General features: G+C 70.9%; 55 protein-coding genes, 2 pseudogenes and 1 riboswitch (2 of these 58 running past the window's edge). Of the genes and pseudogenes, 26 read left to right on the top strand and 31 right to left on the bottom strand.

Features of this window, described 5'->3' with window-relative positions:
* Nucleotides 1-611, bottom strand: the 5' portion of a protein-coding gene (locus ACFYP4_RS19605) for a zinc-binding dehydrogenase (protein ID WP_358852732.1). The gene continues 355 nt to the left of window position 1, outside the view; the window shows 611 of its 966 coding nt (coding positions 1-611); the start codon lies at nt 609-611; its stop codon lies off the left edge, out of view.
* 343 nt (nt 612-954) lie between these two features.
* Nucleotides 955-2,178: an NADP-dependent malic enzyme gene (locus ACFYP4_RS19600; RefSeq protein WP_358852731.1), complete on the bottom strand. Its 1,224-nt coding sequence runs from the start codon at nt 2,176-2,178 to the stop codon at nt 955-957.
* A gap of 538 nt (nt 2,179-2,716) precedes the next feature.
* Between ACFYP4_RS19600 and ACFYP4_RS19595 the strand changes: the two genes are divergently transcribed.
* Genes ACFYP4_RS19595 through ACFYP4_RS19585 form a run of 3 tightly spaced genes read left to right on the top strand, consistent with a single transcriptional unit; the run spans nt 2,717 to nt 5,430 of the window.
* Entirely contained in the window at nt 2,717-3,670 is a 954-nt protein-coding gene (locus ACFYP4_RS19595) for an ABC transporter substrate-binding protein (RefSeq protein WP_358852730.1), read from the top strand.
* Between the two features lie 33 nt (nt 3,671-3,703).
* Nucleotides 3,704-4,642: an amino acid ABC transporter permease gene (locus ACFYP4_RS19590; RefSeq protein WP_358852729.1), complete on the top strand. Its 939-nt coding sequence runs from the start codon at nt 3,704-3,706 to the stop codon at nt 4,640-4,642.
* The gene (locus tag ACFYP4_RS19585; protein WP_388786545.1) at nt 4,639-5,430 is read left to right on the top strand and encodes an amino acid ABC transporter ATP-binding protein; all 792 of its coding nucleotides are present in this window, start codon (nt 4,639-4,641) and stop codon (nt 5,428-5,430) included. The genes ACFYP4_RS19590 and ACFYP4_RS19585 overlap by 4 nt, the downstream gene beginning before the upstream one ends.
* A gap of 273 nt (nt 5,431-5,703) precedes the next feature.
* On the opposite strand, the gene ACFYP4_RS19580 is transcribed toward ACFYP4_RS19585, so the two are convergent.
* Nucleotides 5,704-6,483, bottom strand: coding sequence for a class I SAM-dependent methyltransferase (locus ACFYP4_RS19580; protein ID WP_388786542.1), 780 nt, complete (start codon nt 6,481-6,483; stop codon nt 5,704-5,706).
* 100 nt (nt 6,484-6,583) lie between these two features.
* Here ACFYP4_RS19580 and ACFYP4_RS19575 point away from each other — a divergent pair, with 100 nt between their 5' ends.
* Complete coding sequence (locus ACFYP4_RS19575) at nt 6,584-7,213, top strand: CGNR zinc finger domain-containing protein (protein ID WP_358852726.1); 630 nt, start codon at nt 6,584-6,586, stop codon at nt 7,211-7,213.
* Here ACFYP4_RS19575 and sodX read toward each other — a convergent pair.
* Nucleotides 7,117-7,551, bottom strand: coding sequence for a nickel-type superoxide dismutase maturation protease (gene sodX / locus ACFYP4_RS19570; RefSeq protein WP_358852765.1), 435 nt, complete (start codon nt 7,549-7,551; stop codon nt 7,117-7,119). The two genes, ACFYP4_RS19575 and sodX, sit on opposite strands and share 97 nt — an antisense overlap.
* Nucleotides 7,552-7,696: 145 nt before the next feature.
* On the opposite strand from sodX, the gene sodN reads away from it, so the two are divergent.
* The 5 genes from sodN (at nt 7,697) to ACFYP4_RS19545 (ending at nt 11,246) form a co-directional block, all read left to right on the top strand.
* On the top strand, nt 7,697-8,092 hold the full coding sequence (sodN, locus tag ACFYP4_RS19565) for a superoxide dismutase, Ni (RefSeq protein WP_358852725.1): 396 nt from the start codon (nt 7,697-7,699) through the stop codon (nt 8,090-8,092).
* A 548-nt stretch (nt 8,093-8,640) separates the two neighbouring features.
* On the top strand, nt 8,641-8,994 hold the full coding sequence (locus tag ACFYP4_RS19560; RefSeq protein WP_388786538.1) for a hypothetical protein: 354 nt from the start codon (nt 8,641-8,643) through the stop codon (nt 8,992-8,994).
* Between the two features lie 411 nt (nt 8,995-9,405).
* The gene (locus ACFYP4_RS19555) at nt 9,406-9,831 is read left to right on the top strand and encodes a helix-turn-helix transcriptional regulator (RefSeq protein ID WP_358852723.1); all 426 of its coding nucleotides are present in this window, start codon (nt 9,406-9,408) and stop codon (nt 9,829-9,831) included.
* A 58-nt stretch (nt 9,832-9,889) separates the two neighbouring features.
* Nucleotides 9,890-10,306 carry a VOC family protein gene (locus tag ACFYP4_RS19550; RefSeq protein ID WP_388786533.1) on the top strand — a complete coding sequence of 139 codons (417 nt, stop codon included), beginning with the start codon at nt 9,890-9,892 and terminating at the stop codon, nt 10,304-10,306.
* Nucleotides 10,307-10,484: 178 nt separating this feature from the next.
* The gene (locus ACFYP4_RS19545; protein WP_358852721.1) at nt 10,485-11,246 is read left to right on the top strand and encodes a VOC family protein; all 762 of its coding nucleotides are present in this window, start codon (nt 10,485-10,487) and stop codon (nt 11,244-11,246) included.
* Here the strand turns inward: ACFYP4_RS19545 and ACFYP4_RS19540 are convergent.
* The 8 genes and pseudogenes from ACFYP4_RS19540 to ACFYP4_RS19505 form a co-directional block, all read right to left on the bottom strand.
* On the bottom strand, nt 11,180-11,686 hold the full coding sequence (locus tag ACFYP4_RS19540) for a GNAT family N-acetyltransferase (RefSeq protein ID WP_388786530.1): 507 nt from the start codon (nt 11,684-11,686) through the stop codon (nt 11,180-11,182). The two genes, ACFYP4_RS19545 and ACFYP4_RS19540, sit on opposite strands and share 67 nt — an antisense overlap.
* Nucleotides 11,687-12,210: 524 nt before the next feature.
* Nucleotides 12,211-12,531 (bottom strand): annotated as a pseudogene (locus ACFYP4_RS19535) (DUF952 domain-containing protein); the annotation flags it as partial.
* 111 nt (nt 12,532-12,642) lie between these two features.
* A pseudogene (locus ACFYP4_RS19530) lies at nt 12,643-12,789 on the bottom strand (phosphotransferase); the annotation flags it as partial.
* Between the two features lie 250 nt (nt 12,790-13,039).
* Nucleotides 13,040-13,453, bottom strand: coding sequence for a YciI family protein (locus tag ACFYP4_RS19525; RefSeq protein ID WP_358852719.1), 414 nt, complete (start codon nt 13,451-13,453; stop codon nt 13,040-13,042).
* 346 nt (nt 13,454-13,799) lie between these two features.
* A complete protein-coding gene (locus ACFYP4_RS19520) occupies nt 13,800-13,979 on the bottom strand; it encodes a hypothetical protein (RefSeq protein WP_388786527.1) in 180 nt (59 codons plus the stop codon).
* Complete coding sequence (locus ACFYP4_RS19515; RefSeq protein WP_388786524.1) at nt 13,958-14,554, bottom strand: GNAT family N-acetyltransferase; 597 nt, start codon at nt 14,552-14,554, stop codon at nt 13,958-13,960. The genes ACFYP4_RS19520 and ACFYP4_RS19515 overlap by 22 nt, the downstream gene beginning before the upstream one ends.
* Before the next feature lie 476 nt (nt 14,555-15,030).
* Nucleotides 15,031-16,161, bottom strand: coding sequence for a family 2 encapsulin nanocompartment cargo protein polyprenyl transferase (locus ACFYP4_RS19510; protein ID WP_388786521.1), 1,131 nt, complete (start codon nt 16,159-16,161; stop codon nt 15,031-15,033).
* A gap of 127 nt (nt 16,162-16,288) precedes the next feature.
* The gene (locus ACFYP4_RS19505; RefSeq protein WP_388786518.1) at nt 16,289-17,695 is read right to left on the bottom strand and encodes a family 2B encapsulin nanocompartment shell protein; all 1,407 of its coding nucleotides are present in this window, start codon (nt 17,693-17,695) and stop codon (nt 16,289-16,291) included.
* A gap of 206 nt (nt 17,696-17,901) precedes the next feature.
* On the opposite strand from ACFYP4_RS19505, the gene ACFYP4_RS19500 reads away from it, so the two are divergent.
* From ACFYP4_RS19500 to ACFYP4_RS19490, 3 genes are all read left to right on the top strand, one after another.
* Complete coding sequence (locus tag ACFYP4_RS19500) at nt 17,902-18,135, top strand: hypothetical protein (protein ID WP_358852714.1); 234 nt, start codon at nt 17,902-17,904, stop codon at nt 18,133-18,135.
* 177 nt (nt 18,136-18,312) lie between these two features.
* Nucleotides 18,313-18,903: an N-acetylmuramoyl-L-alanine amidase gene (locus tag ACFYP4_RS19495; protein ID WP_358852713.1), complete on the top strand. Its 591-nt coding sequence runs from the start codon at nt 18,313-18,315 to the stop codon at nt 18,901-18,903.
* Nucleotides 18,904-19,198: 295 nt separating this feature from the next.
* A complete protein-coding gene (locus ACFYP4_RS19490) occupies nt 19,199-20,134 on the top strand; it encodes a 1-aminocyclopropane-1-carboxylate deaminase/D-cysteine desulfhydrase (RefSeq protein ID WP_388786514.1) in 936 nt (311 codons plus the stop codon).
* A gap of 15 nt (nt 20,135-20,149) precedes the next feature.
* Here the strand turns inward: ACFYP4_RS19490 and ACFYP4_RS19485 are convergent, their stop codons facing one another.
* Complete coding sequence (locus ACFYP4_RS19485; protein WP_358852711.1) at nt 20,150-21,745, bottom strand: Na+/H+ antiporter; 1,596 nt, start codon at nt 21,743-21,745, stop codon at nt 20,150-20,152.
* 62 nt (nt 21,746-21,807) lie between these two features.
* On the opposite strand from ACFYP4_RS19485, the gene ACFYP4_RS19480 reads away from it, so the two are divergent.
* From ACFYP4_RS19480 to ACFYP4_RS19470, 3 genes are all read left to right on the top strand, one after another.
* Nucleotides 21,808-22,068: a UBP-type zinc finger domain-containing protein gene (locus ACFYP4_RS19480; protein ID WP_358852710.1), complete on the top strand. Its 261-nt coding sequence runs from the start codon at nt 21,808-21,810 to the stop codon at nt 22,066-22,068.
* Between the two features lie 258 nt (nt 22,069-22,326).
* Entirely contained in the window at nt 22,327-22,740 is a 414-nt protein-coding gene (locus tag ACFYP4_RS19475) for an anti-sigma regulatory factor (protein WP_121405906.1), read from the top strand.
* Nucleotides 22,737-23,834, top strand: coding sequence for an RNA polymerase sigma factor SigF (locus ACFYP4_RS19470; RefSeq protein ID WP_358852709.1), 1,098 nt, complete (start codon nt 22,737-22,739; stop codon nt 23,832-23,834). The genes ACFYP4_RS19475 and ACFYP4_RS19470 overlap by 4 nt, the downstream gene beginning before the upstream one ends.
* An 81-nt stretch (nt 23,835-23,915) precedes the next feature.
* Here ACFYP4_RS19470 and ACFYP4_RS19465 read toward each other — a convergent pair whose 3' ends face one another.
* Nucleotides 23,916-24,389 carry a hypothetical protein gene (locus tag ACFYP4_RS19465; RefSeq protein WP_358852708.1) on the bottom strand — a complete coding sequence of 158 codons (474 nt, stop codon included), beginning with the start codon at nt 24,387-24,389 and terminating at the stop codon, nt 23,916-23,918.
* A gap of 146 nt (nt 24,390-24,535) precedes the next feature.
* On the opposite strand from ACFYP4_RS19465, the gene ACFYP4_RS19460 reads away from it, so the two are divergent.
* Complete coding sequence (locus ACFYP4_RS19460) at nt 24,536-25,504, top strand: diacylglycerol kinase family protein (RefSeq protein WP_358852707.1); 969 nt, start codon at nt 24,536-24,538, stop codon at nt 25,502-25,504.
* A 318-nt stretch (nt 25,505-25,822) separates the two neighbouring features.
* Entirely contained in the window at nt 25,823-26,080 is a 258-nt protein-coding gene (locus ACFYP4_RS19455; protein ID WP_016639615.1) for a WhiB family transcriptional regulator, read from the top strand.
* Between the two features lie 248 nt (nt 26,081-26,328).
* Here the strand turns inward: ACFYP4_RS19455 and ACFYP4_RS19450 are convergent, their stop codons facing one another.
* Nucleotides 26,329-27,795: a PAS domain-containing sensor histidine kinase gene (locus tag ACFYP4_RS19450; RefSeq protein WP_358852764.1), complete on the bottom strand. Its 1,467-nt coding sequence runs from the start codon at nt 27,793-27,795 to the stop codon at nt 26,329-26,331.
* Between the two features lie 546 nt (nt 27,796-28,341).
* Nucleotides 28,342-29,100 (bottom strand): TetR/AcrR family transcriptional regulator, encoded by a 759-nt coding sequence (locus ACFYP4_RS19445; protein ID WP_388786507.1) that lies wholly within the window; start codon nt 29,098-29,100, stop codon nt 28,342-28,344.
* A 97-nt stretch (nt 29,101-29,197) separates the two neighbouring features.
* Here ACFYP4_RS19445 and ACFYP4_RS19440 point away from each other — a divergent pair, with 97 nt between their 5' ends.
* Both ACFYP4_RS19440 and nagB read left to right on the top strand, forming a co-directional pair.
* Nucleotides 29,198-29,950, top strand: coding sequence for an SDR family oxidoreductase (locus ACFYP4_RS19440; RefSeq protein ID WP_358852705.1), 753 nt, complete (start codon nt 29,198-29,200; stop codon nt 29,948-29,950).
* A 488-nt stretch (nt 29,951-30,438) separates the two neighbouring features.
* Nucleotides 30,439-31,224: a glucosamine-6-phosphate deaminase gene (gene nagB / locus ACFYP4_RS19435; protein ID WP_388786504.1), complete on the top strand. Its 786-nt coding sequence runs from the start codon at nt 30,439-30,441 to the stop codon at nt 31,222-31,224.
* 837 nt (nt 31,225-32,061) lie between these two features.
* Here nagB and ACFYP4_RS19430 read toward each other — a convergent pair.
* The 4 genes from ACFYP4_RS19430 to ACFYP4_RS19415 form a co-directional block, all read right to left on the bottom strand.
* Nucleotides 32,062-33,675, bottom strand: a complete 1,614-nt coding sequence (locus ACFYP4_RS19430; RefSeq protein WP_388786501.1) for a glycoside hydrolase family 3 protein — start codon at nt 33,673-33,675, stop codon at nt 32,062-32,064.
* A 9-nt stretch (nt 33,676-33,684) separates the two neighbouring features.
* Nucleotides 33,685-34,572 (bottom strand): carbohydrate ABC transporter permease, encoded by an 888-nt coding sequence (locus tag ACFYP4_RS19425; RefSeq protein ID WP_388786498.1) that lies wholly within the window; start codon nt 34,570-34,572, stop codon nt 33,685-33,687.
* On the bottom strand, nt 34,569-35,558 hold the full coding sequence (locus ACFYP4_RS19420; RefSeq protein ID WP_358852702.1) for a sugar ABC transporter permease: 990 nt from the start codon (nt 35,556-35,558) through the stop codon (nt 34,569-34,571). Before ACFYP4_RS19420 ends, ACFYP4_RS19425 begins: the two co-directional genes overlap by 4 nt.
* Before the next feature lie 266 nt (nt 35,559-35,824).
* Entirely contained in the window at nt 35,825-37,111 is a 1,287-nt protein-coding gene (locus ACFYP4_RS19415) for an extracellular solute-binding protein (RefSeq protein ID WP_388786495.1), read from the bottom strand.
* A gap of 418 nt (nt 37,112-37,529) precedes the next feature.
* Here ACFYP4_RS19415 and ACFYP4_RS19410 point away from each other — a divergent pair, with 418 nt between their 5' ends.
* The 6 genes from ACFYP4_RS19410 (at nt 37,530) to ACFYP4_RS19385 (ending at nt 44,738) form a co-directional block, all read left to right on the top strand.
* Nucleotides 37,530-38,294: a GntR family transcriptional regulator gene (locus ACFYP4_RS19410; protein WP_388786492.1), complete on the top strand. Its 765-nt coding sequence runs from the start codon at nt 37,530-37,532 to the stop codon at nt 38,292-38,294.
* Nucleotides 38,295-38,550: 256 nt separating this feature from the next.
* On the top strand, nt 38,551-38,814 hold the full coding sequence (locus ACFYP4_RS19405) for a DUF3311 domain-containing protein (RefSeq protein WP_358852699.1): 264 nt from the start codon (nt 38,551-38,553) through the stop codon (nt 38,812-38,814).
* On the top strand, nt 38,811-40,421 hold the full coding sequence (mctP, locus tag ACFYP4_RS19400) for a monocarboxylate uptake permease MctP (protein ID WP_358852698.1): 1,611 nt from the start codon (nt 38,811-38,813) through the stop codon (nt 40,419-40,421). The genes ACFYP4_RS19405 and mctP overlap by 4 nt, the downstream gene beginning before the upstream one ends.
* A gap of 76 nt (nt 40,422-40,497) precedes the next feature.
* The gene (locus ACFYP4_RS19395) at nt 40,498-41,010 is read left to right on the top strand and encodes a GNAT family N-acetyltransferase (RefSeq protein WP_388786488.1); all 513 of its coding nucleotides are present in this window, start codon (nt 40,498-40,500) and stop codon (nt 41,008-41,010) included.
* Between the two features lie 61 nt (nt 41,011-41,071).
* Nucleotides 41,072-41,234: riboswitch (cobalamin riboswitch) on the top strand.
* Between the two features lie 127 nt (nt 41,235-41,361).
* Nucleotides 41,362-43,725 carry a ribonucleoside-diphosphate reductase subunit alpha gene (locus ACFYP4_RS19390; RefSeq protein ID WP_388786485.1) on the top strand — a complete coding sequence of 788 codons (2,364 nt, stop codon included), beginning with the start codon at nt 41,362-41,364 and terminating at the stop codon, nt 43,723-43,725.
* Nucleotides 43,725-44,738, top strand: coding sequence for a ribonucleotide-diphosphate reductase subunit beta (locus ACFYP4_RS19385; RefSeq protein ID WP_388786482.1), 1,014 nt, complete (start codon nt 43,725-43,727; stop codon nt 44,736-44,738). Before ACFYP4_RS19390 ends, ACFYP4_RS19385 begins: the two co-directional genes overlap by 1 nt.
* Here the strand turns inward: ACFYP4_RS19385 and ACFYP4_RS19380 are convergent.
* On the bottom strand, nt 44,651-44,884 hold the full coding sequence (locus ACFYP4_RS19380; protein WP_358850133.1) for a hypothetical protein: 234 nt from the start codon (nt 44,882-44,884) through the stop codon (nt 44,651-44,653). The genes ACFYP4_RS19385 and ACFYP4_RS19380 overlap by 88 nt on opposite strands.
* Nucleotides 44,885-44,978: 94 nt before the next feature.
* On the opposite strand from ACFYP4_RS19380, the gene ACFYP4_RS19375 reads away from it, so the two are divergent.
* On the top strand, nt 44,979-45,941 hold the full coding sequence (locus ACFYP4_RS19375; RefSeq protein ID WP_358850134.1) for a helix-turn-helix domain-containing protein: 963 nt from the start codon (nt 44,979-44,981) through the stop codon (nt 45,939-45,941).
* 46 nt (nt 45,942-45,987) lie between these two features.
* Here ACFYP4_RS19375 and ACFYP4_RS19370 read toward each other — a convergent pair whose 3' ends face one another.
* The 10 genes from ACFYP4_RS19370 to ACFYP4_RS19325 form a co-directional block, all read right to left on the bottom strand.
* Nucleotides 45,988-47,358, bottom strand: a complete 1,371-nt coding sequence (locus ACFYP4_RS19370) for a cytochrome P450 (RefSeq protein WP_388786477.1) — start codon at nt 47,356-47,358, stop codon at nt 45,988-45,990.
* Nucleotides 47,355-48,440, bottom strand: a complete 1,086-nt coding sequence (cyc1, locus tag ACFYP4_RS19365; RefSeq protein ID WP_388786889.1) for an epi-isozizaene synthase — start codon at nt 48,438-48,440, stop codon at nt 47,355-47,357. Before cyc1 ends, ACFYP4_RS19370 begins: the two co-directional genes overlap by 4 nt.
* Nucleotides 48,441-48,809: 369 nt before the next feature.
* Nucleotides 48,810-49,460, bottom strand: a complete 651-nt coding sequence (def, locus tag ACFYP4_RS19360; protein WP_388786474.1) for a peptide deformylase — start codon at nt 49,458-49,460, stop codon at nt 48,810-48,812.
* 79 nt (nt 49,461-49,539) lie between these two features.
* Entirely contained in the window at nt 49,540-50,520 is a 981-nt protein-coding gene (locus ACFYP4_RS19355; protein WP_358850137.1) for a hypothetical protein, read from the bottom strand.
* A 153-nt stretch (nt 50,521-50,673) separates the two neighbouring features.
* The gene (locus tag ACFYP4_RS19350) at nt 50,674-51,945 is read right to left on the bottom strand and encodes an HD-GYP domain-containing protein (protein WP_388786471.1); all 1,272 of its coding nucleotides are present in this window, start codon (nt 51,943-51,945) and stop codon (nt 50,674-50,676) included.
* A complete protein-coding gene (locus ACFYP4_RS19345; RefSeq protein WP_388786468.1) occupies nt 51,942-53,318 on the bottom strand; it encodes an HD-GYP domain-containing protein in 1,377 nt (458 codons plus the stop codon). The genes ACFYP4_RS19350 and ACFYP4_RS19345 overlap by 4 nt, the downstream gene beginning before the upstream one ends.
* A gap of 163 nt (nt 53,319-53,481) precedes the next feature.
* On the bottom strand, nt 53,482-53,784 hold the full coding sequence (gene rsrA / locus ACFYP4_RS19340; RefSeq protein WP_358850140.1) for a mycothiol system anti-sigma-R factor: 303 nt from the start codon (nt 53,782-53,784) through the stop codon (nt 53,482-53,484).
* Entirely contained in the window at nt 53,781-54,473 is a 693-nt protein-coding gene (sigR, locus tag ACFYP4_RS19335) for an RNA polymerase sigma factor SigR (RefSeq protein WP_358850141.1), read from the bottom strand. Before sigR ends, rsrA begins: the two co-directional genes overlap by 4 nt.
* A 275-nt stretch (nt 54,474-54,748) precedes the next feature.
* Nucleotides 54,749-55,393 carry an alpha/beta family hydrolase gene (locus ACFYP4_RS19330; protein ID WP_388786463.1) on the bottom strand — a complete coding sequence of 215 codons (645 nt, stop codon included), beginning with the start codon at nt 55,391-55,393 and terminating at the stop codon, nt 54,749-54,751.
* Nucleotide 55,394: 1 nt separating this feature from the next.
* Nucleotides 55,395-55,737, bottom strand: the final stretch of a protein-coding gene (locus ACFYP4_RS19325) for an SOS response-associated peptidase (RefSeq protein WP_358850143.1). Its footprint extends 533 nt past the window's final position; only the last 343 of its 876 coding nucleotides appear in the window; the start codon falls outside the window, past its right edge — the gene reads right to left on this strand; its stop codon occupies nt 55,395-55,397.

Genomic DNA, 55,737 nt, shown 5'->3' with positions numbered 1-55,737 from the left:
TCCAGGGCCTCCACGGCGCCCAGTTCGACGGCACGCTTGCGCTTGGCCTCGTCCCGGCTGGTGGCGAAGACCCGCAGACCGGCGGCCTTGCCCAGCACGATCGCGGCGGTGGCGACGCCGCCGCCCGCGCCCTGGACGAGGACCGAGTCGCCGGGCCGCACGCCCGCGTTGGTGAAGAGCATGCGGTACGCCGTCAGCCAAGCCGTCGGCAGGCAGGCGGCCTCCTCGAAGGAGAGCTCCTTGGGCTTCGGCAGCACGTTCCACGTCGGTACGGAGACCTGCTCGGCGAAGGTGCCCTGGTAGCGCTCGGTGAGGATGGAGCGGGGCTCGTCCGGTCCGACGCCGTGGCCGCTCTGGCCGATGACGGAGTGCAGGACGACCTCGTTGCCGTCCTCGTCGACGCCCGCGGCATCGCAGCCGAGGATCATCGGCAGCTTGTCCTCGGACAGGCCGACTCCGCGCAGGGACCACAGGTCGTGGTGGTTGAGGGAGGCGGCCCTGACGTTCACGGTCGTCCAGCCGGGCCTCTGCTCGGGGGCCGGGCGCTCCCCCAACTCCAGGCCGTTCAGCGGCTGGTCACGGTCGATTCGGGCGGCGTAGGCAGCGAACATGACCATGACGATAGGCTCCGCCCCTCCCCGAAGGAACAACGTCCTGCTGTGACACGCGTCCCGTCACAGCACCGGTGCGGCTCGCCCGGTGCCTGAGGACGAGCGCACCCCGCGACCCCGGGGACCGAGTCTCAGCCCGTCCGGCGTGTGAGGACGAGCGCGGCGCGCGAGGGGGTCCGGGGGCGCAGCCCCCGTGGGACGGGACGGGTAGGGGCGGAGGGGGCGAGAAACCACCCACCCGGACCACCCGGCAGGTAAAAATTCAGGCGCCGCCAGAATTCCGGCAGCAAAAGGAGACGGCCCCGCCGGGACGAATCCCGACGGGGCCACAGGCACCCGGCGCCTAGCGTCGGGCCACACCCTCCGCCCGAGCCGCAGCGGCAACCGCCGCGGTGACAGCCGGCGCCACCCGCTCGTCGAACGGTGAGGGAATCACGTAGTCCGCGGCGAGGTCGTCCCCGACGACCGCGGCCAGCGCCTCGGCCGCCGCGATCTTCATCGTCTCCGTGATCCGGGAGGCCCGGACCTGAAGCGCACCGGCGAAGATGCCGGGGAACGCCAGCACGTTGTTGATCTGGTTCGGGAAGTCGGACCGCCCGGTGGCCACCACGGCCGCGTACTTGTGCGCGATCTCCGGACGCACCTCGGGGTCCGGGTTGGCCATGGCGAACACGAACGCGCCCTCGGCCATCGACGCCACCGCCGCCTCCGGCACCGTACCGCCGGAGACGCCGATGAAGACGTCGGCGCCCGCGAGCGCCGACTCCAGCGAGCCGGAGATGCCCGCCTTGTTCGTGAGCTCGGCGAGTTCCCGCTTGACCGGGGTGAGGTCGTCCCGGTCACGGGACACGATGCCCTTGCGGTCCGCGACGGCGACGTCACCGAGCCCCGCCTCCAGCAGGAACTTGGCGATGGCGACCCCGGCCGCACCCGCGCCCGAGATCACCGCGCGCAGCTCGCCGAGCGAGCGCCCGGTCAGCCGGGCGGCGTTGCGCAGGGCGGCGAGCGTGACGACCGCCGTGCCGTGCTGGTCGTCGTGGAAGACCGGGATGTCCAGGCGTTCCTGGAGCTTCCGCTCGATCTCGAAGCACCGAGGCGCCGAGATGTCCTCCAGGTTCACACCGCCGAACGAGGGGGCGAGCCGGACCACGGTCTCGACGATCTCGTCGACGCCCGTGCAGGCGAGCGCGATCGGCACCGCGTCGACCCCGCCGAACTGCTTGAAGAGAATGGCCTTGCCCTCCATGACGGGGAGCGAGGCCTCCGGACCGATGTCACCGAGTCCGAGCACGGCCGTCCCGTCGGTCACGACGGCGACGACGGACGACTTCCATGTGTAGTCGTGGACCAGTTCCGGCTGCTCGGCGATGGCGCTGCACACTTTCGCCACGCCGGGCGTGTACGCCAGGGACAGGTCGTCCTTGTCACGGATGGGCACGGTGGCCTGCACGGCCATCTTGCCCCCACGGTGCAGCGCGAATGCCGGGTCGAAGGAATCGAGGGGCTCCGCCTCGCCTTCCTGATCCGTACTGCTGTCGCTGCGAGGATTGACGATCTCCGCTGCCACTTTGTTTTACCCCTTAAGTCTTCAAGGTTTGAGGGTGACCACTCCTGGTTGAGGCGTGGGCGGGCACCGCGTATGCCCTGCCGCCGTGGTTGCGTACGGGCGGATACGCGACGGGCGCGCCGCACACGCGCCCTGAGCCCCGGATGAGGGGTGTAAGGAACCTTCTTACCCGACGGACCAGGTCATCGACGAGTCCATAGTGCGAAGGTCACACGCGCGTGACACGACTCGTCACCGGATATCGGGACAAGTCCTCGATTGGTCCTCAAGCCGCACAAGTGCGAAGAAGCGGTCGTTCGCATCGGTGGAGGAGCCGAAGATCTTCCGGCCGGAAGGGGGGATTCCCGCACAACATCCGGCCCGGCGGGCCAGCCTCAAGTGGTTCGGCGACGACCCGTTATCCGATTTTGACATAGCGAGTCGCCTGAATGCGCGAATCCGAATGGCAAGATGCCGTCATCACACGAGGTCGCGACACTCGAAGGTGTGTGTTCTCGTCGACCCATCGGCAACTCCCTCATCCGCCGGAGGAACCACCATGACCGCAAGCTCCACCCGTCGTACCCCCGCCGCCCGGTCCCGGATAGCAGCGGTCGGTGCGATCGCGGTCGCCGGCGCCCTGCTGCTCACCGGCTGCGGTGACCAGACCAAGGACAAGGGGTCGGACAGCACGAAGACCAGCACCGCCCCGCTGGCCGACAAGCTCCCCAAGGCCATTCGGGACAAGGGCGAGATCAAGGTCGGCTCGGACATCGCGTACGCGCCGGTCGAGTTCAAGGACAGCTCGGGCAAGACCGTGGGCATCGACCCCGACCTCGCGGACGCCATGGGCAAGCAGCTCGGCGTGAAGTTCACGTTCGAGAACGGCACCTTCGACACCCTGCTGACCGGTCTGCGCTCCAAGCGCTACGACATGGCGATGTCGGCCATGACGGACACCAAGGACCGTCAGGAGGGCATCGACTCCGAGACCGGCAAGAAGGTCGGCGAGGGTGTCGACTTCATCGACTACTTCACCGCGGGCGTCTCGATCTACACGCCCAAGGGCAAGACCCAGGGCATCAAGACCTGGTCCGACCTGTGCGGCAAGAAGATCGCCCTGCAGCGCGGCACGGTGTCCGAGGACCTCGCCAAGGCCGAGTCCAAGAAGTGCACCGGCGGCAAGAAGATCGCCATCGAGGCCTACGACAACGACCAGCAGGCCCAGACCCGGCTGCGCGCCGGCGGTGCCGACGCCGGCTCCTCCGACTTCCCGGTCGCCGCGTACGCGGTGAAGACCTCGGGCGGCGGCAAGGACTTCCAGATCGTCGGCGACCAGGTCGAGGCCGCCCCGTACGGCATCGCCGTGGCCAAGTCCAGCACCCAGCTCCGTGACGCCCTTCAGGCCGCGCTCGACGCGATCATCAAGGACGGCACGTACGCCAAGGTCATCTCCAAGTGGGGTGTCGAGGCCGGAGCGGTTAAGTCGGCCGAGATCAACGGCGGCAAGTGACCGCGACTCCAGCGGCACTGAAAGGCAACATCCGTGACTGTTGACATCGACAAGACGACGGGCCCCGGGGACACTCCCCCGGCCGGGCCGGAAGCCATCAAGGCCATCCCGGTCCGGCACTACGGCCGCTATGTCTCCGCCGTCATCGCGATCGCGATCTTCGTCGCGATCATCTACGCGTTCGGCCAAGGCAAGATCAACTGGAACGCCGTACCGGACTACTTCTTCGATCACCGCATCCTCACGGGCGTCGGAAAGACGCTCCTGCTGACGGTGCTGTCGATGGTGATCGGCATCGTCGGCGGCATCATGCTGGCCGTGATGCGGCTGTCGAAGAACCCCGTGACGTCGTCCATCGCCTGGTTCTACATCTGGTTCTTCCGCGGCACCCCGGTCCTGGTCCAGCTGATCATCTGGTTCAACCTGGGCCTGGTCTTCGAGTACATCAACCTCGGTCCGATCTACAAGGACTACTGGTCGAGCTTCATGACGCCGCTGCTGACGGCGCTCCTGGGCTTGGGCCTGAACGAGGCCGCCTACATGGCGGAGATCTGCCGCGCCGGCCTGCTCTCGGTCGACGAGGGCCAGACCGAGGCCTCGCACGCGCTCGGCATGAGCCACAGCAAGACACTGCGCCGGATCGTGATCCCGCAGGCGATGCGCGTCATCGTGCCGCCCACGGGCAACGAGGTCATCAACATGCTGAAGACCACCTCGCTGGTGTCGGTGGTCCAGTATCCGGAGCTCTTCCGCTACGCCCAGGACATCGGGCAGACATCCGGCGCACCGGTGGAGATGCTCTTCCTCGCCGCCGCCTGGTACCTGATCATGACCTCGGTCCTCAGCGTCGGGCAGTACTACGTCGAGCGGTACTACGCGCGCGGTTCCAGCCGTAGCCTGCCGGACACTCCGTTCCAGAAAATCAAGGCCAACATGCTCTCGCTGGGCCGCCCGAGCGGAGGCACGACATGACCGCCGACGTGACCAAGTCGGACACCACCACGCCGATGGTGAAGTCCGAAGGTGTCCACAAGTCCTTCGGTCCCGTGGAAGTCCTCAAGGGCATCGACCTGGAGGTGAAGTCCGGCGAGGTCTTCTGCCTCATCGGCCCCTCCGGCTCCGGCAAGTCGACCTTCCTCCGGTGCATCAACCACCTGGAGAAGGTCAACGCCGGCCGGCTGTACGTCGACGGGGAGCTGGTCGGCTACCGCCAGAAGGGCGACAAGCTGTACGAGCTCAAGGACAGCGAGGTCGCCCTCAAGCGCCGGGACATCGGCATGGTCTTCCAGCGCTTCAACCTGTTCCCGCACATGACGGCGCTGGACAACGTCATGGAGGCGCCGGTCCAGGTCAAGGGCGTCAGCAGGGCGCAGGCCCGGGAGCGCGCCGGCCAGCTGCTGGAGCGCGTCGGCCTGGCCGACAAGGCGGGCAACTACCCCTCGCAGCTGTCCGGCGGCCAGCAGCAGCGCGTCGCGATCGCCCGCGCGCTGGCCATGGACCCCAAGCTGATGCTCTTCGACGAGCCGACCTCGGCGCTCGACCCGGAGCTGGTCGGTGACGTCCTCGACGTCATGCGCGACCTCGCCGAGTCCGGCATGACGATGGTCGTCGTCACGCACGAGATGGGCTTCGCCCGGGAGGTCGGCGACTCGCTGGTCTTCATGGACGGCGGTGTGGTGGTCGAGTCCGGCAACCCGCGCGACGTCCTGACGAACCCGCAGCACGAACGGACGCAGTCCTTCCTGTCGAAGGTGCTCTGACCGGCCCGCGCGGACGCGACGCCACGAAAAGGGGCGGTACGGAATCCCCGTACCGCCCGTTTCGCGCGTCCCGCGGCGACCGCGCCGCTGGGACCGTGCGCCGGGAGCCATCCCGAGGCGACCGCGCCGCAGGACGACCGTGGGCGACCGCGCGGCAAGGCGGCCGTGGGCGACCACAGCGCCAGGCGACGACCGTGGGCGACCACGCCGCAGCGTGACCGTCCCCGGGACCGTGCCGCAGGTCGCCCGTTCCGCGGGACCGTGCCGTGCGGGCTATTTGACCGCCAGCACCAGGGCGTCCGAGGGCGAGCGCCACACCGGCCGCGCCTCGGCGAAGCCCTGCTCGCGCAGCACGCGCGCGTGCCAGTCGGCGGAGGGCGTCTCGCCGTCGGCGTGCTCGCCGTAGATCTCGAACCGGCGGGCGGTCGGCCCGGCCAGGACCGGGTCGGCGGCTGCCAGCTCCCACCACTGGGCCCAGTCGAGGACGCCGTCCCGCCTGGCCCGGTCCATGCGGGCGTGCCGCTGGGCACGGTCCGCCGCGTTGATCCTGGGCGTCGTCTCGTCGATCATGTGGTCGGCGTTCATGAAGACACCGCCGTCGCGGACGAGGCCCGCGATCCGACCGTAGAGGACCGCGAGGGGTTCGCAGTGCAGCCAGTGCAGGGCGGTCGCGGTCAGCACGGCGTCGTACGACGCGTACGGCAGCCGCGCCGTCCAGTCGGGGTCCTTCAGGTCGGCCTCGACGAAGGAGACCCGCTCGTCCCCTTCGAAGGTGCCCCGGGCGATGGTGAGGAGGGCGGGGTCCAGGTCGACGCCGGTGCTGCGGGCGTCCGGGAACCGGCCGAGAAGCCGGGCCGTGATGGTTCCCGTGCCGCACGCGAGGTCGAGGACGCGGGGTGCGGTGCCGGCGAAGGCCTCCACCATGTCCAGCATCACCCGGAAGCGCTCCTCGCGGTCCGGCATGTACCACTCCTGCTGCCGGTCCCAGCTCTCCTGCCACGCCCCCCAGTCGGTTCCGGCCGCTGCCCCGTCCGTTCCGGTCGTGCTCGTCACGGCCGCTCCTTCTCCGCTCCACCGCGTAATACCCTGTAAGCACAGTCATCTGTTACTCGACCGCAGCCACGACGATAGAGCGCCCCAGTAAGGACTACAAGTGGAACTGGCCTATTACTCGGACTATGCGGTACGACTCGTCAACAGCGAGGAGCCCGTCCGGGGCAAGGACGCGCTCACCTCGGTCGAGGCCATCCGCGACCTCTTCGCGGGCAACGTGTCGGCGGCCCGCCGCGCCACGGACGCGGACGTGACCCGCTTCCGTTCGGTGCGCGGCCGGCTGCGCGCGGTCTTCGAGGCTGCGGACTCGGGCGACGAGACCCTGGCCGTGGACCTGCTGAACTCACTGCTCCTGGAGTTCCCGGTGAGCCCGCAGATCTCGGGCCACGACCACCGCGACGACAACGGCCGCCCGCTGTGGCACATGCACCTCGCGGACCACCCGTCGAACGTGACGGCGGGCTACGCGGCGATCGCCGCGATGGGGCTCGCGTTCCACCTCACCGAGTACGGCGTCGACCGTCTCGGCCTGTGCGAGGCCCCGCCCTGCCGCAACGCCTTCCTGGACACCTCAACCAACCGCTCCCGGCGCTACTGCTCGGACCGGTGCGCCACCCGTGCCAACGTCGCCGCCTACCGCGCCCGCAAGCGCCTGGAGGCGGACCGGCCGGAGAGCACCGGCCTGGCGGCGGACAGCGCCCAGCGGGCCAGCGCGAACGGCGACCGCTGACCGTCCCCGCGCGGCCGGTAGCGGAAGCGCACCCTGCCGAGCACGAGGTCCTCGGGGACGGTGCCGTAGTCGGTGCTGTCCCCGCCGGCGTAGGCGTTGTCGCCGAGCACCCACCAGCCGCCCTCGCGCCGCTCCGCCGCCCGCTTGACGACGAGCAGGTCCTGCTGGAACGGATGGCGCAGCACGACGACGTCGCCGGGCCGCACGCGGGCCCCGTACTGCACGACGAGGCGGTCGCCGTGGTGGAGCGTCGGCACCATCGACGGCCCCGTCACCTCGGCCACTCCGAAGGGCAGCACGGCCCTCCCGTGCTCGCCCTCCTGCGACAGTTCCGGCATCACCGGCACCTCCCCGGTCCGATCCTCCACCAGTCCCAGTCTCACCCCGGACTTTTGTCCTAAGCCCATGGGGGCACCCGCGAAATCGCTTCTCCCACGGAGTAATGTCCCACCTGAGAAGACGATCACGAGGAAGGACAGCTCAATGCTTTCCCGCCTGTTTGCCCCCAAGGTCAAGGTCAGCGCGCACTGCGACCTGCCCTGCGGCGTGTACGACCCGGCCCAGGCCCGCATCGAGGCGGAGTCGGTCAAGGCCGTCCAGGAAAAGATGGCCGGCAACGCCGACCCGCACTTCCAGGCTCGCGCCACGGTCATCAAGGAGCAGCGCGCCGAGCTCGCCAAGCACCACGTCTCGGTGCTCTGGAGCGACTACTTCAAGCCCCCGCACTTCGAGAAGTACCCGGAGCTGCACCAGCTGGTCAACGACGCCCTGAAGGCCCTCTCGGCCGCCAAGGCGTCCACCGACCCGGCCACCGGCCAGAAGGCGCTGGACTACATCGCCCAGATCGACAAGATCTTCTGGGAGACCAAGAAGGCCTGATCCACGGCCGCGCTTTTCGACCTGCGATCTCTTCGTCGCCCGGTCTTCGACCGCACCCGGCCCGCACGCCGCCCACCGGTGGCGCAGCGGACCGGGTGCGGTCTTTTTCGCCCGGCCGGAGGTGGGCAGGTCCACAGCGTGATGACTGCGGAGGCGTGGCTAAGGACGATTGGACCTGCTTGACGCTCGCTCCGTCGGCGACGAGAGCGGACTCGAACCGGCGTAGGTCGTGACCTCGTCGAGCCGACGCTGGGCGTCGAGTTTGCGGTCGAATCAGCGGGAGTGCTCCACAGTCGAGGTCGCGGTAGCGGGCCCGCATCGTAGAACGCCTCGACGGTTTCCTGCACGAGCCGCTGACCGGTGATGTCAGCCCCTCCAGAGGCGGGGACGTCAACTCTCCAAGGGGAAGCTCCAAGAGACGCGGGCGAACGCGAGGGCCTCGTTGAGGCTGATCCTGCGACGGGGGGTGCCCGAGGTCCCTCAACCGCATGCTGGACGGCGACGCCTTCTACGTGAAGATCACCAGCTAGCAGAAAGGGACCGGCGCCATGGCTCTCCTGGCTGAATACCGTTGCAAGGCCACACCGGCCCGCCGTGTTGTGGAGGTCTATGACTCCGACGCCTGTCTCAGCGATGACGACGCCATGGCCGCTGCCCGCAGGCTTGTGGTCGCTGGCAACGGTTACCACCTCTACCTCCGCAGCCTGCAACCCGACATCGAGGTCGAGGTCGCCCTTCGCGTCTGGGACAGCGCACCCGACCCGCCCGCCGAGGCCGAAGGCCATGTGCCTGTCAGCATCGAGTCGGAAACCGGCGTTCTCGTCGTCAACCAACTGGAATACGGCCCCGCGGGGGAGATGAACCTGCCCCGCCCCGGCGTCTACGAAGGCCACGCCTGGTGAGAAAACCGGCAGGCGACGGCCGACTACTACGCGACGACGCTCGACCACCCCACCGACGACACCTTCGAAGACCACCTCACCCAGGCGTGGAGCACCCCTCCGGTCACCGAACGCTACGTCCTGGACCTCGCGTACATCCGCGAACCCGAACCCGTCGACGACGAAGACCTGTAATGCCGTACCAGTCCGCACACAGTCCGCAGAACGCCCTGGCCCATTACCAAGAGACCAATAAGGCCTGACCCAAGGCCGCGCTTTTCGACCTGCGATCTCTTCGTCGCCCGGTCTTCGACCGCACCCGGCCCGCACGCCGCCCACCGGTGGCGCGGCGGACCGGGTGCGGTCGTATGTCCGCTGCGCCGGACCCGGACGAGCAGCACCGCCGTGAGCGGCCCGTGGCATCCTGGGGACGTGACGCTGGAGGATCTGGTGCGGCTGCGGCGGGCGCGGGACCGCATGGACCGTGAGTACACGCAGCCGCTGGACGTGGCCGAGCTCGCGCGCACCGCGCTGATGTCACCGGGGCACTTCCAGCGCAGCTTCCGGGCGGCCTTCGGCGAGACGCCGTACACGTATCTCATGACGCGTCGCATCGAGCGGGCCAAGGCGCTGCTGCGGCGCGGGGACCTGACGGTCACCGAGGTGTGCTTCGCGGTGGGGTGCGCCTCGCTCGGGTCCTTCAGCTCCCGCTTCACGGAACTGGTCGGCGAGACGCCGAGCGCGTACCGGTCCCGGCCGCACGACCACGGGGCGCCGATCCCCTCCTGTGTGGCCCAGCGGCTGACCCGCCCGGCCCGGCACCGCAGCACCGAGGGGGAACCGGACTCCCGGCTGTAGGGCCTGTCCGGCGTCGCGGGGCAGGCGGGAACGCGACGACAGGGCCTAGCGTGACGTCATGGATCTGAAACTGTCACAGTGCTTCATCGCCGTCGACGACCACGACAAGGCGCTCGCGTTCTACCGTGACGTCCTCGGGCTGGAGGTCCGCAACGACGTCGGGTTCGAGGGCATGCGCTGGGTCACCGTCGGCTCCCCGCTCCAGCCGGACGTGGAGATCGTCCTGGAGCCGCCGGCGGCGGACCCGAGCACCTCGCCCGCCGACAAGCTGGCGATGGCCGAGCTGCTGGCCAAGGGCGTGCTGCGCGGGGTCATCTTCCGCACCGGCGACTGCGACGCCCTCTTCGAACGTGTCCGCGCCTCGGGCGCCGACGTGATCCAGGAGCCGATGGACCAGCCCTACGGTGTGCGGGACTGCGCCTTCCGCGACCCGGCGGGCAATCTTCTGCGCTTCAACGAGCCCCGTAGAGGCTGACAGCGCCGGAAGAGCTGAGCAGGGCCGGAAGGGCTGAGGCGGGCCCCGCAGGAGCCGGGCGGGCACGGGGAGGAGTTGAGCCGGGTCCGCTTCACGAAACGCCGTTGCGCGGCCGGTTTTCCCCGGGAGACGGTACGCACCGTACGAGCGTACGAACCGTCCGATGAGGGAGCGCACCATGACCGAACCGATCCGGTGGACCCATGCCTTCGTCGACCGGCCCGCGGCACGGTCCGGGCAGGCCCGCGACTTCTGGTCCGCGGTCACCGGCACGCGCCCGTCCGAGCCGCGGGGCGAGTTCCTGACCCTGCTGCCGGACGGGGCCGACGCCTGCGTGAAGGTGCAGGGCGTGGACGCGGGCGACGGCGGCGCACATCTCGACCTCTCCGTGGAGGACGTGCCGGCACTGGTTGCTTCGGCGCGGGGCCTGGGCGCCGCGGTGGTCGCCGAGCACGGGGACTGGACCGTCCTGCGGTCCCCCGGCGGGCAGTTGTTCTGCGCGGTGCCGTGGTCCGGGGAGTCGGGACGGCCGCCCGTGGTCGAGGGGCCGCCCGGCGCGCGCAGCCGGCTCGACCAGGTGTGCCTGGACCTCGCGCCGTCCGTGTACGCCGCCGAAATCGCCTTCTGGAGCGCCCTCACCGGCTGGGAGTCCCGCCCGAGCACGCTCCCGGAGTTCCACATCGTGGAGCCGCCCGCGGCGCTGCCCGTCCGCATCCTCCTCCAACGCCTAGGCACCGAGCGCCCCACCTCCGCCCACCTCGACATCGCCTGCTCGGACGTCGAGGCGGTACGGGCCCGGCACGAGCGACTCGGTGCCACGACCGTCGGCCGCGGGGCGGGCTGGACGGTGATGCGGGACCCGGCGGGCGGCACCTACTGCCTCACGGGCCGCGACCCGGAGACGGGCGGGCGCCGGGGTCGGCCCACCGGCAGGGAGTAGCGCCGCTTTCCCTGGAAGCTGGCGCCGAGGCGGTCGTAGAAACGGATCGCTCCCTCGTTCCAGACGGGGGTCTGCCACTGGACCTCGCCGAGGCCGAGCGCCCGCGCCTCGGCGAGTACCGCCTCCATCAGCAATGGACCGAGGCCGAGGCCTCGTTGACCCTCGCGCAGGTACAGGCAGTCCATGTGCAGGTACTCCGCGCCGTCCCAGGTGGACAGCTCGGGCGCGCAGGTGGCGTAGCCGACGAGCTCGCCGTCGCCCGACTCGGCCACCAGGCAGCGCAGCCGCGCCCCTGGTCCGAAGATCAGTCCTTCGAGTCGTCCGGCCAGACCGGGGGCCGGCAGCGTGGCCTTCTCGTAGGCGGCGTGCTCGGCGGCCAGCCCGGCCACTGCCTCCAGATCCTCACGTGCGGCCGGCCGCACCCGGGGCCCGTCGGTCATCGCACCGCTCCCGCCAGCAGGTCGGCGCTCCACGCGGCGAGCCGTTCGCCGGCCGGCCTCGCGCCGTCCAGGACGTGCTCGCCGAACGCGCGTCGCTCGTGCGCCAGCACGGCCGCCTCCCACACGCACGGGGCGAGGCCCTGCCGGCCGGGCCGCAGGAGGTCCGGCTCGCCCGCCGGGCCGGTGAAGACGGCGAGGTCGGACATGTAGCCCTCGATCCAGGTGTGGACGAGGACGTAGTCGCCGTCTCCCCCGGCGTGCACCAGCAGGACGGCCAGGCCGAGCGAGCCGCGGGTCCCGCCGAGCGCCAGGTGGTCGGCCGCGATCCGCAGCGCGGCGGTCTCTGTGTCGTCGCCGACCACGCGCCCGGGCGCCTCGACGGCGTACGCCTTCACGAGGTGCCCGGCTGCCTCACGCACCCCCAACGGCCTTACGAGGCGCGCGTGATGGCCCTCGGCGAGGGCGCTCAGCGCGGCCACGTCCACCGCCGCCGGCGGCCCGGCGGGACGCGCCGCGTCCGGGTCCCAGACCTCGACGTCCACGACCGCGCCCACCGGGATCGGCCCGTAGACGTGCGGGAACTTCTCGCCGCCGGGTTCCGGAGCCTCGTGCCGCACCTCGGCACCGAGCCGGCCGGCGTCGATCACCAGGACCACCAGGTCCTCGGGCCCGGTGTACGAGCCGTACAGGAGGTCGGCCACCGCGGGGAGCTGGTGCCGCAGCGAGCAGTGGATGAAGCCCTCCTCCCGGAGGGTGCGGCCTCGGGTGGAGATCTCGTACGTGCCCGCGGCGCGGGCCGCGTCCCAGAGGGAACGCTCGGTGATGTGCAGCAGGGGTTCGGACATGCCGCAACGCTACGGCTTCGCTGAGCACGGCCCATGGTCCCGGCGAGAGGAGCGTGACGTGCACGCCCTGCGTGAGGCGGCGGCAAAGACGTGTGCCCGACTTGGAGGCCGGCTATGGCGGGGCGACCGGACGGACAGTTCCTCACCCAGCCGGTAGATCACATGGTCCGAAGCTGCCGGGACGAGCCGCTCGAGAGGCGGCCCGGACCACTGCGGGAACTGCGTATCGACCAGACGCCCGGCCAGAGCGGCATCGATCGCGGGGCGGGGGTCCGCGGTTCTCCCTGCTGCGAAGAACGGCTCCTGAGGCGGGCCTGCTCCGTGCGGCGGGCAGTCGGAGCCATCACAGTGCCTCGTGGGATCGCGTGTCGACCGGCTTTCTCGACCGGCGGTCCTGCGCCGCGTGAACTCCACGCACCCTGTCTTCTCGCGGACGGCGGGCCGAGGAACTCCGCGGCGGCGGTGGTCCCCGGACTCGCGACCTGCGACGTCCTGTACGGCCGTCGGTTCACGCGGCCGCGGGGCCGTCGTCGACCGGCCGGATGACGACCGGGTACTCCGTGAGCCCTTCCGGTCCGGGGCAGCGGGCCACGCGCGCGGCGATCTCGGTGACGCGGTCGAGGCTCTCGCACTCCACGAGCCAGTAGCCGGCCGGCACCGCCTCGGTCGCGCCGTACGGCCCGTCGGTGATCACCGGCTCGCCGTCCCGGCCGGCCGTGACCAGTCGGGTCCGGGCCGGCTCGACCAGCCCCTGGGCGTCGACGAGTTCGCCGGACTCGGAGAGGTCGTCGCCGATCGCGCCCATGTAGGCGTACATGGCCCGCAGTTCCCGCTCGCTCCAGGCCGGGGACCGGTCCGAGGCCCGGCCTCCCATCGCGTCGTAGTCCGCCTGCGTGCCCTGCACCATCACCAGGTACTTCACGGGTCTGCTCCCTCCGCTTCCCCGCTGCCGGCGGCCGGGCCGGGGGCTGCTCCCGCCGGGGACCCCGGGGCCGGACCCGGTCTTGCGGCCGTGCCGCGCGCGGTCCCTCCGGGTGTCCTCAGGCCGGGCGCGCCGGACGCTGCCCGTCCGGATTCGTCGGACTCGTCCGCGTACGTCCCGCACTCCGGATTCCGGCACGGCCCTGCCACCCAGGCGGGGACCCAGGCGCCCAGGGTCTTGTGGCGCCGCACGACCGTGGCGACCGGCTGCCCGCAGACGGAACAGACCTGCTCATCGGTGCCCATGACTTCAGCGTAGGACGAAAGGCGGGTCGGCGCTTCCCGCGCTACGTCGGCACCAGCGCCCCGGTCCCGGGCGTGCGCACCTCGTCGAGGGTGAATGCGGTGACGTCGTACCCGCGGCCGAACATCGGCATGCCCACGCCGAGCACCACCGGGGAGGTCTCGACGACGAGCTTGTCCGCGCACCGCGGGGCACGACCGGTCAGGTCTGCGGCTCGCGCCACATCGGCCACATCACGGGCCCGTCCGGCAGCTCGACCGCACGGCCGTTGAAGACGAAGCCCAGTCGCTCGTACAGGGTGCGGCTGCGGGCACTGCTCGCCTCCAGATAGGCGGGCAGGCCCTCCCGGTCGCAGCGGTCGAGCACCGGCTGCATGAGGGCGGAGCCGAGGCCCTCGCCCTGTCGGCCGGGTGCCACCGCGATCATCCACAGGTACGCGTGGGCGCGGTCGGCCGGATGCGCCTCGCTCGTCAGCCGGCCGACGAGTTCGACCCGTTCGTTGGCCGGGTCGACCGCCTCGCGCAGCTGAGCGGCGCCGTCGGCCTCGTCCGCGTGCTCCGCACCGGCGGGCACCGACAGCCACAGCGCGCACGCCGTCCCGTCCTCGGTGACGTCCACCCGGCCGTCGGCGAGCACGATGTCGAGGAAGGCCGCCATGAGTCCGGGGTGCGTACTGCGGCGGTACGCCTCGTCGGGGAAGATCCAGCCGCTCACCGGGTCGTCCCAAAACGCCTCGTCGAGCAGCCGCACGAGCAGGTCGCGGTCCCCCTCGTCCGCCGTCCTGATGGCCACGCCCATGTCCCGCCCCTTTGCCTCAACAGCCTTCGCTTGTGCGGCTGTTCAGACTAGGCCCCGCGGGTTCGCAGGCGGGCGCGGGCCCCGCACGTCACGTGACGCGCGGGGCCCATCCCGACCGGGCGCGGCCCCCGGCCCGTACGGAGGTCGGGTGCCGTACGGGCCCGGGGCCGCGGGACTTCACCCGGCTCACGGGTGTCCGGCTGCGCGCCGAGTCACGCGGATCTTCGGCCCGCACCGGACCATCGGCCTTCACCGCCGACGGACGACGGTCACCTGAGGGCGCCGCCCGAGCAGAGCACGGGGCCCTCAGGTGGTCCCCCGGATCACCGGCATCGGCCTGACCGCCGGTTGCCGACGGCCCCGAGCGCGCCCGGTCGGCGGGCGAGGGCCCTCAGGTGGTCCCCCGGATCACCGGCGTCGGCCTGACCGCCGGTTGCCGACGGCCCCGAGCGCGCCCGGTCGGCGGGCGAGGGCCCTCAGGTGGTCCGCCGGGTCACGAACTCGGCGAGCGCGAGCAGGCCTCCGGCCGCCTCCGGCTCCGGGACCGCCCGGGACAGCTCGTGCATCGCACGGGCCATCCGGTCGGCCGCCTGCGCCTGCGCCCAGTCACGGCCACCCGCCCGCTCGACGGCCAGGACCGTGCTCTCCAGATCCCCTTCCCGGTAGGAGGCCGCGTACAGCGCGGCCAGCTCGGCCGCGGCCGGGGTGCCGGACGTGAGCGCGGCGACCACCGGAAGCGACTTCTTGCGGGCGACGAGGTCCGCCCCGGCCGGCTTGCCGGTGCGGCTCGGGTCCCCCCAGATCCCGATCACGTCGTCGATCAGCTGGAACGCGAGCCCCGCCTGCCGGCCGAAGGCGTCCAGTGCCTCGACGTCCTCCTCGTCCGCACCCGCGTACAGCCCGCCGAGCGCACACGCGCAGCCGAGCAGCGCGCCCGTCTTGGCCTCGGCCATGGCGAGGCATTCGTCGAGGGTGACCTCGCCGGGACCGCGTGTCTCCATGGCCGTGTCGGTGTGCTGTCCCTCGCACAGTTCGATCACGCAGTCCGCGAGCCGGGCGGCGGCCGCCGAGGACGCAGGATGCGGATCCTCGGCGAGCAGCCGCAGGGCCAGCGCCTGGAGGGCGTCTCCCGCGAGGATCGCGTCGGCGTCACCGAACACCGTCCACGCGGTGGGCCGGTGCCTGCGCGTGGTGTCCCGGTCCATCACGTCGTCGTGCAGCAGCGAGAAGTTGTGGATCAGCTCCACGGCGGCGGCCGCCCGAACGGCCGCCGCGTCCTGGCCGCCGAGCGCCCGGGCCGCGGTCAGCACGAGTGCCGGCCGGATGGCCTTGCCCGCGTTGCCCGCCGCCGGGGTGCCGTCCGCGCGCTCCCAGCCGAAGTGGTAGAGCGCGGTCCTGCGCATCGCGCCGGGCAGCGACTCGATGGCATTGCGCAGCTCGGGGTCCACCAACGTCCGGGTGCGCTCCAGGATCCCGGCCGCCTCCTGCCCGTCGAGCGGGCCCGGCGGGTCCTGTCTCTCGACGGGCGGAACGGCGGACGGCCCTTGCCTGTCGATGGGGCCGCGCCTTTCGAGTGTCTCGGTGGGACTCCGCCGCGTCTCCGTCATGAACTCACCCGGGGGATCGCCTCGGAGAGCCGGCGGACGACGACCGCTCCGCACTGCCACCGGGCGCGTACCCCGTGGGCGCACCCGCCCCGCGGGGCGGGGACACGGCGTCCAGCGCGCACGGCGGTCACTGCCAGCGGCCGATCTCGACGTTCTCCAGGATGCCGAGGGCGTCGGGCACGAGGACGGCCGCCGAGTAGTAGGCGGTCACCAGGTAGGAGATGATCGCCTGTTCGCTGATGCCCATGAAGCGCACCGACAGGCTCGGTTCGATCTCGTCCGGGATGCCCGACTGCTGGAGTCCGATGACACCCTGCTCGGCCTCGCCGGTACGCATGGCGATGATCGAGGTCGTACGGGCGTCGGTGACCGGGATCTTGTTGCACGGGAAGATCGGGACTCCGCGCCAGGTCGGGATGCGGTTGCCCGCCATGTCGATGGTCTCCGGGACCAGTCCCCGCCTGTTGAGCTCGCGGCCGATCGCGGAGATCGCGCGCGGATGGGCGAGCAGCAGCTTGGTGCCGCGCCGACGGCTGAGCAGTTCGTCGAGGTCGTCGGGGCCGGGGACGCCGTCGTGCGGCTGGATCCGCTGGTCGTACTCGCAGTTGTTGAGGAGTCCGAACTCGCGGTTGTTGATCAGCTCGTACTCCTGACGCTCCTTCAGTGCCTCGACCGTCAGCCTCAGTTGCTGTTCCGTCTGGTTCATCGGCTGGTTGTAGAGGTCGGCGACGCGCGAGTGCAGGCGCAGCACGGTCTGGGCGATGCTCAGTTCGTACTCGCGGGGGGCGGCTTCGTAGTCCACGAAGGTGCCGGGGATCTCCGGCTCACCGGTGTGGCCGGATGCCAGCTCGATCTCCTTCTCGCCGTACTTGTTGGTCCGCTGCTCGGGGATGGAGCGCAGGTCCTCGAGGTGGCCGCCCAGCGACTCGGAGCGCTGCGCCACGTGGTCGAAGTCCTGGCGGGACAGGAAGAGCACGGTGCACGCGGTGACCGCGCGGGCCGTGTACTCCCAGATGGCCTCCTGGTCGATCAGCGCCTGCTCGCCGAAGTGGGCGCCGTCGGCGAGGGTCCCGAGGACGGTGTCGTCCCCGTAGGGCCCGGTGCCGACCTTCTCCACCCTGCCGTGCGCGAGGAGGAAAACCCCGTCGGCCGGGCTGCCGAACTCGGCGAGGACCGCCCCGGGCGCGAACTCCCGCTGCCGGCAACGTCCGGCGAGCTCGCCGAGTACCTCGAGGTCCCCGAACGTCCGCAGGATCGGCAGCTCGCCCAGCTCCGCGGGAATGACCCTCACCTGGTCACCGGTCTTCACGAAGGTCACGCGGCCGTCGCCCACCGAGTAGCTCAGCCGCCGGTTCACCCGGTACGTACCACCCTGCACGTTCACCCAGGGCAGCATGCGCAGCAGCCAACGCGAGCTGATCTCCTGCATCTGCGGCACGGACTTGGTCGTGGTGGCCAGGTTCCGCGCGGCCGTTGTGCCGAGGCTCTGCTGCGGCTTGTCCTGACCTGCCCGGACCTCTTCGCCTACCGACATGAAAATTGCCCTCCCGCTCGTGCACCGATCTACGAGGACAACCCTTCCATCACGGAACGTGTTCGTGCTATTACACGAATGAGCGGGAATGGACCTTGGTGCAAGTGGGCATGGAGCGCGGCACGCGTCGCGGGGAACTTCATGATCCGGCCAACCGTTTGACCTCTCGACCGGAACCTCGACGAACGGCAAGGACGGGAGAGGCAATGGCAGGCTTTCTGGACCGCGCGAAAGAGCAGGCACAGCGCGGCCTCACGCAGGGCAAGCAGAAGCTCGACGACGTGCAGACGCAGCGCGCCGGCGGCGATCTGCTCAAGAGGCTCGGCGCCGCGTACTACGCGGAGCGGCGCGGCAGCGGTTCCCCCGCGGCGACGCAGCAGGCGCTGCAGGCCCTGGAGAGCCACATCGCGACAAATGGGGACTCTTTCCTGCGTAGTTGATCGGTGAGCGATCGGCAGCGGACAGGGATGATCGCACCTGGTCATCACGTCCGTGCACCGCTGACCGGTTCGGCTCGCACGCTGTACGAACGACTGGTCCCGGCCACCTCAATATGGGTAAAAGCGCCCGTATGAGGCGGTCGCGACGGGCGGTCGTCGCGCAGTGAAGGGGGCACCGTGGCCCCACCCATGTCTGCCGGGAGATTCCTGACCCGACTCGAAGAAGAAGGCGCCACCGTCGTCGAGGTCGGCGACTGGAAGCATCACAACCGCAACCACAAGGGCCCGTGGGGGCCCGTCCACGGCGTGATGATCCATCACACCGTGACGTCGGGCAGCGCACGCACGGTCGAGATCTGCCGCGTCGGCCACCCGGATCTGCCGGGACCCCTGTGCCACGGAGTCATCACGAAGGACGGCGTCGTCCACCTCGTCGGATACGGGCGCGCCAATCACGCGGGCCTGGGCGACGACGACGTCCTGCGCGCCGTGATCGCGGAGAAGGCCCTCCCCCCGGACAACGAGGCGAACACCGACGGCAACCGCCACTTCTACGGCTTCGAGTGCGAGAACCGGGGAGACGGCGAGGACCCCTGGCCACCGGAGCAGCTGGACGCCGTCGAGCGGGTGTCGGCCGCCATCTGCCGTCATCACGGCTGGACGGAGCGTTCCGTCGTCGGCCACCTGGAGTGGCAGCCGGGCAAGGTGGATCCGCGCGGGTTCACGATGGCATCCCTGCGTGAACGCGTCCGCGACCGACTGAAGTGACACCCGGCGCCGGCCGCCGACAGCGGGACCGACCGGCAAGCCCGGCCTCCGGCAGAGGGACCGACCACCGGGCCCCGGGCGCCGGCAGTGAAGCCGGCTTCCCTTCGCCGCGACCCGGTACGGATGCCGGCCCGCGGGCACCGAGCACCGCCGCGGGTCCGGCGCGCAAACCCTGGGCACCCCGAAACGGATCGGCCCGCAGTCACCGCGCCCCGCTCGGGCAGGCCCGCCGGGCCTGCCGGGGCCTGCCGGGGCCTGCGTGAACCTGCTCGGACATATGTCCGACAATGGCGAGGTGACCAGCTCGAACCGCCCCGGCAGCCACGGCAGCCCCGAAGCGTCCGGCCCCGCCGGGCTGCGACCGCGGCTGCCGTCGCCGTTGCAGGAGGTCGCGGACGGGCGTTTCGCGCGGCACGGCGTGCGGCTGCTGCTCAAGCGGGACGATCTGATCCACCCGGAACTGGTCGGCAACAAGTGGCGCAAGCTCGCTCCCAACCTGACGGCGGCCGCGGGCCGCACCGTCCTGACCTTCGGCGGGGCGTACTCGAACCACCTGCGCGCGACGGCCGCGGCAGGCCGCCTCCTGGGCCTGCCCACCCTCGGCGTGGTCCGCGGCCAGGAGCTGGCGGACCGCCCCCTCAACCCGTCGCTCGCCCGGTGCGCCGCCGACGGCATGCGGCTGCACTTCGTCGACAGATCGACCTATCGCCGCAAGACCGAGCCCGGGACACTGGCCGGGATACTGCGCGCCACCGGTGCCGAGGACGCGTTCGTCGTGCCCGAGGGCGGCAGCAACTCCCTCGCGGTGCGCGGCTGCCGGGACCTCGGGCAGGAACTCGCGGGCCACGCGGACGTCGTCGCCGTCGCCTGCGGCACCGGCGGCACCCTGGCCGGCCTGGCCGCGGGGCTGCCGCCGGGCGGGCGTGCCCTGGGCATCCCGGTCCTCAGGGGCGGTTTCCTGGGCGAGGACGTACAGGCTCTCCAGCGGCGCGCGTTCGGCGGCCCCCGCGGCGACTGGTCCCTCGACGAGCGCTTCCACTGCGGGGGCTACGCCCGCACCACCCCCGGGCTCGACCGCTTCGCCGAGGACTTCGAGCAGCGCCACGCGGTCCCCGTGGAGCGCCTCTACGTCGCCAAGATGCTGTACGGCCTCGTCGCCCTGGCGGAGGAGGGCGCCTTCCCGCGCGGGTCGACGGTGGCCGCCGTGATCACGGGAGCCCCGCTCGGCTGAAGAACCGGGCACCCCTCACTCCGTCTCCCGGAAGGCCGCCGCCTCCTCCAGGTCCAGCCGCCGCAGCAGCGTCCGCAGCATCTCGTCGTCGATGTGGCGCAGGTCCCGCAGCTTGACGAAGACCTCGCGTTCGGCGCCGATCATCTCCCGCGACAGACGGCGGTAGGTGTCGTCGTGGGTCTCCCCGGTCACCGGATTGACCGCCCCCAGCCGCTCCCACACGGCGTTGCGGCGGCGCTCCAGGACGGTGCGCAGCCGGTCGGCGAGCGGCCCGGGAAGAGTGTTGCGCTCGTCGGTGAGGAGATCGTCGAGCCGCTTCTCGGCGGCCCGGGACGCCTGCGCCTGGGCATTGGCCTCCGCGAGCGTCTCGGCCTGCTGGTCGCGGCCCGGCAGCTTCAGCACCCGGATCAGCGGCGGCAGGGTGAGCCCCTGCACGACCAGCGTCCCGATCACCGTCGTGAAGGTGAGGAACAGGATGAGGTTCCGCTCCGGGAAGTCCTCGCCGCCGTGCATGGTGAGCGGGATCGAGAAGGCGATGGCGAGCGAGACCACACCCCGCATCCCGGCCCAGGCGATCACGAACGGCCCCTTCCAGGTGGGGTTCTCCTCGCGCCCCCGGACGCGCGCGGAGACCACCCGCGGCAGGAAGGTCGCGGGATACACCCAGACGAACCGGGTGGCGACGACCACCACGAAGAGGAGCACCGCGTACCAGGCGGCGCGGCCCCCCTCGTACGCCCCGAGGCCCTTCAGCACGACGGGCAGCTGAAGACCGATCAGGGCGAACACCGCCGACTCCAGGACGAAGGCGACCATCTTCCACACGGCCTCCTCCTGGAGCCGGGTGGCGAAGTCGACCTCCCAGGAGCGGTGGCCGAGGTAGAGCGCGACGACGACCACGGCGAGCACCCCGGAGGCGTGCACCTGCTCGGCGACGCCGTACGCGACGAAGGGGATGAGCAGGGAGAGCGTGTTCTGGAGCAGCGCCTCCCTCAGGTGCGTGCGCAGCCAGTGCAGCGGCACCATCAGGACGATCCCGACCACGACGCCGCCGACCGCGGCCACCAGGAACTCGCGCAAACCGCCCGCCCAGGTCGCGCCCTCGCCGACCGCAGCCGCGAGCGCCACCTTGTAGGCGGTGATCGCGGTGGCGTCGTTCACCAGGGACTCGCCCTGGAGGATGGTGGTGACCCGCGACGGCAGCCCCACCCGGCGGGCCACCGCCGTGGCGGCGACGGCGTCCGGCGGCGCCACCACCGCACCGAGGACCAGCGCCGCGGTCAGCGGCAGGCCGGGCACGATCAGATACGCGGCGTACCCGACGACGACGGTCGCGAAGAGGACGTAGCCGACCGACAGCAGCGCCACGGGCCGCAGCTGGGCCCGCAGGTCGAGGTAGGAACTGTCCGCGGCCGCCGTGTACAGCAGCGGGGGCAGCAGCAGCGGCAGCACGACATCGGGTTCCAGCGTGTAGTCGGGCACCCCGGGCACGTACGAGATCAACAGGCCGGCCGCGACCAGCAGCAGTGGTGCGGGGATCGGGGTGCGGCGGGCCGCCCCGGCCACCGCCGCACTGCACGCCACCAGCAACAGCAGTGGCAAAACGTCCATCGTCCTCAGCCCGCCCTCGGATTCCGCGCGGCTTCCCGCACACCCGTCGTAACCTGGCAATCATGAAACAGTGCACGCACGCCGACGCGCTGCCGCACCCCGAGCCCGCGGCCCTCAGCGAAACCTGTACCGAGTGCCTGGCCGCCGGTACCCACCCCGTGCAGCTGCGCCAGTGTCTGATCTGCGGCCACGTCGGCTGCTGCGACTCCTCACCGCTGCGGCACGCCACGGAGCACTTCAAGGAGAGCGGCCACCCGCTGATGCGTACGCTCGAGACCGGCGAGGACTGGCGTTGGTGCTTCGTCGATCACGTACTCGTGTGACCCTGGACCCGGACGGTTCGACGGTCTGACGCCTGGGTACGTCAACCCGGCGCGCGCTCTTCCTATTTGGGGCCGCAGACCTCTAGCCACTGTGCGTACTCATGTGCTTACTATGAGTGACAGCACGGGGGCGGGGCCCCCGGGACAGGGGACTTGGGAGCGCGATAGCGTCACCGCTGAACCACGTATCGGTCATCGCGTTACTCCGGGGGGTCACCCTCGGCCCCTGAAAGAGCTTGTACCACCTTGGAGGTGAGGGTGTCCCAGATCGCAGGCGAGCCCGCGACCCAGGACTTCGTAGAAGTCCGGCTGCCGGCTGCGGGTGCCTACCTGTCGGTGCTGCGTACGGCCACGGCCGGACTCGCGGCGCGTTTGGACTTCACCCTCGACGAGATCGAGGACCTCCGCATCGCGGTCGACGAGGCCTGCGCGATCCTGCTGCAGCAGGCCGTCCCCGGCTCGGTGCTGAGCTGTGTCTTCCGCCTCGTCGACGACTCGCTGGAGGTCACCGTCTCGGCTCCGACCACGGACGGTCACGCCCCCTCGCGGGACACGTTCGCCTGGACCGTCCTCTCGGCCCTCGCGGGCCAGGTGGACTCCTCCGTCGCCGAGGACAAGACCGTTTCGATCAGTCTCTACAAGAAGCGCGGCGCGGGACCCGGGCCGGCGTGAGGAACGGGGACGGGCCGGTGCGGGACGAGAAGCGCGGCACACGGGAACTTCCCCCCGAGGGCACCCGCGGCCCCGGCGGGCCGAGGCCCCTGGCGGACGGCGTCGACGGCATTCCCGAGCAGGCCCGGCCGCATCCGGAGGACGAGACCGCCCCGGCGGCGGTCCCGGCTTCCCGGCACGGGGGTCCGTCCGTCCCGGACGCGTCCGAAGCCGTGGGGGAAGAGCCGAGAGCTCGGGGAATGGTGACGGGCGGGACTATGAGCGAGCACGAGCGAAACGCGGAGCAGAGCGTGCAGGGCGCGCAGCACGGGCCGAGCGCCCAGCACACGCAGCACGACCCCCAGGACCGCAGCGGGGCCCGGCTGATGTTCATCGAACTGCGCAAGCTGAGCGACAGCAGTGCCGAGTACGCGGAGCTGCGCAACCAGCTGGTCCGCATGCACCTGCCGCTCGTCGAGCACCTCGCGCGCCGCTTCCGCAACCGCGGCGAGCCGTTGGACGACCTGACCCAGGTCGCCACCATCGGTCTCATCAAGTCGGTGGACCGCTTCGACCCGGAGCGCGGCGTCGAGTTCTCCACGTACGCGACGCCGACCGTCGTCGGGGAGATCAAGCGGCACTTCCGCGACAAGGGCTGGGCGGTGCGGGTGCCGCGGCGCCTGCAGGAGCTGCGCCTCGCGCTGACCACGGCGACCGCCGAGCTGTCGCAGCAGCACGGCCGCTCCCCCACGGTCCACGAGCTCGCCGAGAGGCTCGCCATCTCGGAGGAGGAGGTCCTGGAGGGCCTGGAGTCCGCCAACGCGTACTCCACGCTGTCCCTGGACGTCCCGGACACGGACGACGAGTCCCCGGCCGTGGCGGACACCCTCGGCGCCGAGGACGAGGCCCTCGAAGGGGTCGAGTACCGCGAGTCCCTGAAGCCGCTGCTCGAGGACCTCCCGCCCCGAGAAAAGCGGATTCTGCTCCTTCGCTTCTTTGGCAACATGACCCAGTCGCAGATCGCGCAGGAGGTGGGCATCTCCCAGATGCACGTCTCGCGCCTGCTGGCCCGCACCCTGGCCCAGCTCCGGGAGAAGCTCCTCGTCGAGGAGTAGCCCGCCGGGGAGCAGTCCGCCGGGGAGCAGTCCGAAAGAGGCGTCGCGAAGAGCGTCAGGTGTGGTGGGCGGCCGAGCCGCTCACTTCCCGTCCGGCCCGCGGCCCGGTCCGCGGATCCCGAGGGCTCGCGTGGTCGAGGAATTCACGAGCAGCACCAGCGCCGTGACCGCGACGACCGCAAGAGCGATCCCGGCCGGGATGGCGGCACTGTCGGCCTGGAGCAGGTTGTAGGCCACCGGCAGCGCCAGGACCTGCGTGATCACCGCCGGACCCCGGCTCCAGCTGCGGCGCAGCAGCAGCCCGCGCGCGGCCAGCAGCGGCAGCAGCGCGAGGACGATCAGCGTGACGCCTCCGGTGACGGCCTGCCGGCGGTCGTCCGCGTCACCGGTGAGACCGAGGACGAGGATGTAGACGCCCCCCGCCACCAGCGCGAGGCCTTCCAGCGCGGCCAGTGCCGCGGCGGCGGTCACCCGCCCGGGACGAGGTTCGGCGGTGGCGACGTCGGAGGCGGTCTTCTGCTCAGGAGTCACCTCTGCAGGGTAGCCCGGGGCCATCCACCGCCGAGGAGTCCGGGTCCGGGCTCCGACCCCCGGCGCACGCCGGCCCCGGCCCGCCCCATGTGCGCGCCGGCACCCCGAACCCTCACCGGATCCCCACCTCGGTCTGGGGTGAGTACCACCCAGTAGGTACGCTGCATCGCATGCGTGCACTTCTCGTGGTCAATCCGGCGGCAACCACCACCAGCGCGCGCACGCGTGACGTACTGATCCACGCGCTGGCCAGCGAGGTGAAGCTGGAGGCGGTCACCACCGAGTACCGCGGGCACGCCCGGGACCTCGGCCGGCAGGCCGCGGAGAGCAAGGACATCGACCTGGTCGTGGCCCTCGGTGGCGACGGCACGGTCAACGAGGTCGTGAACGGCCTGCTCCACCACGGCCCCGACCCGGACCGCCTCCCCCGTCTCGCGGTGGTGCCGGGCGGCTCCACCAATGTCTTCGCCCGCGCCCTCGGCCTGCCGAACCACGCGGTCGAGGCGACGGGCGCCCTGCTGGACGCCCTGCGCGAGCGCCGGGAGCGCACGGTCGGGCTGGGCCTGGCCGCCGGCACGCCGGGCACCGAGGACGAGGCGGCACCGTCCCGCTGGTTCACGTTCTGCGCGGGGCTCGGCTTCGACGCGGGCGTGGTCGGGCGGGTCGAACAACAGCGCGAGCGCGGTCGGCGCTCCACTCACGCGCTGTATCTGCGCCAGGTCGCACGGCAGTTTCTGGACGAACCGCACCGCCGACACGGGACCATCACACTGGAGCGCCCCGGGCAGGACCCGATCACCGATCTCGTCCTGTCCATCATCTGCAATACCGCGCCCTGGACGTTTCTCGGCAATCGTCCGGTGTACGCGTCACCTAAGGCCTCGTTCGATACCGGGCTCGACGTACTCGCTCTCAGCCGCATGTCCACGGCCTCGGTTGCCCGGTATGCCACGCAGTTGCTCCGTTCGTCCCCCGAGCGGGGACCCCAGGGCAAGCACGCCGTCTCCCTGCATGACCTGACGGACTTCACCTTGCATTCCAAGGTGCCGCTCCCCCTGCAGATGGACGGCGACCACCTAGGGCTGCGTACGAGCGTGACGTTCACAGGCGTACGCCGTGCACTGCGTGTGATTGTGTGAGTGGAAGGGCCCAAAGTCCTTTCACTCGAACGTTTAGGCCAGGGTCCACCCCATGGAAGTACGGCTGTGACCTAGTCGACACCGAGGAATCAAAAAAAACTTTCCGGAAGGGGTTGTATCCGCCGCTGAGGTTTGCGAGTCTCTACGTGGCGCTCGGGGCGGCCCGCAACACCGGCCCCCACAGAGAGTCCGAACCCCTCCTCAATCCACAGGACCACGTCAGTCCGTCTGACGCTCGGCCCTTCACTTGTTGAGGGATTCGTGAAAGCGTTCACATTCACAAGCACCTGCATGTAATACCAAGGAGAGGTAGCAGCCATGGACTGGCGTCACAACGCCGTTTGCCGCGAGGAAGACCCCGAGCTCTTCTTCCCCATCGGCAACACCGGTCCTGCGCTGCTGCAGATCGAGGAAGCCAAGGCCGTCTGCCGTCGCTGCCCGGTAATGGAGCAGTGTCTGCAGTGGGCGCTCGAGTCCGGCCAGGACTCCGGCGTCTGGGGTGGTCTCAGCGAGGACGAGCGTCGCGCAATGAAGCGCCGCGCCGCCCGCAACCGGGCTCGTCAGGCCTCCGCCTGATTCCCCACCCCGTAACAGCCTGAGCTTGGCGGCGCGTACAGCGAGTACGCATCTCCCGCCCCCGAGCCGCAGCGCGCAGTACCCCCGATGCGCATAGCAACGAGCTTTAGCCCCGGACCGGTTTTCCTGGTCCGGGGCTCACTGCTGTTGGGCCCCCGGCGGCTGGGCCGCTTCTCCCCCGGGCTCGCCGGATCGCCCCGTACGCGTGTGCTGTTCGCGTAAGCGACGAGTGAAGAGACTGTGCCGGGTTATTTGTTGGCCTGCACCGGCACGTCCAGGATCACCTGGGTCCCGCGCTCCGGGGCCGGGACCATGTCGAACGTGCCGCCCAACTCGCCCTCCACCAGCGTCCGTACGATCTGCAGTCCCAGGTTGCCCGAGCTGTGCGGGTCGAAGCCGTCCGGCAGGCCGACCCCGTCGTCCTGGACGGTGACCAGGAGGCGCGGCTCCTTGCTGGTGCCGCCACGGATCGCCGAGACCTCGACCGTGCCCCGGTCGCCCTCGCGGAAGCCGTGCTCCAGGGCGTTCTGGAGGATCTCGGTGAGCACCATGGACAGCGGCGTCGCGACCTCGGCGTCCAGGATCCCGAAGCGGCCCGTGCGCCGGCCGACGACCTTGCCGGGCGAGATCTCCGCGACCATCGCCAGCACCCGGTCGGCGATCTCGTCGAACTCCACCCGCTCGTCCAGGTTCTGCGAGAGCGTCTCGTGCACGATCGCAATGGAACCGACCCGGCGGACGGCTTCTTCGAGCGCCTCGCGGCCCTCCTCGGAACCGATGCGGCGGGCCTGGAGCCGCAGAAGCGCCGCCACCGTCTGGAGGTTGTTCTTCACCCGGTGGTGGATCTCCCGGATGGTGGCGTCCTTGGTGATCAACTCGCGCTCGCGGCGGCGCAGTTCGGTGACGTCACGCAACAGGACCAGTGAACCGACGCGGGTGCCCTTCGGTTTGAGCGGGATCGCGCGCAGCTGGATCACACCGTCGCTGCTCTCGATCTCGAACTCGCGCGGCGCCCAGCCGCTCGCGACCTTCGCCAGCGCCTCGTCCACCGGGCCGCGGGACGGGGCGAGTTCGGCGGTGGTCACCCCGAGGTTGTGACCCACCAAGTCGGAGGCCAGACCCAGCCGGTGGTAGGCGGACAGGGCGTTCGGGGACGCGTACTGGACGATGCCCTCCGCGTCCAGGCGGATCAGCCCGTCGCCCACCCGGGGCGAGGCGTCCATGTCGACCTGCTGGTTCGGGAACGGGAAGGAACCGGCGGCGATCATCTGGGCGAGGTCGGAGGCGCTCTGGAGATACGTGAGCTCGAGCCGGCTCGGCGTGCGCACCGTGAGGAGGTTGGTGTTGCGGGCGATCACTCCCAGTACCCGGCCCTCCCTGCGGACGGGGATGGACTCCACCCGCACCGGGACCTCCTCGCGCCACTCGGGGTCGCCCTCGCGCACAATCCGCCCCTCGTCGAGCGCGGCGTCCAGCATGGGGCGGCGGCCGCGCGGCACGAGATGGCCGACCATGTCGTCCTGGTACGACGTCGGGCCGGTGTTGGGCCGCATCTGGGCGACGGAGACGTACCGCGTGCCGTCCCGGGTGGGGACCCACAGGACGAGGTCGGCGAAGGAGAGGTCGGAGAGCAACTGCCACTCCGAGACCAGCAGATGCAGCCACTCGAGGTCGGAGTCGCCGAGGGCCGTGTGCTGGCGTACGAGGTCGTTCATGGAGGGCACGTGTGCGAGCGTACCCGGCGTATACGACAGGTCCCGAAAACGGATGTCCGTACGGGCCCGGTCAGGATGCCGGGCGGATGGATCACGCAGGCTTCACGCGGTCGGACACCCAGGTCTCCGGGGGACCGGTCGGGCCGGGCGGAAGTGCGGACCCCTGGGGCGTCCCCGCCCCGGAAACACCCGCGGGCCGCGGCGCCTGGGAGGGACCCTCAACCCTCCCGGCACCGCAGCCCGGAGCAACAACGGCCACGGGGTGTGCGGTCCCGATCGGCCGAAGGAGAGGAGCCGGAGCAGTCAGGGCAGAGAGCACCGGTTCCTCGGTCCGCCTTCCTGTGCGGGGAAGACGGAGGCTTGGCATTCACATGCTGTCACGTCGATGACGGAGGCTTTACCACGCATTGTGGACTAGACCATGCTCCTGCGTCCATGTGTCGCTGTCCATGCGTCGGCGGACGTTCGTCGCTGTCTCTTTTTCCGACATCTTCCGATGACCTACACGCAGAGTAGCCCGCCCGGGTTCAGTCGGGGGAGCGGATCTCACGAGCTCGGCCAGATTGCCATGGCGAGATCGGCGAGCGCTTCGAGTTCCTCCCGGCTCGCGCCGTCCCTGGCCTGCTGGGACATGCCCTGGATCATGGCTCCGGCGTACCGGGCCAGGGCGGCGGCGTCGGTGTCCGCGGGGAGTTCGCCGGCCGCCATCCCGGCCCTGATCCGGCTCTCGATGGCGGCGAGGTTGGCGTTGCGCCGGTCCCGCAGCGACCGCTCCACCTCGGGCGACGTGCAGTTGGTCGCCGCGTGGATCACGAGGCAACCGTGCGGGTGGTCCGGATCGGTGTACTCCACGGCGGCCTCGCGCAGCGTCCGCCCGACGGCACCGCGGGCGGTGGGCTCCTCGGCGAGGGCGCGCTCGGCGAACGATCCGTACCTGGTCCCGTACGCGCGCACGACCTCCTCGAACAGTGACCTCTTGTCGCCGAACGCCGCGTAGAGGCTCGGGGCTCCGATGCCCATCACGCGGGTGAGGTCCGAGACGGAGGTGCCCTCGTAGCCGTGCTCCCAGAAGGCGAGGATCGCCTTCTCCAGAGCGGTCTCACGGTCGAAGGAACGGGGACGGCCCCGCTGCTTGCCCGGGGGCGGGACGGGGGCCTTCCCCTCGACCGGGGTCACCCTTTCGGCCGGGGTGGATTTCCCGGCCGGGGTCGCCCCCTCGGCCGGGGTCCTGTCCTCGGCCTGGGCGTTGGCCACCGTCCCGCCCTCGGGCCCGACCAGCGGCCCGGTCTGCTGCCTGCTCACCATGGAGTGGATTTTATAGCGGGTGCTAGAGAAATGTCGGCGGGCTGGTGTACGGTTTTTTGTGTAGCGACCGATACACAAATGGGGAAGGGGTGCCGGCATGGGCGTGCTCACGGGCAGGACGGCTCTCGTCACGGGCGGCAGCAGGGGCATCGGGCGGGGCATCGCGGAACGGCTCGGCCGGGACGGCGCGCGGGTGGCCGTGCACTACGGGAGCAACGAGGCGGCGGCGAAGGAGACGGTGGCCGCGATTCAGGCGGCGGGCGGATCGGCGTTCTCCCTGAGGGCGGAGCTGGGCGTGCCGGGGGACGCGGAGGCGCTCTGGGCGGCCTTCGACCGGCAGGCGGAAGGACTGGACATCCTGGTGAACAACGCCGGGATCGGCACGTCGAGTCCGTTCGACCTGATCGAGGAGGCGGAGTTCGACCGGGTCTTCGCGGTCAACGTGAAGGCGCCCCATTTCGTCACCCGGCTGGGGGCGTCCCGGCTGCGGGACGGCGGGCGGGTCGTCAACATCTCCTCGGGCCTCGCACGCACCGCGGTGATGCCGGACAAGATGGCGTACGCCATGACGAAGGCCGCCCTGGACGTCTTCACGCGCGACCTGTCCAAGCTGCTCGGCCCCCGCGGCATCACGGTGAACACGGTCGCCCCCGGAATCGTCGACACCGACCACACCTCCGACTGGCTCCGCTCGAGCGACGAGGCGTGGGCGCAGGCCGCCTCGATATCGGCACTGGGCCGGGTGGGCTCGCCGGGGGACGTGGCCGACGTGGTGGCATTCCTCGCCTCGGACGAGGGGCGATGGGTGACGGGGCACTGGATGGACGCGACGGGGGGTTCGCTGACGTAAGGACTGCGAGAGGCGGCGCGTCCGGCTGCGGCGGGCCGGGGCGGAGCCGGCGGCGACGAGTGGAGTTCGGGGCCGGGAAGGGGGTGAGAGCTCGGGGTGTGAGGCGGAGGCGTGGGACCGGCCGTGACCGGGGACACGGGCGCGGCGCCGGGGTGGGGACCCCGGTTCCGGGGCGCAGAGCAAGCGGGGCGCTCGGACGAGGCCCTCGGCGCGGGGAGCATGGCGCGGTGCCGGAAGGGGGCCTCGGCTCGGGGTGCGGGGGTGGCGCCGGAAGAGGCCCTGGCGCGGGGTGCAGGGGTGGCGCCGGGGAGCGGCTGCGGCTCCGGTCGTGCAGGGCGGCGGCCGGGCGGCGCCGTGGGTGCGGTCGACGGCGGACGGTGGCGCGTTCCGCGCGACTCCGGCACGGGGGCTCTGCTAGATTGGTCTATACCACATGTGTCCCCCTTCGGGTTCCAGTTGAGTCCCCTCTCCAGATCGGCAGGCCCAGCGTGGAAGTTGTCATCGTCCCGGACGCCAAGGCGGGCGGCGAGCTCATCGCCGAGGCCATGGCGGAGCTGCTCCGGCGCAAGCCCGACGCCCTGCTCGGCGTGGCCACCGGTTCCACCCCGCTGCCCATCTACGAAGCGCTCGCGGCCAAGGCGGGGTCGGGTGCCGTGGACGCCTCGCGGGCGCGGATCGCCCAGCTCGACGAGTACGTGGGGCTGCCGGCCGAGCACCCCGAGTCCTACCGGTCGGTGTTGCGGCGCGAGGTCCTGGAGCCGCTCGGTCTGGGCATGGACGCGTTCATGGGGCCGGACGGCACCGCCGAGGACGTCCAGGCCGCGTGCGGTGCGTACGACAGGGCGCTGGCCGCGGCCGGTGGCGTCGATCTCCAGTTGCTCGGGATCGGGACGGACGGGCACATCGGGTTCAACGAGCCCTGCTCCTCGCTCGCCTCGCGGACCCGGATCAAGACGCTGACCGAGCAGACCCGGGTCGACAACGCCCGCTTCTTCGGGGGCGACATCGAGCAGGTCCCGCACCACGTCATCACCCAGGGCATCGGCACGATCCTGGAGGCGCGCCATCTGGTGCTGCTCGCGACGGGCGAGGGCAAGGCCGACGCGGTCGCGGCGACGGTGGAGGGACCGGTCGCCGCGGTGTGTCCGGCGTCGGCGCTCCAGCTGCACCCGCACGCCACGGTTGTCGTGGACGACGCGGCGGCCTCCAAGCTGAAGCTCGCGGACTACTTCCGCCACACCTTCGCGAACAAGCCGTCCTGGCAGGGGATCTGACCGATCCCGCCCGCCCGGTCCGCCCGACGAAGGCAGTCGGCCAGGACGACGGTGCCCGGTCCACCGGGTCGACCGGCCGGTACGTCGGCCCAGCGGGCGGGGCGGGGCGGGCTGACGTGAGCAGCTCCGCCCCCTTCCGGTACGTACGTGCGTCCCGGCCGCCCCGACCATGCAGACCGACCCGAGCCGCGCCGTCGGCCTGAACACCCCCGGCGGGTACGGGAACCCGAGCGCGGGCCGGGGCCGCCGTGCGACGGGGCCTGGGCCGACCTGAACTCGTCCAGCCGACCCGGAGACCGTCGGCGGGTACGGCCGATCCCAGCACCCCCGGCCGGGTACGGCCCCAACCGAGCACCTCCGGCGAGGTACGGCCCCACCGAGCGCCCTGCCGGGTACGGCTGACCCGAGCACCCGCAGTGGGTGCGGTCGGCCCCAGCACCCTCGGCGGGTACGGCCAACCGGGGCGCCCTCGGTGGGTACGGCCGACCCGAGCGCCTTGCCGGGTATAGCCGACGCGAGTCTCCGGACCGTGTCGCATGTCTGAGCGGTCGGCTGGTCCCGCGCTCCCCCGCGGGCTGCGATAACCCCGCCGGGCGGCACATCCTCCGGCTCACCGGCTCACCGGCTCACCGGCCCTCGACCTGGCGGGCGTCGTCAGGCTGTCGTGGGCGACGACGGCCGCCCGGGCCCAGGGGTCGCCCGCATGCACCCGGCCCGACAGCCCCACCCGGTTCGGCCCGCTCCCCTCCCCCACCGCGACAGAGGCGCCGGTCCCCCTTTTGCGAGGGGCCCGACGCCTTCCGTCCCGGCTTCGCGTGGCGTGTGCGGGGGTCGGGCTCACGCCCCGGCGATGACCTCCGCCGCGGCACGGCCGCATACTCTCGCCGCTCCGTGGGTCGCGATGTGCAGCGCGCCCCGGGGGGCCGCCTGGGGGACGCCCATCTCGACGACGATCGTGTCGGGGCGGGCGGCCAGGAGGGCGTCGAGCGCCGTGGTCATCCACGGGTGGCGGTGTTCATCGCGCACGACGGCGACGACGCGGCGCGGGCCCGCCGCGCTGAGGGCGGCGGCACCCGCGTCCTCGCCGGAGAAGCTGCCCGTCTCCGTGCCGGGCAGCAGCTGTGCGAGTTCGGCCGCGACGCCCCAGGGGGTCTCGTCGCCGACGGCGATGTTCGCGACCGGGGCCAGCGCGGCGACGTAGGGCGCCTCGGCGAGCGGGGCGTACGTGCCGGACCGGGTCACCGTGAGCGCGCGCCGGGCGGCGACGAGCCCGACCTCGGCGAGGACCTCGACGCCGGACGAGCCTCCCGGGCGTCCGGTGCCGGATCCGCCGGCCTCTCCGGCCGACCCGGAGTCCGCGCCCGACACGAGGTCCACGCCCGAGACGGAGTTCCCGCCCGGCGTGTAGTCCGCGCCCGGCGTGGAGTCCGTGCTCGCGGCCGCGGCCGTCCACCGCGCCAGTGCACGGACCCGGGCCGCCGCGTCCGCGAGGCGTTCTTCGGGGAGTTCGCCCGCGCGGACCGCGGCGACCAGGGCGTCGCGCAGGCGGCGGACCGTCTCGTCGTCCGCGAGGCCGCCGCCGACGCAGATCGCGTCGGCACCGGCGGCGATCGCGAGGACGCTGCCCCGTTCGATGCCGTAGGTCGCGGCGATGGCCTGCATCTCCATGCCGTCGGTGACGATCAGCCCCTCGTAGCCGAGTTCCTCGCGGAGCAGCCCGGTGAGGATGCGGCGGGAGAGCGTGGCGGGGCGGTCGGGATCCAGCGCCGGTACCAGGATGTGCGCGCTCATGACCGCCCGGCTGCCCGCGGCGATCGCGGCGCGGAACGGGACGAGTTCGCGGGCCTGGAGCACCGGCAGTCCGGCGTCGATGCGCGGCAGCGCGTGGTGCGAGTCGACCGCGGTGTCGCCGTGCCCCGGGAAGTGCTTGGTGCAGGCCGCGACGCCCGCGGCCTGCAGACCGGTGACGTACGCGGCGGTGTGCCGGGCGACCAGGTCGGTGTCGGCGCCGAAAGAGCGCACGCCGATGACCGGGTTGTCGGGATTGGAGTTCACGTCGGCGGACGGGGCCCAGTTGAGGTTGACGCCGCAGACGGCCAGGCGGCGGCCGAGCGCGAGGGCCACTTCCCTGGTCAGCTCGACGTCGTCCACCGCGCCGAGCGCGTGGTTGCCGGGGTAGGAGGATCCGGTGCGCACTTCGAGCCGGGTGACGTCACCGCCCTCCTCGTCGATCGCGACCAGCACGTCGTCGCATTCGGCGCGCAACTGGGCGGTGAGGGAGGTGAGTTGTCGGGGCGAGGCGATGTTGCGGCCGAACAGGCCGACCGACGTGAGGCCTTCGCCGAGCCTGCGCAGCAGCCAGTCGGGCGCGCTGGTCCCGGTGAACCCGGGCTGCAGCACGGCGAGTGCGTCGCGCGTGAGCGTGTCGGTACCACTGGCGAGTGTCGTCATCGGGTGGCGTTATCCCTTCACGGCGCCCGCGGTCAGCCCCGCGGCCATTTTGCGCTGGACGATGAGGAAGAGGACGACGATCGGCACGGCCATCATCGTGGAACCGGCCATCATCGGGGCGTACTCGGTGCCGTGCTTGGTGGTGAAGTTGCCGAGCCAGACCGTGGCGGTCTGGTTCTTCTGACTCATGAGCATCAGGGCGTAGAGGTATTCGTTCCAGGCCTGGATGAAGCCGTAGACCGAGGTGGCGACCATGCCGGGGGCCAGCAGCGGGAAGACGACGCGGACGAAGGCGCCGGTGCGGGAGCAGCCGTCGACCATCGCGGCCTCCTCCAGTTCCCTCGGGATGTTGACGATGAAGCCGCGCAGCGTCCACACCGTGAAGGGAAGGATGAACGTCAGGTAGGTGATGATCAGACCGGTGAGCTTGTCGTACTGTCCGAGGTCGTTCAGCAGCAGGAAGACCGGGATGATCATGGCGACGAGCGGGACCATCTGGACCGCCAGGATGCCGACGATCACGATCTTGCGGCCGCGGAAGGCGAACCGGGAGATGGCGAGCGCGGCCAGCATGCCGACCACGATGCCGATCAGCACCACCGCCAGCGAGACGATCAGGCTGCGGGCCACCGGCCCCCAGAAGTCGGCGATGTCGAGCGCCCGGCTGAAGTTGTCGAGCGTGAGTGCCGTGGGCAGCAGGCTCGGGTCCGGGTCGATGGCGTCCTTCGCCGGCTTGAACGCCGTGTTGAGCATCCAGTAGACGGGGAAGCCCGCGGTGACGAAGACGAACAGGCCGAGCAGGTTCCAGCCGAGCTTCGACCTGCGCGGCCGGGAGGCGGCGGGGGCCGTGGCCGGCTTGCGCGGCCGGGAGGTGCCGGGAGCCGTGGTCGTGGTCACTCGACCTCTCCGATCTTGAGCATCTGGCGCATGTAGACGGCGACGACACCGAGCAGCAGGAGCACGGTGAGCAGGGCGATCGCCGACCCCTGCGCGTAGTCGTTGACCACGAAGGCGCGGTCGTACGAGTACGTGGTGAGCAGTTGGAACTCGGCCTCGGGGTGGCCGCCGCGCATCACGAAGACCTGCGGGAAGACGCCCATGTCCCAGATGACGGAGAGCGTCGTGAGCATCACGATGATCGGCTTGAGGATCGGCAGCGTGACGTACCGGAAGACGCCCCACGCCCCCGCTCCGTCGAGCCGCGCCGCCTCCTCCAGTTCCTTGGGCACCTGGGTGAGGCCCGCACTGAGCGTGATGACGACGAACGGCACCGCCCCCCACACCACCAGCAGCATGATCACGGCCAGGCCCTGGGGGCCGCTGGCGAACCAGTTGTGGCCGATCATGTCGACGCCGGGGAGCTTGCTTAGCACCGCGTTGAAGACGCCGTAGTCGGAGTCGAAGAGCCATTTGAAGACGGTGGTGGCCACGATGATGGGCATGCCCCAGCTGGCCACCAGCGCGATGTTGATGAGCGTCTTCACCCAGCCGGAGACCCGTTGCAGGAGCAGCGCGATCAGCATGCCGATGACCATCGTGAAGACGACGGCCCCGCCGGCGAAGACGATCGTGCGGACGACGACCGCCCAGAACTCCTCGTCCCCGAGCACCTTGGCGAAGTTGTCGAAGCCGACCGACTCGGCCGGCTTGAAGCCCCACAGCTGGGACTGCCCGAACTCCTGGAAGGACAGGGTGACCAGGCGGACGAGGGGGTAGCCGAGCACCAGGACGAGGACCAGCAGGCAGGGGGCGAGCAGGGCCCAGGGGACGGCTGCCCCCTCGGAGGTCCGCTTCCGGCGTGGTCTCTCCACCGGCGGGGCGGGTGGTGGTGGCGACTGCCGCGTCGGCGGCACTTTGGCAGTGGTCGTATCAGCGGCACTCATCCGCGCGCTCCTCAGCGGTCCCTCGGGTCGTACGGGCGGCGGGCCCCGTCCCCGACCGGGTCGTACAGGTCGTACGGGAGGCGGGCCCCCCGGCTCCCGGCCCGGTCCGCGGGAGGTGTCCCCGCCGCCGGCCGGGCCGGTACAGGTCGTACGGGAGGCGCGCCCCGTCCCTCACCGGCCCGCGGTTCGTACGGGGAGCGGGCCCCGCCTCCCGGCAGGGTCGTACGGCAGGCGGGGCCCCGTAGGCAACGGGGCCCCGCCTCGGGTCACTTGGTGTTGATGACCTTGTCGATCTTGGCGTCCGCTTCCTTCGCGGCGGCCTCGACCGACTTCTTGCCGGTGCCGATGTTCTGCAGCATGGTCTGCAGGACCTGGGCCTTCTCGACCTGGCCCCAGCCGGGTGCCATCGGGACGAACCAGTTGCTCTCGGCCGCGGTGGCCGGGACCGCGGTCTTCGGGTCGCTCTTCAGCGTCGCGAGGTCGGTCTTGTTGTTCGGCAGGTTGCCCTTGCCGATCAGACCCTTCTGGCCCTCGGCGCCGGTGAGGGCGTTGATCCACTCGGCGGCGAGTTCCTGGGCGCCGGACTTCACCGGGACGGCGAGGTCGGAACCGCCGAGGAAGACGGGGAGGTTCTTGCCGGACGGGCCGGGGACCACGAAGTTCTCGAGGTTGCCCTTGAGCTTGCCGGTCTTGTCGTTCTTCGGGTCCTCGGAGGTCGCGCCCTCCCAGGCGGCACCGAAGATCATGCCGGACTTGCCCTGGCCGTAGACGATGTAGCGGTCCGACTCGTCCTTGGTCTTGTCGGCGTGCATGTACTTGTCGACGACCGACTTGAAGGCCTTGAGGCCCTTGACCGACTCGGGAGAGGAGAGGTTGGCCTTCCACTCGCCGCCGGACTCGACGGCGATGGAGCCGCCGGCGTCGTAGACGAAGGACATGGCGGCGTACCAGTCGCGGGTGGGCTGGTACCAGGCGCTGAACTTGTCGCCCTGCTTCTTCTGGATCTTGTCCAGGTCGGCGGTGAGTTCCTTGTAGGTCTTCGGCGTGGACTTGACGCCGGACGCGGCGGCGATGTCCTTGCGCCAGTTGCCGACGCGGCCACCGGCGTAGTAAGGAACGCCGTAGGTCTTGCCGTCGTAGGTGACGGAGGCCTTGAGGCCGTCCAGCCAGGCGTCCGAGTTGTCGAACTTCGACGCGTCGACGGGAGCGAAGGCGCCCTTGACCATGTAGCCGAGCATCTCGGTGTTGCCCATCTCGACCACGTCGGGGGCCTTGTCCGTGGCGAGGACGGCGTCGAGCTTGGCGTTCTTGTCGGGCCAGCCGTAGTACTCGTGGTTGATCTTGACGCCGGGGTGCTTCTTCTTGACCGCGGCGTCGGCGGCCTTCACCAGCTCGGGCCAGTTGTTCTGCGCGTCCACCGTCAGCCAGACGGTGAGCTCCTTGGCCTCCGCGCCGCCCTTGCCGCCCCCGGAGTCCTTGTCACTGTCCCCGCACGCCGCGATGGAAACCATCATGCCCGCGATACCGATCGCGGCTATCAGCTTGCGCTTCACGCCACCCTCCTCAGGGATGTCATAACCCCCCTGCCCACCGCGGTGACCTGTGACGAGTACTGCCCGTGGGGCCGGGACCTGGACCAATGGTGTAGACCAGTACCGGGAGCTTGGCCTAGACCTAGAGGGGTGTCAAGGGTGCGGAAGTCCCGCTCGGCCTCCGTTACGGGACCGACATATGCAGGGACCTTTCATTGCTCAAGTGGCAAGTCGGACAGGGGGGTTGCGGCCGCACGAACCGGGCGCCACGCGCACCGCCCCGGCGCGATGGACTAGACCAACACGAAACCCCGACGGTATATAGAGGGGATCACGCAGCGTGCGGGGGCCTCTCACGCACCGAGCCGTGCCACGATGTGAGCCGTGACCGATCGGACAGGGTCGGTCGCTTCGGCATCCGGAGCCGGGAAGGCAGAGCATGAGCACCGACGTCAGCAGTGCGGAGAACGAGGGTGGGGCGCCCATCCGTACCGCGCGCGTGCCCAAGTACTACCGTCTGAAGAAGCACCTGCTCGATATGACGGAGACGCTGCCGCCCGGCACGCCGGTGCCGCCGGAGCGCACCCTCGCCGCCGAGTTCGACACCTCCCGCACGACCGTGCGCCAGGCGCTGCAGGAACTCGTCGTCGAGGGCCGGCTGGAACGCATCCAGGGCAAGGGCACCTTCGTCGCGAAGCCGAAGGTCTCGCAGGCCCTCCAACTCACCTCGTACACCGAGGACATGCGCGCCCAGGGCCTGGAACCCACCTCGCAGCTCCTGGACATCGGCTACATCACGGCGGACGAGACGCTCGCCGGGCTGCTCCACATCAACGCGGGCGGGCGCGTGCTGCGCATCGAGCGGCTGCGGCTGGCGAGCGGCGAGCCGATGGCGATCGAGACGACCCACCTGTCCGCCAAGCGCTTCCCCGCCCTGCGGCGTTCGCTCGCCAAGTACACCTCTCTCTACACCGCGCTCGCCGAGGTGTACGACGTCCACCTCGCCGAGGCCGAGGAGACCATCGAGACCTCACTGGCCACCCCGCGCGAGGCCGGGCTGCTCGGCACCGACGTCGGGCTGCCCATGCTGATGCTCTCCCGCCACTCGCTGGACAGGACCGGCCAACCGGTGGAGTGGGTCCGCTCGGTGTACCGGGGCGACCGGTACAAGTTCGTGGCCCGCCTCAAGCGCCCGGTGGACTGACCGGCGGCTCGACGCGGGCGCCTTCACCGGTGCACAAGAAGCCAGCGGCTCGACGCGGGCCCCTCACCGGTGCGCAAAAAGCACCGGCTCGACGAGGCGCCCTCACCGGTGCGCAAAAAGCCCCCTCCGGGCGTTTACCCACCGGGAACCCGCTGGTGGGGACCGATATGCGGACGGGGGGTTCCGTGCGCCTGACACCGTCGCCTAGATTGCCTGCGCGTTGCACAGGTGATCAGCGAGGGGACGGAGCCGCCGAATGTCAGATGTGCCCGAAGTGAAGCCACCGGTGGTGACACCGGTCCGTGTGGTGATCGCCCTTTGTCTCGTCGCACCCTTCGTGGCGATGCTCTGGGTCGGCTCGTACGCGAAGACCGACCCGACGTTCATCGGGATCCCCTTCTTCTACTGGTACCAGATGCTGTGGGTGCTCGTCTCCACGCTGCTCACGATGACCGCGTACCAGCTCTGGCGGCGTGACCAGCGCGGCCGTACGCCCAGGGACGGGGGTGCGTCGAAGTGAAGGACGGCGTGAACGGAGTCGCCCTCGGCGTCTTCGTCTTCTTCTTCGTGGCCGTCACGGTCATGGGCTTCCTCGCCGCACGCTGGCGCAAGGCCGAGGTCGAGCACAGCCTCGACGAATGGGGCCTGGGCGGACGGTCGTTCGGCACCTGGGTGACCTGGTTCCTGCTCGGCGGCGACCTCTACACGGCGTACACCTTCGTCGCCGTACCCGCGGCGATCTACGCGGCGGGCGCGGCCGGCTTCTTCGCCGTGCCGTACACCATCCTCGTCTACCCGCTGATCTTCACGTTCCTGCCGCGACTGTGGTCGGTCTCGCACAAGCACGGCTATGTGACGACGTCGGACTTCGTGCGCGGGCGCTTCGGCTCCAAGGGGCTGTCGCTGGCGGTGGCCGTCACCGGCATCCTCGCCACGATGCCCTACATCGCGCTGCAACTCGTCGGCATCCAGGCGGTGCTGGACGTGATGGGCGTCGGCGGCGGTGAGGACACCAACTGGTTCGTGAAGGACCTGCCGCTACTCATCGCGTTCGGCGTGCTGGCCGCGTACACGTACTCGTCGGGCCTGCGGGCACCCGCCCTGATCGCGTTCGTGAAGGACACCCTGATCTACATCGTGATCGCGGTGGCCATCATCTACATACCCATCAAGCTCGGCGGGTTCGACGAGATCTTCAAGGCGGCGGGCGACAAGTACACGGCCGCGGGCGCGGGCGGCATCGTGCCCGCCGAGGCCGGCCAGTGGACGTACGCCACGCTCGCCCTCGGTTCGGCACTGGCGCTGTTCATGTACCCGCACTCGATCACCGCGACGCTGTCCAGCCGCAGCCGTGAGGTGATCCGGCGCAACACCACGATCCTGCCGCTGTACTCGCTGATGCTCGGCCTGCTCGCCCTGCTCGGGTTCATGGCCATCGCGGCCGGGGTGAAGGTGGAGAACGGGCAGCTGGCGATCCCGCAGCTCTTCGAGACGATGTTCCCCGACTGGTTCGCGGGTGTGGCCTTCGCGGCCATCGGCATCGGCGCGCTGGTGCCTGCGGCGATCATGTCCATCGCCGCGGCGAACCTGTTCACCCGCAACATCTACAAGGACTTCATCAAGCCGGACGCCACACCGAAGCAGGAGACCCAGGTCTCCAAGCTGGTCTCACTGCTGGTGAAGGTGGGTGCGCTGGCCTTCGTCCTCACCATGGACAAGACCGTCGCGATCAACTTCCAGCTGCTGGGCGGCATCTGGATTTTGCAGACCTTCCCGGCGCTCGTCGGCGGTCTGTTCACCCGGTGGTTCCACCGCTGGGCGCTCCTCGCGGGCTGGGCGGTCGGCATGGCCTACGGCACCCTCGCCGCGTACGGGGTCGCCTCCCCGACGCAGAAGCACTTCGGCGGCAGCTCCAAGGAGATCCCCGGCATCGGGGAGATCGGCTACATCGGTCTGACGGCCTTCGTGCTGAACGTCGTGGTGACGGTGGTGCTCACCTTCGCCCTGCGCGCGGCGAAGGCCCCCGACGGCGTGGACGAGACCTCGCCCGCGGACTACACGGCGGACGCCGGGGACCCGGGTGTCCGGACGGAACTCCCGGTGGCCACGGCGGACGTCGCCCACTGAGTCCCGCGCACCGGACGACGGGCCGCCGGGGAGAACCGGCGGCCCGTCGTCGTCCGTTTCCGGCAGACTCGGCCGCATGGACATCCTCATCAGACGGGCCCGGCCCGAGGAGTACGAGACGCTCGGGGAGATCACCGCGCAGGCGTATCTCGGGGACGGCCTGCTCGACTTCGGGGAGAGCGACGGCTACCTGGTGCACTTGCGGGACGTCGAGCGGCGCGCCGCCGCGGCCGAGGTCCTGGTCGCCGTCGACCGGCAGGGCACGGTGCTCGGCGGCGTGACCCATGTGCCATCGGCGGGCAGCGCACTGGCCGAACTCGCGGGCCCCGGCGAGGCCGAGATCCGCATGCTCGCGGTCGCCCGTGAGGCGCGTGGAAGAGGCGCCGGAGAGGCCCTGGTGCGGGCGTGCATCGACCGCGCACGGGCCACGGAGGGCTGTTTCCGCGTCGTGCTCTCCACCCAGCGCACCATGCGCGCCGCCCACCGCGTCTACGAGCGGCTCGGTTTCACCCGGGCCCCCGCGCGCGACTGGAACCCGCTCCCGGACCTCGACGACATCCTGCTGCTGACGTACGAGCTGACGCTCTGACAGCGGGGGAGGCGACGGCGGCCTGCCCGCCGACTGCCACCCTCCGGAGCCGACACGGCACAACATGTGGGGGCGTGTCGGCGGCCCGGCACAAGATGTATGCTCATGCTCGCTGTCGCCGCAGGGGAATCCGGTGCGAATCCGGAACTGTCCCGCAACGGTGTACTTGTGCGCGTTCGCGCACACGGTCAGTCCGAGGACCTGCCGGCAGTGCGCCCGGTCCGTCCGGTCCGGGTGCCCAGACGTCCGGGCCTCGTGGAATGGGCCGGTGGACGCACGCGTACCCGTGCGGGACGACGTGTGCCCCGCTGCCCTCCCGAAGGCCCCGTGCCGAGCGAGGGAGAGCCCCACGTGACCATCGCGCCAGCCGATCCGGCGACACCGCCCGCGACATCGGCCGAGCCGGACGGTCCCGGTGCCGCGCTGCTGCGGACCCTGACCGACCTCACCGCCGACCTCCCCGACGCCGACCCCGGCAAGGTCGCCGCCGCCGCGCTGCGCGGCCGGTCCGCGCGGGCGGACGAGGCGGAGCTGCGCGAACTGGCCACCGAGGCCGCGGCGGGACTCATCTCCGAGGACCCGGTCTACTCACGCCTGGCCGCGCGGCTGCTGACGATCAGCATCGCCGCCGAGGCCGCCTCGCAGGGCGTCACGTCCTTCTCCGGTTCCGTCGCCGTCGGGCACCGGGAGGGACTGATCGCGGACCGCACCGCCGAGTTCGTCCGCCTGCACGCGGCACGCCTCGACGCGCTCGTCGACGTCGCGGGCGACGACCGCTTCGGTTACTTCGGCCTGCGCACCCTGCACAGCCGCTATCTGCTCCGGCACCCGATCACCCGGCGCGTGATCGAGACCCCGCAGTTCTTCATGCTGCGCGTCGCCTCCGGCCTCGCCGAGGACGACACCTCCCGCGCCGTCGACGAAGTGGCCGCGCTCTACGGTCTGATGAGCCGGCTCGACTATCTCCCCTCCTCCCCCACGCTGTTCAACTCCGGCACCCGCCACCCGCAGATGTCGTCCTGCTACCTCCTCGACTCCCCGCTGGACGAGCTGGACTCCCTCTACGACCGCTACCACCAGGTGGCCCGCCTCTCGAAGCACGCCGGCGGCATCGGCCTGTCCTACTCCCGCATCCGCTCCCGCGGTTCGCTGATCCGCGGCACGAACGGTCACTCCAACGGAATCGTGCCGTTCCTGAAGACGCTGGACGCCTCGGTCGCCGCGGTCAACCAGGGCGGCCGGCGTAAGGGCGCGGCCGCGGTGTACCTGGAGACCTGGCACTCCGACATCGAGGAGTTCCTGGAGCTGCGCGACAACACCGGTGAGGACGCCCGCCGGACGCACAATCTCAACCTCGCGCACTGGATCCCCGACGAGTTCATGCGCCGGGTCGACGCGAACGGCGTCTGGTCGCTGTTCTCGCCGTCCGACGTGCCCGAGCTGGTCGACCTGTGGGGCGAGGAGTTCGACGCCGCGTACCGCCGGGCCGAGGAGGCGGGGCTGGCCAGGAAGACGATCCCCGCCCGCGACCTGTACGGCCGGATGATGCGCACCCTGGCGCAGACCGGCAACGGCTGGATGACGTTCAAGGACGCCGCCAACCGCACCGCCAACCAGACGGCGGAGCCGGGCCACACCGTCCACTCCTCGAACCTGTGCACCGAGATCCTGGAGGTCACGAACGACGGGGAGACCGCGGTCTGCAACCTCGGCTCGGTCAACCTCGGCGCCTTCGTCGTCGACGGGGACATCGACTGGGAGCGGCTGGACGAGACCGTCCGCACGGCGGTGACCTTCCTCGACCGGGTCGTCGACATCAACTTCTACCCGACCGAACAGGCGGGCCGCTCCAACGCCCGGTGGCGCCCGGTGGGCCTCGGCGCGATGGGCCTTCAGGACGTCTTCTTCAAACTGCGGCTGCCCTTCGACTCCGCCGCCGCCAAGCAGCTCTCCACCCGGATCGCCGAACGCGTCATGCTGGCCGCCTACGAGGCGTCCGCGGACCTCGCCGAGCGCAACGGCCCGCTCCCCGCCTGGGAGAAGACCCGCACCGCCCGCGGTGTCCTGCACCCGGACCACTACGCCGTGGAGCCGGTCTGGCCGGAGCGCTGGGCGGCCCTGCGGGAGCGGATCGCTGCCGTCGGCATGCGCAACTCGCTGCTGCTCGCCATCGCGCCGACCGCGACGATCGCTTCCATCGCGGGTGTCTACGAGTGCATCGAGCCCCAGGTCTCCAACCTGTTCAAGCGCGAGACGCTGTCCGGTGAGTTCCTCCAGGTCAACTCCTACCTGGTGGAGGAGCTGAAGCGGCTCGGCGTGTGGGACGCGCAGACCCGGGAGGCGCTGCGCGAGGCGAACGGCTCGGTGCAGGGCCTCACCCGGGTGCCGCGGGAAGTGCGGGACCTGTACCGCACGGCCTGGGAGATCCCGCAGCGCGCGCTGATCGACATGGCCGCCGCCCGGACTCCGTACCTGGACCAGGCCCAGTCGCTGAACCTGTTCCTGGAGACGCCGACCATCGGCAAGCTCTCCTCGATGTACGCGTACGCCTGGAAGTCGGGCCTGAAGACGACGTACTACCTGCGCTCGCGTCCGGCGACCCGCATCGCCCGCGCCGCCCGGGCGCAGACCCCCGTCCCCGTGCAGGCGGTCCCCGACGAGGACGCCGTCGCCTGCTCCCTTGAGAACCCCGAGTCCTGCGAGGCCTGCCAGTGATGTCCAGCGAGACCAAGAACCTGCTCGACCCGGGTTTCGAGCTGACGCTCCGCCCGATGCGCTACCCGGACTTCTACGAGCGCTACCGGGACGCGATCAAGAACACCTGGACCGTCGAGGAGGTCGACCTCCATTCGGACGTCGCCGACCTGGCGAAGCTGTCGCAGGGCGAGCAGCACATGATCGGCCGCCTCGTCGCGTTCTTCGCGACGGGTGACTCGATCGTCGCGAACAACCTGGTGCTGACGCTGTACAAGCACATCAACTCCCCGGAGGCGCGGCTGTACCTCTCGCGCCAGCTGTTCGAGGAGGCCGTGCACGTGCAGTTCTACCTGACGCTGCTCGACACGTATCTGCCGGACCCGGAGGACCGCGCCGCGGCCTTCGACGCCGTCGAGAGCATCCTGTCCATCCGCGAGAAGGCCGGGTTCTGCTTCAAGTGGATGGACTCGGTCGAGAAGCTGGACCGGCTGGAGTCGAAGGCCGACCGGCGGCGCTTCCTGCTGAACCTGATCTGCTTCGCCGCGTGCATCGAGGGGCTGTTCTTCTACGGCGCCTTCGCGTACGTCTACTGGTTCCGCAGCCGGGGTCTCCTGCACGGCCTCGCGACCGGCACCAACTGGGTGTTCCGCGACGAGACGATGCACATGTCCTTCGCCTTCGAGGTGGTCGACACGGTCCGCAAGGAGGAGCCGGAACTCTTCGACGACCGGCTCGAGGAGCAGGTCACCGACATGCTGCGGGAGGCCGTCGAGGCCGAGCTGCAGTTCGCGCGCGACCTGTGCGGTGACGGCCTCCCGGGGATGAACACGGACTCGATGCGGCAGTACCTGGAGTGCGTCGCCGACCAGCGCCTCGCGCGTCTCGGCTTCGCCCCGGTGTACGGCTCGGAGAACCCGTTCTCCTTCATGGAGCTCCAGGGTGTTCAGGAGCTGACCAACTTCTTCGAGCGCCGTCCCTCGGCGTACCAGGTGGCGGTGGAGGGCTCGGTCGGCTTCGACGAGGACTTCTGAGTCACGGCGGCGGCGCCTCGGGCGGCCCTCAGCTCCCGGTCGACGCGCCACTCCCGGCGCAGCCCGATCAGTGAGGGCAGGGCCAGGACGAGGAAGATCCCGAGGACGGTCAGCAGGGCGACGGTGGTGTTCACGAATGTCTCCATGAACACCACTGTCGCGCCGATCGCGACCCCGGGTCAGTGGCAGGACTGCCGTGGAACCTCGAATTCCTGCCACATCGGGTGCACACTGGGCGGCATGCTGAAAAACGTGGCGGTGGTCCTGCTGGACGGTGTGCATCCCTTCGAACTCGGCGTGGTCTGCGAGGTGTTCGGACTCGACCGCAGCGACGACGGGCTGCCGGTGTACGACTTCGCGGTCGCCTCGGCGGAGGGGTCCACACTGGGCACGCACGCCGGGTTCTCCCTGCGGACCGAACACGGCCTGGAGCGGCTGGAGGCGGCGGATCTCGTCGTGGTGCCGGCCGGCGACTCGTATGCCGACCGCGGGTATCCCGAGGAACTGCTCGACGCGCTGCGCCGGGCCGTCGCCCGGGGCGCCCGGGTGCTCAGCGTGTGCTCCGGTGTCTTCGTGCTCGGCGCGGCCGGACTGCTGGACGGCCGGCGCTGTGCCGTGCACTGGCACCACGCGGACGCTCTCGCCCGCCAGTATCCGCGGGCGATCGTGGAGCCCGACGTGCTGTACGTCGACGAGGGGGCGGTGATCACCTCGGCGGGCACCGCCGCCGGCATCGACGCCTGCCTGCACCTGGTGCGCCAGGAGCACGGCCCCGAGGTCGCCAACGCCGTCGCCCGCCGCATGGTCGTACCCCCGCACCGGGACGGCGGGCAGGCCCAGTACATCGAGCGGCCGCTGCCCCGCTCGCAGTGCGACACCGTCGGCGAGGTGCTCGTGTGGATGGAGCGCCACCTCGACCAGGAGGTGACGGTGGAACAGCTCGCGGCCCGCGCCCACATGTCCCCGCGCACCTTCGCGCGCCGCTTCCAGCAGGAGACCGGCACCACGCCGTACCGCTGGATGCTGCGCCAACGCGTTCTGCTGGCACAGGAGTTGCTCGAGGTCACCGACGAGACGATGGACGCGATCGCCGGCCGGACCGGCTTCGGCAACGCGGCCGCGCTGCGCCACCAGTTCATGCGGAGCCTCGGCACGACACCCGGCGCCTACCGCCGTGCGTTCCGGGGACCGCGGGCCGCCTGAGCACGAGGGGTGCGCCCTCCCCCGAGGGCGCACCCGAAGCCTCGGCTCAGCGCGGCTCGGCCCTCAGCACCAGGCCGTGCGGGCGCAGCGTGATGCCGACCCGGGTCGCGTCCTTGGACTCGGCGTCCTGGCAGAAGCGCCACCGGGACGCCACGGTCGCCGTGATGAGCGTGAGCTGCGCCATCGAGAAGTGGTCGCTCGGGCACTTCCGGTTGCCCACGCTGAACGGGCGCATGGCGTACTTGGGCAGGTCCCTGGAGCGTTCCGGGAGCCAGCGGCCGGGGTCGAAATCCAGGTGGTGCGCGTACGAGCGCGGGTCGCGCTGGATCGCGTACGGGCTGTACACGATGTCGGCACCGGCCGGAATGCGGTAGCCGCCGAGCTCGGTTTCGGTCACGGCGCGCCGCGTCAATATCCATACGGCGGGGTGCAGTCGCATCGTCTCGACGACGACATTGTTGGTGTGCGTCAGCTTTCGGACGTCACCGAATCCGACGGGCCGGTCCCCGACGACGGATTCGACCTCTTCACTCACTTTGGCCGCCTGTTCCGGGTGTGCCGCGAGTACTTGAAGCAGCCACATGATCGTGGACGCGATGGTTTCACTTCCGGGGGTGAGTATCGCGACGACTTGGTCGTGGACCTCCTGCTCGCTGATGGGATCCCCGTTGTCGTCCTTCGCCTCCAGCAATGCCGTCAGCAAATCGTCCGGCTTTTGACCAGATGTGCGGCGCTCGTCGATGATCTCGTCGACGAGAAGGTGCAAATCGGCCAACGCTCGGTCGAATTTTCGATTGGCCGGAAGAGGTAGCCGATAGAGCGGTCCCGCCGGGATGACCATGCGTTGGTACATACCGCGGAACACGGTGGTGAGCGCGATGCTCAGCCGCTCGGCGCGCTCGTCCATGAACCGGCCGCGCAGCAGACAGCGGGCGGCCATGCGCACGGCCACCCGGAACGACTCCGAGGTGCAGTCGACCGGCCCGCCGGAAGCGAAGCGGTCCGCGAACGCGCGCGCCTCCTCCTCCATCACGGACGCGTACTCGTGGATGATGTCGGCCCGGAACGCGGGCTGGATCGTCCGGCGCTGGCGCCGGTGCAGCGGGCCGTTGGCGGTCGCGACGCCGTTCTTGCCGAGCAGTCCTTCCAGGGACTCCCAGAGCGGGCCGCCGATCTCGTAGTCGGGGCTCAGCGCCAGCGCCCCGGTGAGGGCGGGCGTGGTGACCGCGTACACCGTCTTGGGGCCCAGCCTTAGCCGGACGACGTCGCCGTGGTCGCGCAGCTGGGCCAGGAAGCCGAGTGGGTCGCGGACGAGTTTCCAGCCGTGGCCGAGACCCGGAACGCCACCTCCGGCCGACGGCGGGGTGGACAGCTCCGGCGCCGGGGCTGCCGCGGGCGGTACGGACTCGACGGTCATTTCTCACCTGCCGCTTCGTTGTTGACGTACGGGGGCGTGGCGCGGTCGTCCCAGCTGTCGACCATGTACCGGCCCGACTCGTGGTGGAACCAGTACACGGAACTGAACCAGTTCCGCATATTGGCGAGACAGGTCTTCACGGCGACGCTCAGTTCCTTTCCCTGTACGGTCCCGTCCGCGAGGGAGTCGGCGAGCCGCTCCACATCCTTTTCGACGGCGAGGAAACCGGAGATGCATTCCTCGACCCTTCGGCGTACTTCTGCGACAGCGTCTTCGAGGGACAGCCCCTCGTGCTGTATGAGGCTGATTCCGAGATTGTGGACCTCATCGCCCGCTATCTCTTTCGGAAGCGAACAGAGGTCGTTGTACCAGGCCGCGAATTCTTGAGTGAGCAGTGCCGCCCGCCGATATGCCGGGTGTTCCCGTACGGCGTCGGGTAATTCGCGTCCCGCGCTCGGTTCCAGCAGATCCGTCCAGATCCAGTGGGCGAAGGTGAGCCGCCGGAGTTCGAGATACTCCGCGACGGTCGGCACCGTGCCCGACGTACGGTTGTGGAATTCCTGGTCGTACGCCTCGATCACCGCGTGGAAGTGTCCGGCGAACCGGGCGTTCCACCCACCGCCCAGGAACGAGTACAGCCGGACCACGCTGTCCGCGAACGCTGCTACCAGGGGGTCCTGGTGGTGCAGGTGGTCCCTCGGGGAGTCGAGCGCCGCGTGCAGCTGGAACCGCAGCGCGCGCCAGGCGGCCGGGCGGCCGTGGACGATGTCGCGGTCGTGACGGTCGTCCCAGACGAAGAACCACGCGCTGTAGTCCGCTATCGCCTGGAGCACCTCGTCGGAGGCTCCCATGTAGAACCCCGCCATGAGGTCCGTGTAGCACAGGCCGTCGGCATATTCCGCGACCTTGTCCGCCGGCATGAGGCGTTTTTCGAGGAGCCAGACCCGTGTCCGCTCCTGCAACCGAGGCCAATACGGGTGCAGTTGACGGGAAAACGCGGTCTCGATCACCGGAAGAGAGAGCGCCGGTGGAACCGCGACCGCTGTCGGTGTCGATGAAGTGCCGTGTGAGAAAGCATGCACGAACAAACCCCTCTCAGCCGCCTGTCGGCGCTCCACCACTCCCGTTGTGCCGGGCGTGCGCCGTTGCGTATCCCCGCACTTCCCATTCAGCACCACAACTGACCGTTCTGGGAACGGATTTGCCCCACTCACTACCCCGAGGTGCCGAGAATCTCCTCTTGTGTGACTGGTTTCGGATCGGTGGCGGATACAAGGGATCGGACGTGCGACGGACACATGAACGGCGCCTGGTCGGGTGGGGTACCCGGCCAGACGCCGTCCGGCGGAGCTCACGAGAAGCCGTGAGCTCCGTCCGTCATCTTCAGCCCCCAGTCGTTCACCGGGGCGTCCCGGCCACCGGCCGCGAGGCCTGACCACCAGGGGGGTGTCTCAGTCGTTCGCGACGACGGGATAGCGGGGCTCGTTCTCGGCCATCTGCCGCAGCGCGTCCTTGCGCTCGCGCTTGGACAGCCGGTCGATGTACAGGTAGCCGTAGAGGTGGTCCGTCTCGTGCTGGAGGCAGCGGGCGAAATAGCCCGTTCCGCGCACCCGGACCGGGTTCCCCTTCTCGTCCTGCCCGGTCACCTCGGCGTAGTCGGGCCGGGCCAGCGGCGCGTACGCGGTGGGCACCGAGAGGCAGCCCTCGTTGCTGTCGTCCAGCCGGCGCAGCTCGGCGGGCAGCTCCACGAGCACGGGGTTGCAGACCACTCCCACGTGCCGCCGGCCCTCGTCGTCCATGCAGTCGTAGACGAAGACCTTCAGGTCCACGCCGATCTGGTTGGCGGCGAGACCCACGCCCTCGGCGGTCCGCTGGCTCGCGAACATGTCGGCGACCAGCCGGTCCAGCTCGTCGCCGAACGCGGTGACGTCCTTGCACTCCTTGTGCAGCACCGGGTTGCCGACGACCGTGATCGGCCGCGAGGTGCCACGCTCGCGGTACGCCGCCTCGCGCTCCTCACAGTCCTCGGTGTCGATGACGAAGCCCTCGTCGTCCACGGGGAGCACGCCCGTGTGCTGCTGATCGGTGTCCTGCTGCGCCATGACCGACGTATGCCTTTCCTGCAACCGGAGAGAAATTCTGCGAGGTACAGCCTAAAGGGGCGCGTCGCAGACCTCCGCGCTAACAGACTTCTTCGAGGTCCCGCCAGTCCCGGGAGTCCGGGCTGTCCGCGACCCAGCCGTCCAGCAGCCCCCGGACCAGGGAGGCGGGCGCCGCGAGCCCGCACTCCCGTTCGGGAACCCACAGCTGTCCGTCGGTCCGGTGCCCCAGCGGGCCCGGGTGCCCCGGCTCGCTGTGGTCGTGCGGGTCCAGGTGCTCCCCGTCGCCCTCGTCGGAGGGCATCCGCGACTCGGAGCACATCCGGCACAGCAGCCGCACGGACGACGACCAGTCCTCGGCCGCGAAGCCGGCGTCGGCGGCGAGCCGCTCCAGCGCGTCCCGGTCGTCCTCGGTGGCGGCCTCCAGCAGGACCACCCACGTCGGCACGGGCGACGGTGCCCACAGCTCGATCTCGTCGAACACGGGGTAGGAGTGCCCGGCGGCGGTCGTCCGCTCGCCGTGGGGCACCCCGTCGTGCAGCACGACCTCGCCCCAGCGCCGCCCGGAGGACGGCAGCGGGATGGACAGCACCTCGATCCGCGCGGGGTCCAGCCTGCGCCCCCACACCACCTCGGCCTCACCCTCGGGCGACAGCCGCACGGCGGCACTGCCCAGGTCCATGCCGACGGGTTCACCGGCGACGGCCGCACCGCCGGGCACCCGCAGTCCGTAGGCCTGCCAGGCGCGCCGGGCCAGCGGCCAGTCCTGCAGCGCGGTCGCCGCGATGCCCACGTTCCACCAGTCCGGGGCGCCCGCCTCGCGGTCGAGCAGCGCGACGGCCCGCAGTCCGGCCGCCCGCGCCTGCTCCCAGTCGTGGCGGAACTTGTGCAGCAGCGCCAGGTTGAACCAGGACTCCGACAGCCAGGGCTCCAGGTCCGCGGCGCGCGTCAGCAGCGCTCCCGCGTCCTCGTACCGGCCGTCGCCGATCAGCGTGAACGCGCGGTCGGTGGCCTGCCGCCATGAGGCGGAGGGCCGGTGTCGTCCCTTGCCGAAGATCCTCACGATTCCCGCCTGCCAGTTCCTTGCGTTTCCCGCCCGCCGGTCCCTTGAAGAGTCCCCCGGGGACAGTGCGGCCACAGGCGGGCCGGTGCCCCCGAACACCCTCTTCCTCGCATCCAACCACGTACCGTCCGACGGCCGCTCATTACCCATGGGTTACCCAGCCGGGGGCAAGGTCAGACCGGGCCGTGACAGTACCCGGGCCAGTGACTCCACGACCTTCGGCTGATAGTCCCGGGCGGTGCCCAGACGCAGCTTCTCCAGCGCGGAGAGGGGGCCGCCCGGCCCCGCCTCCCGCGCCATCTCCTCGTACGCGTTCACGGTCCGGACGATCCGCGCGGTGACCGGCTGCTCCCGGTAGGGGTCGGCCTGCCGTTCCACGACCACCGCGACCTCGGCGTCCACCCCGGTCTGGCGGACGACGGCGCCGCCGAGGAGGGCGATCCGCCGCTGCTCCTCGCGGGGGAGCACGGCCGTCGCGCCGGCGGGCACCGGGTCGACGAGGCTGAGCTGTCCGATGTCGTGCATCAGCGCGGCGTACTCCAGCACGGTCAGGTCCGGCTCCGAAAGGCCCAGCTCCCGGCCCACGGCGCGGCTGAGCGCGGCCACGCGGTGCGCGTGCCCGGCGGGCGTGTACCCGGCGATCTCGGTGGCACGCGCGAGGGAGGCGATGGTCTGCCGGTAGGTGGTCCGCACCGCCGCGTACCGGCGGAAGGACAGCTGGGTGAGCAGCAGCGGCAGCGAGAGGACCGGCAGCGCCCACAGCCCGGCGACCGCGACGGCGAGGGACATCACGGCTCCGGTGGCGCAGACGGCCGACCCGATGCCGGGCATGGCCCGCAGCTCGTCGCGCAGCAGGGGCCCGAAGGGCCAGCGGGTGCGCGCGTGCGCCATGGCCGCCGCCAGTACGGCGTCGCACAGGGCGGTGAGCACCAGCAGCGCGACCAGCAGCAGGGCGTACGCGGGGCCGTCCCACTCCCCGAGCCTGCCCTCGTCGTAGAGGGGCCGGAAGCAGACGGCGGCGAACCCCACGGTCAGTACGCGCCGGGTGAGGTGGTCGAGCGTCGGGCCCCGGCCGCGCGCGACGTGCGGTACGCAGCCGACGAGGGCGGCCGCCACCACCACGGCGACGATCTGCGCGGGGCCGTGATGGGTGGGGCCTGCCCCGTTCTCGCCCAGCAGGGCGTAGGCGAGGGCTCCGGCGGCTCCCAGGGGTGCGGACTCCCGTTCCTCCGCGCCGCTCCACCGGGCCAGCTCGCCGACGGCGACGAGCAGTCCGAAGGCCAGCGCGGCCCCGCGCTCCTCGAGGCCCTGCCAGAGGGCCGCGCCGAGACAGACGACGGCGAGGAGCGCGGCACAGGCGTGCACGAACGCGAGGGTGAGCGGGGTCCGCAGGGCCCGCGGGGAGGTGTGCCCCGCGGCGTTCACGAGGTCCTCCCGCCGGCCGTGTCCCGGCGTCCCTCCGGCTCGGTGGGCACGGCCGCCGCCGGGCGGGGCCCGCCGCGGGGCGGCGGCACGTCCGCGGCCGGGGCGTCCGCCGTCACCACCGGGTGCCAGCCGTGCCGGCGCAGCGCCCGCACCAGCGCGGTCACCATCCGCGGGTCGAACTGCGCCCCGGCGCAGTTCTCCAGCTCCTCCAGCGCGGCCGGCACCGGCCTGGCCCGCCGGTAGGACCGGGTCGACGTCATCGCGTCGAAGGCGTCGGCCACGGCCACCACCCGCGCGAACTCCGGGATCTGCCGGCCCGCCAGCCCGTACGGGTATCCGCTCCCGTCCAGCCGCTCGTGGTGGTGCAGGATGGCCGACCGTGCCTCGTCGAGGAAGCCGATCCCGCGCACCATCTCGTGCCCGTACTCGGGGTGCAGCTCGATGATCCGCCGCTCCTGGGGGGTCAGCGGCCCGTCCTTGCGCAGCAGCCGGGTGGGCACGCCGAGCTTGCCGACGTCGTGCAGGATCCCCGCGAACCGCAGGCCCTCGACGCGTTCGTCGTCCATGCCCAGTTCCCGGGCGATCATCATGGACGCCTGTCCGACCCGCTCGCTGTGCCCGCGCGTGTAGCCGTCCTTGATGTCGACGGCCTGCACGAGTGCCCGGATGGTGGCCTGGTGGGCGGCCTGTTCGCGGTGGTACTGGGCGAACACCCAGCAGGAGATGTACATGGGCAGCAGGACGAGCAGCGCGGCGAGCGGACCGTAGGGGCTGCGCCAGAGCACCGCCATCATCAGTCCGGCCAGTCCGTGCACACCGACCGGCGCGAGGGAGCGCAGGAACAGGCCGCGCCACGCGGTGCGCGCCGGCATCCGCTCGGCGCTGGCCAGGATCCCGCCGTCCAGGACGGCCAGGACCAGGCAGAACGTGAGCACCGCGGCCCCGGCGGGCACGAGCGCGTACGGGAAGTCGGACGTGACGACCGCGTCCCGTCCGCCGAGTGTCCGGTGCACCCCGGCCGCCGCCCAGATCCCGATGACGAGCTCGGCCGCCCGCCAGATCCGGCGCAGCCCGCGCGGGCGCTGGTCGACTCGGGAGAGCAGCACGCCCGGGAGCGCGACGAGCGCGGCTGCCGGGGGCGGCAGCAGGAAGGCCCCGGCCAGCAGGACCGGGAAGAAGGTGCCCATGCCGCGTGGGGCACGGTGACCGACGAGGCGGCAGCGGGTGAGCTGCTCGCATCCGGCGTACAGCGCGGCGAGCAGGGCGACCGCCCACCAGGGGGTGTGCGGGCCGGGCAGCGGAGCCAGGCAGAGCAGGGCGCCGACGACGACGGAGGACACGTAGACCCGGGCCCGCGCCGGAACCGAACCCATCCTCACGCCCCCTCCCCTGTTCAGGCTTCCGGAGCCTAGAGCGGAGGGTTCGGCACGGGGGCACCAATGGCCGAATCCGCGGGTCGAGGACCCGCGGATTAGCACGTTCGGGTGATGAACCGGCCGACTGGCGCGTCCCGGCGGGGACTTCGCGCGAGCGGGGTCAGGACTCCTGGGCTGTCGCGGTCACGTCGTGTTCGGGCACCGTCTGTCCGGAGCGGATCAGGTCGATGCGGCCCATGACCTTGGCCCGCAGGTCGGTCGGCACGTCGTCCTGCCCGCAGCACCGCTTGACCAGCTTCTTCACGGCCTTCTCGAGGCCGTACTTCTCGAGGCACGGGGAGCACTCCTCGAAGTGCACCTCGAACTTGGTGCAGTCCGCGTCGGGCATCTCGTGGTCGAGGAACTCGTAGAGATGGTCGAGGACCTCACTGCAATCCGTCTCGTGCGGCTCTCCGCAGCTCATGAGCCCGAGCCTTTCGCTTCGTTCGACTCTCCGGCGCCGGCCGGGACCAGTCCGCGGTCACGCGCGTAGTCCTCGAGCATGCCGCGCAGTTGGCGACGGCCCCGGTGCAGCCGGGACATCACCGTTCCGATGGGTGTCCCCATGATGTCCGCGATCTCCTTGTACGCAAAGCCCTCTACATCCGCCAGGTACACGGCGATGCGGAACTCCTCGGGAATCGCCTGCAGCGCTGCCTTGACGTCCGAGTCGGGCAGGTGGTCGAGCGCCTGCGACTCGGCGGAGCGCAGTCCGGTCGACATGTGCGACTCGGCGCGCGCCAGCTGCCAGTCCTCGATCTCCTCGGCCGCGCTGCGCTGGGGTTCGCGCTGCTTCTTGCGGTACGAGTTGATGAAGGTGTTGGTCAGGATGCGGTACAGCCACGCCTTGAGGTTGGTGCCCTCACGGAACTGGTGGAAGGACGCGTACGCCTTCGCGTAGGTCTCCTGCACCAGGTCCTCAGCGTCGGCCGGGTTGCGTGTCATGCGCAGCGCCGCCGAGTACATCTGGTCGAGGAATTCGAGCGCGTCCCGCTCGAAGCGCGCGGTGCGCTCGGCGGACGTTTCCGCCGACGCTTCGCTCGTGCCCCGGCCCTCGGGCTGCTCCGCCTGGCCGTGTTCGGTCCCTGCGTCGGTCCCAGTGACCGGACCCACCTCCTCCAGCGACGTGGCGGAACCGAAACCGGTCCCACTCGAATCGGAGGATAGACGACGATCCGGTCCGCCCGCCGCCCGAATAGGGGCGGTCTTCGCCGCGTGCAGCACCGACCACTCCAGGTCAGCGGCGCTGCGACGGCTCGGGCAGATGGTCGAACCCATGCGGCGGACATCCTCTCGTGAACGGTCGGCACTGCTGTGCGCTGTCTGATCCGCACAACAGTGGGCCGACGGCCGGCATTCCCGCGGCCGTGCGGGGCCCAAGCGCGGGTTCACGAGAGTGACGAGAGCCACTTCGCCGTCCCCTCGGTGATCACCGTCAGTGCCTCGTCCTGGCCGAGCGGCGCGCGCTTCGGCACGGCGAAGCCGTGGTCGCCGTACGGCACTTCGACGAGGTCGTACGTGCCCTTCGGGAACTCGGCGGGCCTGCCGAAGGGGTCGTTGCCGCCCTGCACGACGAGGGTGGGCACGCCGGCGCCGAGAAGTTCACCGGCGCGGGACTTCTCGGGCCTGCCCGGCGGGTGCAGCGGGAAGCTGAGCGCGAGGACGGCGTGGGCGCCCAGCTCGCGCGCCGTGCGGCAGGCGACCCGCGCCCCGGCGCTGCGGCCGCCCGCGACCACCGGCAGTCCCGGCTCGGCCAGCGCCGGCCACAGTCCCCGCCATCCCGTGTCCAGCGTCCTGGGCGCGGGCGCCAGCTTCTTCCCGGCCACCCGCCAGGGCTGCTCGACGAGGGCGACGCTCACCCCGTGCGCGGGCAGCACGCGCGCCAGCGCCCGCAGGTCCCGGGCCTCGATCCCGCCGCCCGCGCCGTGGCTGACGGCGAGGACGAGCCGCGCCCCGGGTGCGTGGTGCCAGCTCACCCGGGCCGTGCCGGTGCCGGTCTCGACCGTCTGTGTCGTGTGTGTCGCGTCTGTCACATCAGAAGAGTGTGCCTTCTTCGGGTCCGTCCAGTTCCTTCAGCAGCTCCGCGCCGTTGTTGCGCACGTTGCTGACGGCCGTGGAGACGGGGTAGGCGCGCATCAGTCCGGGGGGCGGCGGCGCGAGCAGCTCCCGTACGTCGTCGGTGTCGGTGCGCGCCGGGTCGAGCCAGGCGTCCCAGCGGTCCGGGGTGAGCATCAGGGGCATCCGCGGGTGGATGTCGGCCAGGGCGTGCGGGCCCTCGGCGGGGGCCACGGCGAGCGGCGAGGTCTCGGCCTCCGTGGTGATGACGCAGCACGTCACCCACCAGGCGCTCGGGTGGTCGTCGGGAAGCGTCCTGTCC

The organism is Streptomyces sp. NPDC005551, from assembly GCF_042871785.1.
Lineage (GTDB): Bacteria > Actinomycetota > Actinomycetes > Streptomycetales > Streptomycetaceae > Streptomyces.
This window is presented reverse-complemented; position numbering and strand designations above follow the sequence as displayed.

Coding starts and splice junctions, on each gene's coding strand:
- ACFYP4_RS19385 (WP_388786482.1), top strand. CDS start 43,725: ATGTCCAGCGAGACCAAGAACCTGCTCGACCCGGGTTTCGAGCTGACG.
- ACFYP4_RS19430 (WP_388786501.1), bottom strand. CDS start 33,675: ATGACGACACTCGCCAGTGGTACCGACACGCTCACGCGCGACGCACTC.
- ACFYP4_RS19485 (WP_358852711.1), bottom strand. CDS start 21,745: ATGGACGTTTTGCCACTGCTGTTGCTGGTGGCGTGCAGTGCGGCGGTG.
- ACFYP4_RS19445 (WP_388786507.1), bottom strand. CDS start 29,100: ATGGTGAGCAGGCAGCAGACCGGGCCGCTGGTCGGGCCCGAGGGCGGG.
- ACFYP4_RS19545 (WP_358852721.1), top strand. CDS start 10,485: ATGACCGAACCGATCCGGTGGACCCATGCCTTCGTCGACCGGCCCGCG.
- sodX (WP_358852765.1), bottom strand. CDS start 7,551: ATGCCGGAACTGTCGCAGGAGGGCGAGCACGGGAGGGCCGTGCTGCCC.
- rsrA (WP_358850140.1), bottom strand. CDS start 53,784: ATGAGCTGCGGAGAGCCGCACGAGACGGATTGCAGTGAGGTCCTCGAC.
- ACFYP4_RS19450 (WP_358852764.1), bottom strand. CDS start 27,795: ATGAACGACCTCGTACGCCAGCACACGGCCCTCGGCGACTCCGACCTC.
- ACFYP4_RS19515 (WP_388786524.1), bottom strand. CDS start 14,554: ATGGGCGTGGCCATCAGGACGGCGGACGAGGGGGACCGCGACCTGCTC.
- ACFYP4_RS19510 (WP_388786521.1), bottom strand. CDS start 16,161: ATGACGGAGACGCGGCGGAGTCCCACCGAGACACTCGAAAGGCGCGGC.
- ACFYP4_RS19455 (WP_016639615.1), top strand. CDS start 25,823: ATGGACTGGCGTCACAACGCCGTTTGCCGCGAGGAAGACCCCGAGCTC.
- ACFYP4_RS19440 (WP_358852705.1), top strand. CDS start 29,198: ATGGGCGTGCTCACGGGCAGGACGGCTCTCGTCACGGGCGGCAGCAGG.
- ACFYP4_RS19505 (WP_388786518.1), bottom strand. CDS start 17,695: ATGTCGGTAGGCGAAGAGGTCCGGGCAGGTCAGGACAAGCCGCAGCAG.
- ACFYP4_RS19500 (WP_358852714.1), top strand. CDS start 17,902: ATGGCAGGCTTTCTGGACCGCGCGAAAGAGCAGGCACAGCGCGGCCTC.
- ACFYP4_RS19560 (WP_388786538.1), top strand. CDS start 8,641: ATGGCTCTCCTGGCTGAATACCGTTGCAAGGCCACACCGGCCCGCCGT.
- ACFYP4_RS19405 (WP_358852699.1), top strand. CDS start 38,551: ATGTCAGATGTGCCCGAAGTGAAGCCACCGGTGGTGACACCGGTCCGT.
- ACFYP4_RS19465 (WP_358852708.1), bottom strand. CDS start 24,389: ATGGCCCCGGGCTACCCTGCAGAGGTGACTCCTGAGCAGAAGACCGCC.
- ACFYP4_RS19370 (WP_388786477.1), bottom strand. CDS start 47,358: ATGACCGTCGAGTCCGTACCGCCCGCGGCAGCCCCGGCGCCGGAGCTG.
- ACFYP4_RS19480 (WP_358852710.1), top strand. CDS start 21,808: ATGAAACAGTGCACGCACGCCGACGCGCTGCCGCACCCCGAGCCCGCG.
- ACFYP4_RS19540 (WP_388786530.1), bottom strand. CDS start 11,686: ATGACCGACGGGCCCCGGGTGCGGCCGGCCGCACGTGAGGATCTGGAG.
- ACFYP4_RS19550 (WP_388786533.1), top strand. CDS start 9,890: ATGGATCTGAAACTGTCACAGTGCTTCATCGCCGTCGACGACCACGAC.
- ACFYP4_RS19395 (WP_388786488.1), top strand. CDS start 40,498: ATGGACATCCTCATCAGACGGGCCCGGCCCGAGGAGTACGAGACGCTC.
- ACFYP4_RS19595 (WP_358852730.1), top strand. CDS start 2,717: ATGACCGCAAGCTCCACCCGTCGTACCCCCGCCGCCCGGTCCCGGATA.
- sodN (WP_358852725.1), top strand. CDS start 7,697: ATGCTTTCCCGCCTGTTTGCCCCCAAGGTCAAGGTCAGCGCGCACTGC.
- ACFYP4_RS19460 (WP_358852707.1), top strand. CDS start 24,536: ATGCGTGCACTTCTCGTGGTCAATCCGGCGGCAACCACCACCAGCGCG.
- ACFYP4_RS19420 (WP_358852702.1), bottom strand. CDS start 35,558: ATGAGTGCCGCTGATACGACCACTGCCAAAGTGCCGCCGACGCGGCAG.
- ACFYP4_RS19585 (WP_388786545.1), top strand. CDS start 4,639: ATGACCGCCGACGTGACCAAGTCGGACACCACCACGCCGATGGTGAAG.
- def (WP_388786474.1), bottom strand. CDS start 49,460: ATGGCGCAGCAGGACACCGATCAGCAGCACACGGGCGTGCTCCCCGTG.
- ACFYP4_RS19410 (WP_388786492.1), top strand. CDS start 37,530: ATGAGCACCGACGTCAGCAGTGCGGAGAACGAGGGTGGGGCGCCCATC.
- ACFYP4_RS19375 (WP_358850134.1), top strand. CDS start 44,979: ATGCTGAAAAACGTGGCGGTGGTCCTGCTGGACGGTGTGCATCCCTTC.
- ACFYP4_RS19345 (WP_388786468.1), bottom strand. CDS start 53,318: ATGGGTTCGGTTCCGGCGCGGGCCCGGGTCTACGTGTCCTCCGTCGTC.
- ACFYP4_RS19380 (WP_358850133.1), bottom strand. CDS start 44,884: ATGGAGACATTCGTGAACACCACCGTCGCCCTGCTGACCGTCCTCGGG.